This window comes from Streptomyces huiliensis (assembly GCF_020037025.1).
GTDB classification, from domain to species: domain Bacteria; phylum Actinomycetota; class Actinomycetes; order Streptomycetales; family Streptomycetaceae; genus Streptomyces; species Streptomyces huiliensis.
Genome location: NZ_JAIQLH010000041.1, coordinates 1 through 56022, shown reverse-complemented (window position 1 = coordinate 56022; position 56022 = coordinate 1). Strand labels below are relative to the sequence as shown.

The following is a 56022-nucleotide window of genomic DNA, read 5'->3' as shown; positions in this document are numbered from 1 at the left end:
CCGCGCAGCCGCCGGGTGGCTATGAACCCGCTGGAGCCGGCGGCCGGTTCGAGCCGGTCGCACACCTCGGCGAGCCGGTCCAGGCCCTCCTCCGTCAGGATGCGGAACGGCCCGACGAGCGCGGTGTCGTCCACCGTGCCGCCGTGCCGGGCGAGTTCGCGGCTCGCGTAGCCGAACTCCTGGAGCGCGACCCGTGGTCCGTCGGCGTCCGGGACGACGAAGTCGCCGCGCCAGCGCGGCTCCCCGGGCCTCCCCGGCGGCCGGCGCGGCCGGCGGGCGCGGACCGCGTGGAAGAACTGGTCGACCCCCGTCGCCGTACGGGGAAGGTTGAGGACGCCGTCCTCGCCGCGCCGTGTCCTGACCATCGCCACGAGTCATCCCTCCTGACGGACAGCGCTCCGGCGCGTCACCGGCCCGCCGTCCGGAACGCGCGCTCCGGCAGGCCGGGCGCCGGCCGCGGCCAGTATCCACCGGCCGAGGGCCCGCCGGGCAAGGACGCGATCCCGCCACCTCCGCCCGGTGTCAGCCCACCGCCCCCGCCACCTGCCCGGCGACCCACCGGGCCTGCCGGGTCACCGTCCGCAGGTGGTTGGCGAACGGGATGCGGACGTGGGTGCCGGTGCCGGCCACCCAGACGCGCTCGGGCGGCGCACCCGGGGCCCGGCGCACCCGCAGGTCCGCCTCCAGTCGGTCGACGGCCTGGTCGCCGGGGGCGAGCAGGGCGCCGGGGGCGAGCAGCAGCTCCGTACCGTCCGCCCGCCACGTCAGGTCCGGCGGGTGGAAGCCGGTCGCGTTGACGACGTGGTCGTAGGTCTCGGGCGGCGAGCCGGGCGGCCCGGACACCCGCCACACTCCGTCGGAGAAGCCGACGGACTCCGGGTACGCGGGGGCCACCCGCAGCGCACCCGACGCGCAATGCGCCAGCAGGCGGCGGGCGTTGACCACCGTGAGCGCGGTCAGATAGCGGCCGACGAACCAGTCGAAGCGCCGCATCAGGGCCCGGGTGCGGTCGGCCGGCAGGCCGTCGGCGAAGGCGGTCAGCGCCTCGATCACGGCCACCGCCACCCCGGGCCACAGACACATCCCGGCCTCGGCCAGGGCCGTCTCCTCCGCCAGCCGCCGGACGGGATCGGCGGCCCGGGAGCCCTGTGCGCGCAGCGGACGGTCGCCGAGCAGCCGGACGGCCTCCACCGCGCAGCGCGTCAACCGCCCTTCCAGTAGCGGGTCCTCGGGGTCCAGCCTGGCCATGCGCTCCAGCGGCGGGAAATCCCGCGGCGGCGCGTGCAGCGAGAGCCGTACCGCGGGCAGGGAGCCGGACGGCGAGGCCAGCGTGGTGCGGTGGCCGTCCCGGCACAGCAGCAGGGCGGCGTCCACGGCGGACTGCCGCGAACCGAGCACGAGGACGCGCCGCGGCCCGGTGCCGAGCGCGGCGCGGAGCCTGGCGGACGGGTAGGGGCTGTCCAGATAGCGGGGGTGGCCGGTGAACGCGGCGAACCCCCGCGGTACGCGCGGCCGGTGCACCCCGGTGGCCAGGACGACGTCGTCCGCCGCGAGCTCCGTACCGTCGTCCAGCCGTAACCGCGCCGGCCCGCCCGGCAGGTGTACGGACCGCACGGTGGACGCGATATGACGTACCGTCACTCCTGCCCGCTCGGCCGTGTCCCGGGCACGCTCCCAGCGGTCCGCGCAGTAGGCGGCCATGGCGGCGCGGGGCACACACGTGTCGGGGGCGCCCGTCCAGCCGCGGGCGCGCAGGTGGTCGACGAAGTCGTCCGGCCGGTCCGGCAGCAGCGAGTTGACGTTCGCGGCGCTGTTGCACATCAGCAGGGGATCGTCGTCGCCGAAGGCCAGCCCCCAGCCGGGCGGCGAGGGGTCCACCACCAGCACCGACCGGATGGGCCGGCCGCCCCCGCCGCCGCGCGCCACGGCCGCCGCCAGGTGCGCGAAGACGCTCGTCCCGGCGGCCCCGGCCCCCACGATGGCCACGGTCCGGCCGTCGCCGCCGCCGTCACCGCCGACGTCGTCCCGTCGCGTCACGCCCGCACCCGCCTTCCCGTACCCCGGCCTTCCCCGGAATCCGACCCTCCCCTGATTACGCCCAGAGCATGCGGGGGTTCCGCCGGAGAGACACCAGGGGCAGGGTCACGCTCATGAGACTGCTGATACTCGGAGGAACGGAATTCGTCGGCCGCGCCCTGACGGACGAGGCCCTGGCCCGCGGCTGGGAGGTGACGGTCTTCCACCGGGGCCGCCACCCGGCACCGCCCGGCGTGACGGTGCTGCGCGGCGACCGCACGGCCGAGGGAGGACTGGCCGCGCTGGCCCACGGCACCTGGGACCTGGTCGCCGACACCTGGTCGGGCGCCCCCTCGGCGGTCCGCGACACCGCCCGGCTGCTGGCGCGCCGGGCCGCGGGCTACGCCTACGTCTCCAGCCGCTCCGTCCACCGGCACCCCTGCCCGGCGGGGCTCGCGGAGGAGGGCCCGCTGGTCGACGGCTCACCGGACGCCGCGGACGTCCCCTATCCCGAGGCCAAGCGCGGCGGGGAACTGGCGGCGTGCGAAGCCTTCGGCGACCGGGCGCTGCTGGCCCGGGCCGGCCTGGTCCTCGGGCCGGGGGAGAACATCGGCCGGCTGCCCTGGTGGCTGCTGCGCGTCGCGCGCGGCGGCCGGGTCCTGGCCCCGGGCCCTTCCGCGTCGCCGATCCAGTACATCGACGCCCGTGACCTGGCCGCCTGGACCCTGGACGCCGCCGCCCGCGGCCTCGGCGGCCCCTACAACCTCGTCAGCCCACCCGGCCACACCACCATGGGCGAACTCCTGGAGACCTGCGTCCGCGTCACCGGCTCCGACGCCCGGCTGTGCTGGACGGACCCCGAACCGATCCTCGCGGCCGGCGTCGCCCCCTGGACCGACCTGCCCATCTGGCTGCCGCCGGGCGAGGACCACACCACGATCTTCGGGGCCGGCGTCGGCAAGGCCCTGGCCACCGGCCTGCGCTGCCGGCCCGTCGCGGAGACGGTCGCCGACACCTGGACCTGGCTGGAGTCCCTCGGCGGGAAGCCGCCGCTGCGCCCGGACCGCACGCCGGTCGGCCTGGACCCGGAGACGGAGGCGAAGCTGCTGGAGAACTGAGCCCGCGCTCACCCGTCGACGCTCATCCGCCGACCCGCTATGCTCGGATCCGAGTAATTGGATCCGAGCACGGTCGTGTCCCGAGAAGCGGAGTGAGATGCCCGTCAAACGTCCCGCCAACCCGCTGGCCCTCGCCGTCCTGGGCCTCCTGCTGGAACAGCCGCTGCACCCGCACGCGATGGCCGCCGTCCTGCGCGAACGGCAGCTGGACCTGACCTTCAAGCTCACCACCGGATCGCTCTACGACACCGTCCGGGCCCTGGCCCGCGACGGCTGGATCGAAGAGGCCGGCACGGAGCGGGCGGGCGGGCGCCCCGCGCGGACCGTCTACCGGCACACCCCGGAAGGGCGCGGCCACTTCACCGCCTGGCTCGACGAGCTGATCCGCGAACCCACCCGGGAATTCCCGAAGTTCCTGTCCGCCCTCAGCTACCTCGGGGCCCTGGGACCGGCGCGCGCCGCGGCGGCGCTGCGCGAGCGGGCGGCGGCCCTGGAGGCCCGGGCGGCGGCCGACGAGCGGGCCTACCAGGCGGCGCGGGACGAACACCGGGTCCCCCGGCTGTTCGTCATCGAGGCCGAGTACGCCCGCGCCATGGCCGAGGCGGAGCTGCGATGGGTGCGGCACACCGCCGAGGAGATCGAGCGCGGCGCGCTGTCCTGGCCGGGGGAGGAGAACGGCGAGGGGGACAACGAGGGGGAGGCGCCCGGTGCCTGACGCGACGACGGCCGACGCCCACACCGACGTCCTGGTGGCCGGCGCCGGCCCCGCCGGGCTCATGCTGGCCTGCGAACTGGCCCTGGCCGGTGTGTCCACCACGGTCCTCGAACGGAACCCGTCCCCGCCCGGCTTCTGCCGCGGCTTCAACCTCAACGCCCGCAGCCTCGACCTGCTGGACCTGCGCGGCCTCGCGGACCGCTTCCTCGTCGAGGGCCCGACCCTGCCGGCCACGGCCTTCGTCGGCACGGCCGCCCTCGACCTGGCCGCCATGCGCCGCACCCGCCACCCGTACGTCCTGGGCATCGCCCAGACCCGCGTCGAGGAACTGCTGACCGAACGGGCCCGGGAGTTGGGCGTACGCATGCTCCGCGGCCACCGGCTCACCGGCTTCCGCGAGGACGACGAGGGGATCACCGCCGACGTCCGGGCGCCCGACGGGCCCCTCCGGCTGCGCTGCCGGTGGCTCGCCGGCTGCGACGGCGGGCGCAGCACGGTCCGGAAGCGGGCCGGTATCGCCTTCCCCGGCACACCGGCCCGCCGCTTCACCCTGCTCGGTGACGTCGTCCTGGCCGACCCGGCGGCCCTGCCCTTCGGCCCGACGGCCGGACCCGACGGCGGGTCGGTGTTCGTCATCCCGCGCCCCGGCTACGTCCGCCTCGTCACGGCCGAGCCGGACCCGCCGGAGGACCGCGACGCACCGGTGACGCCCGCCCGCTTTCAGAAGGTGCTGGACCGGGCGCTGGGCCGGCGCGTCGAGATCGCCGGGTTCCGGTGGCTGACCCGGTTCGGCGACGCCGCCCGGCTGGCCGAACGCCTGCGCGCGGGACGGGTGTTGCTCGCCGGTGACGCCGCCCACGTCCACCCGCCGGCCGGGGCGGTCGGCGTCAACGCGGCCATCGACGACGCGATGAACCTTGGCTGGAAGCTCGCCCTCGTGGCCCGCGGCCGGGCTCCCGAACGCCTGCTGGAGAGCTACCACACCGAACGCCACGCGGCCGGCGCCCGGCTGCTGCGCGACACGCGCGCCCAGGCGCTGCTCGCCGCCGAGGGCGAGCGGCTCGCGCCGCTCCGCGACCTGCTCGGCGAACTGGCCACGGCGGCGGACACCGCCGGCCCGCTCGCCGAGACCGTCACGGGGGTCAACACCCGCTATCCGGCCCACGATCCGCACGGCCACCCGTGGGAAGGCCGGATGGTTCCCGCCGGCCTGCCCGTCACGGCCCGGAACGGCGGGGGAGTGCTGCTGCTGGACGACGCCACGGCACCGGCCGCCGTCCGTGAGGCCGCCGCGCCCTGGGCCGACCGGGTCACGGTCACCGCCGTCCGTCCCGGCGCGCTGCCGGACACCTCCGCGGTCCTGGTCCGCCCGGACGGCCACGTCGGATGGGTGGCCCCGCCGGGCACGGCCGGGGGCGCGGCCCGGTCCGCGCTGGAACGCTGGTTCGGCCCGCCGGCGGAGCCCGGCCACCACGACGTCGCGGACTGAACCCGCCCTGCGGCCGGGCCGGTTCGCGCTCGGTCACCGTGTCGGCCGTTCCCCCGCAAGGGGGACGGCCGCATTGGGCCGGCCGGGTGCGGGGCAGAGAGAAGAGGCGACGGCGGCGCCTGCCGCCGCGTCGAACCCCTCGGCGGAGGCAGGGAATTGAAGACGTACCGGTGGTTCACGGCGGTGGCTCCGCTCATGGCACTCGTCTGCGCCGCGGCGCCGGCACCGGCTGCCGTGCAGAGCCGGACGACCCTCACGAACCAGGACAACGGACGGCCCGTCACCGTCCACAAGGGAGACGAGATCTCCGTCCGGCTCACCGCGAAGCGCACCGCACAGGAGCAGTGGGCGTGGAGCGCGCCCACCGCCGCCGACACCACCGTGATCGGACGGACGTCCGCCCGGACGGCACCTAACGGTGACGCCGCCGCGGTCTTCCACGCCGAGGCCGACGGAACGACCGCGCTCACTGCCCAGGCGAGGTGCACGCCCCGCGTGAAGGGCCACCTCTGCCCGCACACGGTGACCTCGTGGCGGGTCACTGTCCAGGTGCGGTAGCAGGGCCGGGCCGGGCGGTCAGCCGCCCTGGCCCGCGCTCCCGATCGGGCCCACCTTCACCGCCGAGCCGCCGCCCTCCGTGACGGGCAGCGTGCCGCCGCCCGGCCAGCGGAGGGTCACCGTGTGCGTCTCGCCGGGCGGGGTCACCAGCAGGCCGGTGACGCGGACGCCGGAGCCGCCCGACTTGTTGACCGGGTAGGAGATGCCGAAGGCCACCGTCTGCCCGTTCTTGAGGACGACCCGCGGGGCCTGCTCGCCCGTCCGCTTGGCGGACAGCGACCCGGCGGTGGTCTTCAGGTCGACGCCCGCGTACCCGGTGACGGTGCAGTCGTGGCCGCCGCGGTTCTTGAACTCCACGGCGACGGTGCCGTCGGGGTCACCGTCGATGGTGTGGTCCTGCGCCGTGATCGTCAGGTCGGCGGTACGGCACTTGGCGGTCTTGCCGTTGTCGTGGGAGCCGGCCCCGGCGGCCGTGCCCTGCTCGCCGGATCCCTTCCCGGCGGAGCCCTTGCCACTGCCCTGGCCGGAACCGCCCTGCTCCGAACCGCCCGAGCCCGAACCACCGCCCGACGAAGACGCGGAGGACGCGGAAGACGCGGAGGAAGCGGACGACGGGGCGGCCTGCCCCTTGTCGTCATCGTCGTTCTGACAGGCCGTGAGCGAGAGCCCCGCGGCGACGGCCAGGGCGGCGAAGGTGAGCTTGCGAACGCGCATCGTTCATTCCTCGATATCGGTCGGGGGTGCGGGTCGCTCGGGACACATCGGTACGAGCGGGCGCTTTCGACCAACAGGATGCGATCGGCCCGGCGAACCGTTCCGCCCCACCAATCCCTGGTACATGCCTGTTACATGAACGCTTCGGCGTGCACCCCCGCGGCGCTACTCACCCTCCGTCAGCCGCTCCAGCAGCCCGATCGCCTCCGTCACGACCGCCCGTTCCCGCTCGTCGAAGCGCTCCGCCAGGGCCTGCGCGATCCAGCCCTCGCGCACCCCGCGCGCCTCCCGGAGCCGCCGCAGCCCTTCCGGGGCGAGGGAGATGAGCACCTGGCGCCGGTCGCTGGGGTGCGGCGACCGCTCGATCAAGCCCGCCTCCTCCAGGCCGGCCAGCGTCGTGCCCATGGACTGCGGCCGGACGTGCTCGGCGCGCGCCAGCTCCACCGTGGTGGCCGGGCCGTGGCGGTCCAGCCGGCTGAGGACGGCGGACTGGGAGAGGGTCAGGTCCGTACGGTCCCCCGCCGCGCGCAGCCGGCGGGCCAGCCGCCCGGTGAGGACGCGGATCCGGGACGCCGTCTCGTGCAGCTCGGTGAGCTCGGGGGCGGCGGCCGGGGCGGGGGACTGCTGCTCATGGGCCATCACCGGGCCAGCGTACCCGCCGCGTCCGGCCGGGTCGGCCGGGCCCGCGCCGGTCAGCGGCCCGCCCGGCGCAGGGCCCGGTCGAGCAGCGTGGCCGGCAGCAGCAGCGCCGCGAGGACGGTGAGGACGACGGCCGCCGTGTGCAGGCCGCCGGTCGTCGCGCGGTCGCCGTAGACCAGGCCGATCACGCTGGTGGACGCGACCGCGCCGACGTACTGGGCGGTGCGGAACAGCCCGGCGGCGGTGCCCGTCGCCCCGGCCGGCGCCTGCGCGTACAGCGCCGCCTGGTTCCCCGCCGCGTTCAGCCCGTTGGGCAGCCCGAACACGACGCCGACCAGCACGAGCAGGGCCGTCGGCGTCCCGGGGCCGACGAACAGCAGCGCCGCCGAGGCCGCCACCATCGCCGCGGTGCCGAGGAGCAGCGGCCCCCGGACGGTCGCGCGGCGCGCGGCCGTCCACGAGCACAGCGCCGCCACCGCGCACATCGGCAGCATGATCACCCCGGTGACGGCGGCGGAGAACCCCCGCGCCTCCTCCAGCCACTGCGTGTAGCCGTACAGCACGCAGTAGACGACCAGGAACGACGCGCCGTAGCGGACGTAGGTGCGCACCAGCGGCCGGTTCGCCGCCAGCATGCGCAGGTTCAGGAACGGGTGCCGGGCCGCCCTGAGTTCCCAGGCCGCCAGCGCGCCGGCGGCGACGGCGCCGACGGCGAGCAGCGGCCAGTCGGGCCGGGCGAGGTCGGTGAGGAAGAACATCAGGGGCAGCAGGGTGCCGGCGAACAGCAGGACGCCCGCCGGGTCGAGCTCCGACCACAGGCCGCGGGCGCCCCCCTCGCGCGCCCGCGGCTCGTCGCCCGGCAGCCAGGCCAGGGCGAGGACCAGACCGGCCAGCGCGAGCGGGATGTTCACGGCGAAGACCGCCCGCCAGCCGGCCAGCCCGGTGAGCAGTCCGCCGAGGGCCGGGCCGAGTGCCGCGCTGGCGAGGGCGGCGACGGTCAGCGCGCCGAGGGCACGGGCGGGCGCCCCGCCGGGTGCCCGCGCCGACCGTGTGCGGATCATGGCCATGGCTGCCGGGTAGGCCGCCGACGTGCCCACGCCCGTCAGGACGCGGACGGCGACCAACTGGCCCAGCGAACCGGCCACCAGGCCGGCCGCCCCCGACAGTCCGACGAGGACCAGCCCCGCCGTGTAGACCCGGCGCGCCCCGAGGTGGTCGGCCACCCGGCCCATGACCGGCTGGGCTACCGCGCTGGCCAGATACAACCCCGCGACCAGCCACACCGTGGCGGACGGACCCGCGCCGAAGCTCCGGCCGATGGGGACGAGCGCGGTGGAGATCATGGTGGAGTTGACCGGGTTGAGCATCGAGCCGACCGCGACCGCGGCCACGAACCGGCCGCCGATGCCCGGGGGCGCGGCCTCCCCGCCGTCGGTCCGTTCCCGCTCCGGTGACCGCACCGGTATCCGCATGGCGAACCCTCCCTTGGTCGTGGCGTGCGGCAGCGCGCGCCCACAAGAAAGGAAGGTTAACTGTCATTCAGGAAAACTGGCAAGGCAACCTGTGTTTTCGCTTCCGTTCGGCGCTACTCCCGGCGGACCGCCAACAGCGCCGCGTCGTCCGCCAGTTCCCCGCCCGCGTACGCCAGCAGATCCGCCACCAGCCGGTCCGCCACCGTCCCCGGCGCCCCCTCGGGCAGCGCGGCCAGCCGGCGCTCCAGCGGATAGAACCGGCCCGCCGCGTCCCGTGCCTCCGTCACGCCGTCCGTGTACAGCAGGAGCAGGTCGCCCCGGCGCAGGGTGAAGGCCGCCGACCGGTACGAGCCCTCCGCCAGCTCGCGCAGGGCCAGCGGCGGATCCGACTCCGCGTCCTCCGCGTCCTCCGTGTCCTCGGCGCCCACTGGGCTCACCCGCCCGTCCCGGCGGACCAGCGGCGGGAGATGGCCGCAGTTCACCAGCTCCACCGTCTCCCCCTCCCCGGCGCGCGGAACGGTCAGCAGCGCGGCCGTCACGAACTCCTCGCCCACCCCGCGCCGCCGCACCGCCGCGTCCAGCCGCCGGGCGACCGCGCCGAGTTCCGCCTCCACCTGCGCGGCCTCCCGGAACGTCCCCAGCACGTCCGCCGCCGTCTCGACCGCGCCCAGCCCCTTGCCCCGGACGTCCCCGATCAGCAGCCGCACCCCGAACGGCGTCGTCAGCACCTCGTACAGATCACCGCCCACCTGCGCGTCCGCCGCCGCGGCCAGGTAGCGCACCGCGACCCGCAGCCCGTCCACCCGCTCCGGCACCGGCCGCAGCAGCGCCTGCTGCGCCGCCGAGGCGACCGAGCGCGAACGCAGCAACTCCCGCTCGCGCGTGGCCACCAGCACGACGTTCGCCGTGCTGATACAGGTGAGGGCGAGCACCGTGAACGCCGCCGTCACATGCAGCGCGACCGGCACCTCCGGGTCCGCGAGCGTCAGCGGGGCCACCAGGAGCAGCGCCACCACGCCGGTCAGCAGCGGGACCCGGGCGCGCCGCGTCCCGATGCTCGCCAGCACCGGAGCCGTGCCCAGCACGGGCGAGAACGTCAGCCGGGGATCCGACGCGAGGTCGACCCCCACCGCCGTGGCCAGCAGCACATACGCGGCGACGACGAGCAGACGCGCCGGGCGCGGAAGGGCCGGGACCGGGCAGGGCCCGGCGGGGCCGGGGGCTCGCTTCATGGCTGTCTCCACCCTAGGGGGCGAGGGTGTGCGTGCAACCTGGGGGCGTTGGAGGGGGTCCCTGTCCCTCCCCCCAGCGCGCCCGCGGCGCGCGTCCTCAAGCGCCGGACGGGCTGGAATCAGCCTGTCCGGCGCTTGAGGACAACCGCGCGGAGCGCGGTTTCAGGGGGTCTCGGGGGCTTGCCCCCAGGAATCGGCGAATCCCGGATCTCTCTACGGGGACTCCAAAGGTAGGGCCTGGTCAGAGCATGCGAAAGCCCCGCCCGGCATGATGTCCGAACGGGGCCGTTCGATGGCTGATCAGTGGCAGAACGACGACTCAACCGCCTTGACGATCTTGTCGGCCTGGTCGTCCGTGAGCGTCGGCTCGGAGCCGCCTTCATAGCGCTTGCGTGCGTTCCCGCGGACGGTCGCCGGATCCTTCGCTTGCGTGATGTCGAGACACACGTCCCGCGCCCTGCTTACGGCCCGCTCCTCTTTCACGACGAGCCCCGGATGAACTTCTCGGAGCGCTGCGACGAGCCGTGCCGTCTGCTGCGCGTCGGGTCTCGGTATGCCGCTCGTCGTCTTGGGTGCGGTGGTGTGCTCGTCGCCGGCGGGGGCGGTGGGGGCCGATGCGGACGTCTTCGGCGTGGCCTCGGCGTCGGCTTTGTCGTTGTCCTGGAATAGAGAGAGGACACCGCCGAACCCGATCACTGCTGCCCCTACGCCCAGCCACATCTTTGCCTTTTGCTGCATCGGTCCTCCCCTGGTCGGCCCCCGTGGATCACCGCTTGCCTATCACGTGGCCTATGCACGCGTCCGGTGATCGGCGGAAGTGGCAGCGAGGTAGCCGGCGAGCCACCATCCCGCGGCGTCAAGGTCCGGCACGGGGGCGGAGACGGTTGCCGCGCGGAGGCACGGTCCGGGGCCGACCACCCATCCCTCTCCGGCGGGCGCTTCCTCTACCCACCCGTGCGCAGGGCCGGTAGGCGCCTCTGTGAGGGGCCGGAGGCGTCCGGAGTCGAGTAGGGGCCCGTCGTCCCACTCGATGGTGTAGGGGCCCGCTGTTGTGGTCCTGGTCGTCATGTGGGGCATGACAGCAGAAGCCCCGCCCGGTGGTGTGCCGGACGGGGCAGGGTCGCTCTTTTAGGTGGGTCTAGTCAGTGTTCGTCGGCGCGGGCGCCATCCCCGGCCACCACAGTGGGTTCTCCGGAGCCTCGTTGCTGCCGGGGCAGCGCTCGTACGAGCCGGTGAACTCCCGGAATCCGGTGAGGCTGTTCCGTGCCCACACTTCGCGCTTGTGGTTCCTGAGTCGGCGGTCCGACATCCTGATCAGGACGCCTTCCCCGCAGGTCTGGCACGTGTCGCGTCCGGCGTAGTAGGGGCCGCGCGGACCGGAGCGCGTCATCGCGTGTTTCCCTTCTTGGGCGCCGTCCCGCTTCCGGGGCAGAGTTCGAGCGCGCGGACGCGAAGCAGCCCCGTGCGGACCCACACGATGCGACGGTGGGCGGCAAGGGATCCGTCCGGCCGGACGTCCCACTCATCTGCGCACACGGTGCACACGCCCGTGCTGCTGGTCTCCGGGCGGTTGTCCATGGCCGGGTGCTGCCTCACCGGGATGTCGTCCTCGGCGAACGTGTGGGCGGGGGCGTCGGTCACGCAGAGGGCGCAGACGTGGCGCCAGTTGCCGGGGCCGGACGGTCGTACCTCCGTGTACGTGCTGACGACGGGGGCGGGGGTGGACCGTCGGCACTCGGAGCATGCGACGGCGGGGCGGACGGCGGGAGCGTCCACGGGGATGCGGTCGGCGAGGCTCACGCGTCCACCTCCGGCCCCATGCCGGGGTACCACTCGGGGTTCACGGGGATGCTGTTGCTGCCGAGGCACTTTGTCCCCAGCGGCGCGAGGCGGGCCCGGTGCCGACGGATGAGGCGGTCGGTCTTTCGGATGTACTCGTGCCGCTCGCAGTGCGGGCAGGTGGCGCGTCCGGCGTACCGGCGGTGCGTGGGCGCCTTCTTGGCCACGCACTCGGCGCACGTGTAGAGCGTGTAGCCGCTGTTGCTAGCGGTTTCCCAGTGCTCCACCGTCATGGGGTTCGTCGTCTCGTTGCCGCATCGGTGGCAGGGCACGGGTTCGGTGACGCTCACGCGCTCACCCCCATGCGGCGGGCGCGCTCGAACGGGTTGTCGGGATAGGCGTACGGGTAGTCAATGCCCAGTTCCGCGAACGCCACCGCGTAACGGCGTTCCCGCTGTGCGACGGTCAGTCCCTGCACGTCCTCGGCGTGGAAGATGGCGCGGACGTCTGCGCTCGACGGGCCACTCCACCCTTTCCGCCAGACCGACAGGGGGCGGGGGGCGCTCGTCTCGGCGACGGGCGTCTCGGGGGTGGTCGTCGTCCTGGTCGTCGTGGTGGTGCGGTGCGTGCCGTGTGCGGGCAGCAGCAGGCGGAGCACCCACAAGAGGGCGCGAGCGATAGGGTCACGCATAGGTCGTTCAGCTCCCCTAGGTAGCTGTTCGGCTTAGCCCCGGCGGACCGGTCCTACGCGGTCTTCCGGGGCGCTTTCGTTTCGACGGTAAGAGACTGGTCTACCCTCGTCTACCTAAGTAGGTAGACGTTGGCTCAGTTACGCCGACATGGCTGGTTGTCTACGCTTCGAGATATGGCTGCACCTGAGATCGATCACGAATCCCCGACGCCGGTCTACCGGCAAATTGCCGCGTTGATCGTCGCGGACATCCAGCGTGGCGCCCTGCCCGTGAACAGGCGGATTCCGTCGGAGGCGTCGATGGTGCAGCGCTTCGGCGTGGCGAGGGAAACCGTGCGGAACGCGGTGAAGTACCTCCGCGACGAGGGATACGTCTTTACCGTCCCTCAGCGCGGTACCTACGTCGCCGACCGGGGCGCGTCCGCCGGCGGGGGCAACGCCCGGGGTTAGGATCGTGTCGGCTCCGGTCTGTGGGTCCGGCGACGCGGAGCAGGCTTCCGCAGGTCGGTCCCTATGGCTACAGGCCGGAGCCGATAGAACGAACCCCACCCGCCCTGAGACGGACGGGGTTGACCTTGACGACGATCATCCGTCTCCGGATGTGGCGCGCAACTCCGCAAGGCGCCGCTGATACAGCGGACCCCCGGCGTACGCCGCGTGCGCGGGGGCCGGAGCCGCAGACTCGATCACATGCTGTGCTGCCGCCTTGACCGCCGCTCCCCACGCCAGAACGTGTTGGTGAGCACTGCGCCCGCATTCCTGCGGTTCACCGGGCAAGCACAGCGGCAGCGCAGGACCGATCTTGTTTGCCGCGTGCCGCAGGTAGCGGGCAACGTCCGCCCACTCTTCGTCGGTCCGGTGTGCCGGCGCCGTGTGCTGATTCCCGATCCACGCCCCGAAGTCGTCGCCATGGTCCACGGTGGTTCTCCTCACTTGTGACCTACGTGGGGGCGCCGATCGTAGCGGCGGGCGGTGCGGATTCCGCTTCCTTCGGGTCGCATGACCCTACGGAGGGAACGCAGGGTCCGCAGGGTCCGCAGCTCGGGAGGAACTGCGGGGGCGAACAGGCTTCGGCGGGTTTCAAGCCGTGCGCCGAGGCAATTTCCGCCCGCGCGTCCACCATGCGCCGGCTATGCCAGACCTCGGCGAGGGGGGTGTCACGTACGTTGCCGAGGGTGATGAAGCGGCCGAGCACGCACGGCCAGACGCCACCGTCGGGACCAATGGCCACCTGTCCGAGGGCGCAGTGCCCGCAGAGGTCGTTGACGGTCGGCGTGGCTCCCTGACTGGCCCTTCCGAACGCCCGTGTTCGGTCCCCGCCGACCTGTCCGACTCCAATGGCCTGAAGGTCAGTCACCGCCTGGTTGACGCGCTGCGCCGTACGGACCGCGACGACGCCCCCGCGGATCGGGATACCGAGTTCCACGGCTTTCGCGATGTTCGCTCGCGTTTTTCGGTGCGACCCGCGCAGGTTGGTCACCGCGTCGTGTTCCTCCGCGTTGTCGGAGTAGTACGACGTAGCGAGTTTGACCCCGCGCGCCTTGAACGTCTCCCACAGGCCATCACGGATCACGGTCATGTTCGAGAAGATCTCGATGCCGAGACGGCGGGTGGACGCGTGCGTGATGAGGTCGGACAGGTGCGGGTACAGGGTCGGCTCCCCGCCGATGAACTGAACGTCGCGCCCACCCATGTCGGCGAACTGGTCGATGGCGCGTTTCCAGTCCGGCACGGTCATGGTGCCGTGCGTCCCCGTGGGGCCCGAATCGGCGTAGCAGTGGTCACAGGTCTCGTTACAGCGTCCCGTGACTTCCAGCCACACGAACCGAAGGCTCCCCGGGTTTGTACACGTGCGTAATGTGGTGGTGCCCATGGTGATCCTCCCTTGAGTCTGGGGATCTTGGGTGTTCGAGCCGGCGGGGAAGTAGCCGCTTCCCCGCCGGTACAGCGACGCGCTATGGCGTCAGGCCACGAGCAAGACGGCGCCGACCAGATCAACGGTGGCGTCGGCCTGGTCGGTGTCGGTCTCCGTGCCGGTCTCCGGCGCCTCGGTGTCGCTGCCGGTCTCCTCCCTCTCGGGGTCGGTCTCCGGGGGTTCGATCGAGGGCATGCGGTCCTCTTCTCTCTTCTCTGGGGCACTCCGCTCGGATCGGCGGAGTGCAGGGGACCCGTCCGGCCGGACCGTCCTCACCATGGGGTCGGCCGGACGGGCGTGGTGCCCCGTCTGCCTCGCCGGATTTCGTCGCCGTGGGGAACGGTCGCGGTTCGTCGGCGGGGCAGACGGGAGTCTGGGAGGGACGCTCACACGTCCCAGGTGGCTCCGTGCATCTCGTTCAGGTGCTGGGCCAGGAGCAAGCGAGCACCAGCGACCACGTCCGGCTCGTCCATCACCTCAGCGAGGCGGACGAGGGAGCGGTGCGCCGCGCACCTCCGGCACCCGGGAACGGGCTCCGGCATGGGGGCGGACGGCTCCACCGGCGTCCAGGGCGGGATGTGCAGCGCGGGCCCGCCGACCGTCGCCGGGGACTCGTCGGGGGGCCGCGGGGGTGCGGGGGTCACGGGCCAGGGTCCGCCCGAGTGCGGCAAGAGGACGAACGGCTTCAACCGCCGTGTCTCATCGCTCACTTGGGGCCCCAATGCGCCGCGAAGTCGTGCAGTCCTCGGGCAGCCATGACCCGCTCGGCTCCGGCCCGGTCACCCGAGCGGATGGCGTCGGCGAACTGGTCACGGAGCCTCCGGCACTCCGGGCACCCGCGGCGCCTCCGGTCGTCCGCCGGCGCGCCGGTCCGCTGCTGCTTCAACGCGCGGTGCACCTCGTCCGGGAAGGCAAGACGCAACGCGTCCGGGTCGGCTTGCCACTGCAACGCGCCTCCTACCAACCGTAGTTGAAGCCCCGTCCCTTCATGGCCCGTCACCTCACCCACCCGTCGCCGGCTGGTGTCCCACACATGGGCACCCCGACGGTAGGTCTGTTGCATGTACGCAGGCATGCCCGCTGACTCCTTAGGGGTACGTCCGGATCACCGCATCTGTCCGCCGGGAGGGGGAGGGCGGCACCCAACGAGCGCCAGGGGTCCCGCCGTTGTCCCTCTCGGTGCGGCTACCTAAGGCTTGCGCACCTGCTTTTTAAGGTGCAAGGCATCTGCACCCTAAGGGTCCTTTGAAGAAAAACTGGCACATGCCAGTTCAGGTGACAGGGCTTGCGCTGGGGGGTACTGGCGGTGGAACACTCCCCGCAGGAGCGCGATCACAAGGCACAGGCGCGCGCTGACCAGACACAGAGACGCACCACGAGCCAACAGGGAGACGTTGGGGTGGCAGCACGTAGGGGACCGACCTTCCGTCGGAGAGAGCTGGGCAAGCAACTACGGGCACTGCGAGAGAAGGCCGGCATCACCAGCGGGGACGCCGCAGCCTCACTCGGCTTCTCCGAAACGAAGCTGTTGCGGGTGGAGACCGCGCACAACAGCCTGCCCCGGGTGGGGGACTTGGAGAGGCTTTTGGATCTGTACGGCGTCGAGGACCCCGACAGCCGCGACGCACTCCTCGTGCTTCACCGCGACTCGCTTAGCCGGGAGTGGTGGACGCCCTACAGAAACACCATGTGGAACGGGATGGCCACGTTCCTCGGGTTGGAGCGGGACGCGCGCATGCTTCGTTCCTGGCAGCCGGACGTGGTTCCCGGTTTGCTCCAGTGCGAGAGTTACGCGCGGGCTCTGTTCCTGTCCGAGAAAACGGTAGAAGAGACCACGACCCACTTCGTTGAGGACAACGTGCGGCTCCGGATGGAACGGAAGGGCATCATCACCCGTGCTGACAGCCCGGCGGAGTTGAACGTTGTCGTCAACGAGGCAGCGTTGCGCCAGTGGATCGGCGGCAGAGACGTGATGCTGGAGCAGTACGAGGAAATCGAACGCCTAGCCAGCCTAGACAACGTCACGATCCAGGTTCTCCCGATGGCCCTTGCCACCTACCGGACGTGTTTGAACTTCGTGGTGATGGACTTCGAAGAGGGGTTGGAACCCGTGGTGCAGACCGATCTGCAAGAGACGATCACGGTAACGGACAAGCCCCTCATGGTCTGGCGGTACGCGCGCCGATTTGATGCGCTGCGCAGTGGAGCCCTCGCGCCCTCCATGACCCCAGATTTCCTACACCGACTAGCACGAGAGATCGATGACCATTAACACTCACCTGTCGGCCTACGCCGAGAACACGCTCTGGTTCGCGTCCTCCTACAGCAACGGCGGCGGGAACTGTGTCGAATGGGCACCTGCGTTCGCAGCGTCCGGCACTATCCCGGTCCGGGACAGCAAGCGCCCCACGGGTCCCGTGCTGCACGTCTCTACCGGGGCGTTCGCCGGTCTAGTGACCGCCATCAAGCATGGGGGCTTTACTCCGTAACCGGTCACCCCCCTGAGACGACGAAAGCCCCGCCCGACCGTTCGTCACGGTAGGCGGGGCTGTTCTATGCCGTCAGGCAGCGAGGCGCACAGCATCCTCAGGGGTCACTCCGGCGGGCATGTGCACCCCCCACGCGCACGCGGTGAACGGCTCGTCGTCGCACGGGTACCACACGCCGCACGGGCGCCGGATCCACTCCGCGGACCCCATGAGCTGTCCGGTGGGCTGGTGGCGGGCCAGGATGCGGAAGCCGGTGTGCAGGGTCCACGTCCTGATCAATTGCGGAATCGTGGCGCTCTGGGCTTCCAGGATCACGCGCAGCTCGTCACAGCCGCGCACGATGTGGGTGCCGAGGACGGCCGGCATGCCGGGGCAGCGCCCCCAGAGTCCGCGCTGTCCGGTCGGCGTGGGCACTTCGACAGTCGTCTGTATCTGATACTCCGCAAAGTGAGTGACCATGCGCTGAGCGTAGAACTTGTGTTCGAAATGTGAAAGAGGTTTGTGGCTGGATTCTGCCCGTACATCTACGGGCGTCATGGTCTAGACAATGAGGCCCGGCAGGGCGCCCACCAGGGACGATGGTGATTCCCCGGGCGCCGCTATCAGAAACATCCGGCCCCTTGCTAGGGCACCCCTCAGCCATTCGAGTTGGACGCGAGTCCAGCGAATGCGCCGCAGTGATGAGCACGACCGGTCGTCAACTCAACGCATTACGACGGGAGTTGATCCTCCCCGCCTTCCGGGTCGTCCCGCGGACGTCTCCGAGGCGGGCGCCGGGCACCAGGGCGCCGACGGAGCCGGCGGGGCGGGTGACCGTGGCGACCGTCCGGCCATCGCGGTCCTGGACGTGGACGTCGACCAGGGCGCCGCGTCGGGTCACCGTGATCGTCCCGCCGTCGCGGGTGGGGATGGTCACCACTGCTGTGCACCCGCGAGGTAGAGGGTGCGGAAGCGGCTGAGCCCCTTCGTGCGTGCTTGCTGAACCTGCACGACCGTCAGGCCCAAGTGCGCCGCAAGCGCTTCGTCGTCCTCCCCGGGCCGGTAGCAGGGGACCGGCGGGATACCGAAACTGGCCTTCACGACGTAGCGCTGCCGCTCGCTCAGCAGCCGCAACGTGCTGTGCACCTGTTCCCGGATCACGCGCCGACGGTGCGACTCGACGTCCCGCGGCTCTACCAGGTCCTCCGGCAACCCGAGGGCGCTCCGCAGGTCGCTTCCGAGGGTGAGCGCGTTCCCCTCGTCGTCGTGCCCGATGACAGCGTCCAGCCACGCGGGACCCTGCCAAGAAATGCGTGCCGCGTACGCCTGCTCGGTGCTCATGCGCCGGTCGCCCATTTCCTCGCTCGCGGCAAGCTTTTCAGCTTTCAGCGGGTCTCCGCCGGCGCGGGAGAGCGCGTTTTCGAAATCCTTCGCTGCTCTCTCCGAGACCCCCGCACGAAATTCGGCACGCCGGAGGTCGGACATTGCTCGGTGCAGCGCCGTGTCTATGTATGAGAAAAATGCCTCGGGGGCGTCGTCGTGGCACCGCTTGAGCGACTCCCATACGACCACGCGGCCGGTCTGGACGAGATCGTCAACCAGAGCGCGATTGGTGCCGCCTTCGCATGCGGCGTACTGGTGTGCTTTTCGGGTGACGTAGCGGCCGGTTTCTTGAATGACTGCCGTGAGGCCGGACAAGTCGTTGGCTTTAGCGGCGGCAATTTGTGTGCGGGTGAGGCGGGCCATTTCATCACTCCTTGCGGCAGGGCTCTTACTCCAGTACAGGGACCAGTGAATTCCTGGATTCCCGAGAGCGGCGCCGTAGGAATGCCCGCCCTCGGGTGCAGGAGCGGGAGCCTTGTGTTTCCCGTTCGCTGCATGCCGAGGACGGTAGGGCTAGAACCGCCGGGTGATGTGTGCGGTTTACATAGCTATAGGTGTATAGGTCATCCTGTGGGCCCCAAAGAGGATGCTGGGTCGTGATCGGATGCCCACCGATATCCCGGAATGTTGCCTTCCATGCGGTATTTGTCCGTGCGCAACTGATGCGATCGCAACCGCTTCGTGATCACGCATTGGGAACCACTGGGCGACTAGTAGTCCGCGCCGTAGAGACTGCCCCAGGATCGTCCGCCTACCTCAGCCTCGGCGACGATCGGGACGCCGTAGAGAGGGAAGGTCATGCACCGCTCGAATTCGTGGGCAATCTCGCGCGCCTCTCGGGCCGGCGCAGACGCCAGGATTTCGTCATGGATCGGCAGGCGCATGTACGGGAGAAGCCCCGAAGAGTCCATTTCAATCATCGCTTGCCCGAGGACATCCCGAGCCACGCTTTGGCATGCATAATTGGTCACTGCGTAAGTTCGGTCACGATCCAGCGGGAGCTGTCGGCCCGTTGCAGAAACGAACGTCATCCCGTTCTGAAAAGCCTGTCGCTGCCAGCGAGCAGCCGCACGCTTGATCTCCGGAAAAACTCGGTCGTACGCGGCAACCGCGTGTGCGATTTCTGCCTCACTCGCGCCCGTCTGCCGTGCGAGCGTGCGCACTCCACCGCCGTAGACCTTCCCGAATCCGGCGCCCTTGAACACCTTCCGGTCGCGCTTCGTTGCGCGGTCCCCCTTGATTAGACGGGCGGTGTACATGTGAATGTCGAAGTTCTCGCCCCCGCTAAGGAACCCCTCTTTCATCCTCCGCACATCAGCAAGAGCAGCAAGCACCCGCATTTCAATCGCCTGAAAATCCGTGGAGATCATCACGTGTCCCTCTTCGGCGAGGATCGCGCGCCGGATCACGTGGTCTGATGACGGGAGCTGGTGAAGCCCGTCTGTGACGGACATGCGACCTGTCCGTGCGGCGAGAGGTGAGATCGTGGGGTGGATACGCCCGGCCGGCGAGAGGTTCGACAGGAACCCTTGGGCGTAGGTAGTGCCCCACTTCGCGGCGCGCTTCGCCCTAAGTACCGCGTCCGCTAGAGGGTTTGGCGTTCTCGCTCCGATTCTCTGCCAGTCTCGATCCAAGTCGGCGAGCGGCAACAAAACCGCTTTGTCGGTCTTCAGCGCTCCTGCGGCGGTGCGCTCTGTCAGCGTCTCGCCCATGCCGACGAGTGCCGCCGCGACCTGTTCGCCGCTCCCGATTTTCGTCACCCCGTACCGCGCAGCAACGGCGCCGTACTGCTCGGCTTCCTCGGCGAGCCTGCGGGCAAGCGGCCCCGCATACTCCTGGTCGACGAGCAGTCCGGTGCGCTGCATGACGGCGCAGATGCGCGCTATCTCGTGCTCGTACGGCACCAGGGCGTCACGGACGCCGAGACGGTGCATCTCGACGCGGAGGACCGGGGCGAGACGAGCCGTCAGGATGACGTCGAGACCGGCGTAGAGAAGGTAGGTCGGATGGGTCGCTGGAATGCGTGCCCACCCGGCGTCTTTCGTGACTCCGAGACTTCGGAAAACGGTGTGCAGACCGGCCTGAGTATCCGGTGCGGACGCGTCGACCCACCGTGCGGAAAGGGGCTTGAGTGCCGTTCCTGCCCCGCCCTCTGAGGGTTGCCGCGGGTCTATAAGCGCAGCGAGGATGCGGGTATCCGTCGTGCGTGGGACGAGCGATTCGAGCGGCACGACTCCGCACCGGTCAAGGACAAGCCAGTCATACGCTGCATTGTGAATCAGCACGCTCCGGCAGCGCTGTAGAGCGTCCCGAGCGCACTCGGCGAAATCACCGCCCCGCTCGTACAGGATCACCCACGCATCGTGTGCGTCGCCGAATTGCACCGTGCGGAGTCGGAATTCCGGCCCGTAGATATCGAGCCCGGTCGTCTCGGTGTCCACAGCAATCGGCCCGCGTGCATCGGCCTGCCGCAGCCATTCGCGGAAAGCGTCGAGATCGTCAGCCGTCTCGGGCACGTGCACGGTGATGGTGTCGCCGGCTATCGTGTGTCTGAATTCCTGCATGCCTCCCCCTAAACGAAAAGGCGGGCCGTCCGCCGTGGTGGTGGACGACCCGCATGGGTGTTTCGCTCTAGCTCCCGAATATCCCGGGCCCCGCCGAGTCGGATTCACCCTCGGCGAGCCTCAAGCCGACGAGCGCAATCCCGCGCCGAGTCGTCTTCCGCACGGCTCCGCGTTCCTCCATCGCGTCGTAGAAAGCGCGCCGAGTCCATCGCTCGCGGGTGGGCAGGTTTTCCGCCTCGCACCACTCTAGGTAGCTGTTAAAAGCGTCGTTGCCGTTCATCACTGAGGTCTCGTCGGCACGCTCCAGAACACCCGGAAGAAAGCCGGCGAGCGGATCGCTCGTCTCTCGGTATTCTCGGCTTGCTCCGGTGATCAGGGGCGGATCCTGTAGGCCCCGGGCGTGCCACTCGACGGCTCCGCGGACGGCCCACGCGGCGATTCCCTCGGCCTCAGCGCGTAGCGTCTGGTCTAGGTCGGGATCCCGCTCGTGCGGGGCGAAATAGCGGGTGAAGGGCAAGAGCTTGACGCGGCGCCAAAGCCCCTCATCCTGCGAGCGGAATTTCGGTCTGTGGTTGGTCGCCAGCAGCAGGAGGAAACTGGGCTTAAATTCGAAAAACTCTTGCCTCAGAAACCTTGCGGTGATGACGTCCTTACCCGTCACCTGCTTGAGTACGGACTCCGCCATCGGCTTGCCGGCTTCACCCTCGGATGCCATCACCAGGCGGGCGCCGCGGAGCGAAGCGAGGTCATTCGGAATGCCCCCGCTTTTACGTTCCTCGAAAGTAGCGAAAGGTGTGATCGTCGCGATGGCACGAAACACCGTCGTTAGCGTGTCGACGAAAACGCTTTTACCGTTTGCCCCCTTCCCCCAGAGCACTGAAAATGCCTGTTCGCTGGTGTGCCCCGTAACTCCGTACCCGACGAGCCGCTGCACGTACGGGGGCACCTCAGGCATGTCCGGGAAAATCTCGTCCAGAAAAGAAGTCCAGCGCGGGCATTGCGTTTCCGGTCGATAGTCGATGTCGAGCCGGTAGGTCAGTAGGTCGGCCTGGTCGTGCGGACGGAGGTGACCTGTTCTCAGGTTCACCGTGCCGTTCCTAAAATTCAGCAGGTCGGGGCGAGAATCAAAATCAGATGCTCGGATGCTTACATTCGGCACCGACTTTAGCTCAGTCATCAGAGCATCAATGCGGCTGGTCATCGTGAAACCCCGCGCGGCTTGCGTCTGTCCGGCGAGAACAAGCGCCGCTCCCATGCGGTGAATTTCCTGCCTCACGCGCATGTCGGACCGAACCCACACCGACCCATCCCACGTGTAGAAACCGAGACCCGTGGCGTAGCGAATTCGGCCCCCGCACCAAGCCGTCAGAGCGTGGGCGTTCATCGCGTCGGACTCCCCAAGTTGTCCGACCAGCTTGGACAAGATGTCGGCCGCTTCGGCACCCTGGTCCCGCGTGACCGTCTCCGCGCCGGTCCGGACGGCGAGTTCGGCGTCGCGTGCGGCGTCGGCCCCGTCCGTCCCCGTCTGGATCGGGCGGGCGGCTTTCACCGCGCGGTGAAGCGCGGGGGCAAAGTCTGCGGGGGTCGACTCGCGCCAGTCAGTCAAGTCACCTGTTGACACGGGGAGTTCGAGCCGATGAGCTGTGATGCCGTGCTCCGCGAGACCGGCAGCGAGACGAGCCGTGAAGCCGTCGCCGGCCGGGTCCGCGTCGCCGACGATCACGACGTGCCGCCCACGCAGACCCTCCGCCAGTTCGGCGACGAGCCCCGGTGTGCCTGCGAGCGAGGCGCCTCGGACGAACACGACGTCGTACCCACACGCCACGCCGGTCAGTCCGTCGCTCGGGCCCTCCGTGATCAGGACCGTGCCGTATCCGCCCGCCCCACGGAGAACCCCGTACGTCGCCCAACGCCCCCCAGCCGGGTTGGCGAGGGAGACCCACCGCGCGGGGCACTGCCCGGAGAGGTCCCGCCCCTGTAGTCCTCGGGCGACTCCGTCCCACCCGACGAGCGGCACGGTGAGCCGCGTGTGCGCGCGGTACAGGCGGGAGAGGTAGGGGAAGCCGTCGCCCTGGTGCCCGTCGTCCACGCCGACCCGGAGGTCAGCGGCGGTCGCGAGATCCAGCCCGAACCGGTCGGACAGATACCGTCGCGCGGCGTCCGCCTGGTCGTCGCCGTAGTCGCCGAGGGCGAGGCTCGTCCTATCTATGTAGGCAGCGAGCGCCGCGACCGGTCCGGTACCCACCAGCTCGGGGCGCCCCGCGGGGACGATCGGCCCCGGCCCCTCGACGTCGAACAGGTCAGACCAGCGGAGCCCCGCCGCACGGATCACGTCCTCGGTGGCGCAGCCGGCGCGGCAGGTGAGCCGCACTTTGTGGTCGTCGCCCCGCCAGATACGGAGGGACGGCCGTCCGTCGTCGTGCGCGGGGCACCGGGCAATGAGTCCGCCGTCCGCCTGGTCCTCGATGTCCCCGAAGCGCGCAAGCAGATCAGCGAACAGCATGACGACTCACCCCCATGCCCGTGGTGCTCCGGTAGTCGGCAAGCACGGCCGCGAAAGCGCCGAGCGTCGTCGTGAAGTACCAGCGGCCCGAGTCGAGACCGCGCACGGTCGGCGCCCACGCGTACAGCCCGAGAGCGTCATCCGCCGTCATCCCGAGGCCATGCCGCACATGTGTCCACGTGCGCACCGAGACGTGCACCCGCCCGGAAGCGGCTCCGCGCCCGCGCGTCTTGTGGACGACGGCGCCGAAGGGGTAGTTCGCGTGCGCCGCTTCGCGCTCCGCTTGCCGCAGCCACGTCGGGACGGCCGGAGCCTTGACGTCTTTGCACTCCAGGACGAACGGCGGGGCGTGCACGTCCCCGATATCTCTCGCGCCTTCCTGTGCCGCCCGACGGACCGTCATTCCGTCGAAAGGGTCCAGCGGCCGACCGTCGTCGCTGACAAGCCCGAGCGACCTATTTAGGTAGTCGCGCACCGCCGATTCCCACGCTGTCCCCTTGGCCTTGTTCGGGTTAGCCACGGTCCCACCACCAGCGGAGCACAGCGATAGCAACCGTGAGCAGAACGAGCAGCATGCAGAATGCCGCCCCGATGACGAGCGCCGCACTCACTCGGCATCACCTCGCCGAATCAGAGCCCCCTGTCCCATCGCGTGTGCGGCAGCGAGGATGTACCGCATCGCGTCCGGTCGGCGCTCCCATCCCGGTCGGAGCCACAGCACGTCACCGCGTCCCATGGCGCGCACATCTCCGAGTGCCGGAGCAGAGTCCGCACTGATCACTCTTTCCAATTTTCCCCCTCAAACAAGAAAACCGGAGGGGCCCGCAGTGGGCGCCCTCCGGTCAATGTCCTGACGCTCTATCCGTGCCGCTCGCCCGTCACGTCCGGGATGACGAGACGGACGTGCTCACTGCTAATCCACTCCTTACGGAGCGACCGGCGCTTAGCGAATCCCGATTCGATACCGGTCGGGCGGACGCGAAGCATCCCCCTAAGACGGCCGTCGACGAGCCGCGTGGTTACCTTGTCTACGATCGCGTCGGCCATCCGGACCCGATTCCCCTGCCTCGCGGCATAGGCAATCAGGTCTCCGCGATAAAGTTCCTCCCCGCCGTAGTCGGTGACCACCCCTCGTTTTCCCATGGGCTTACCCCTCTTCTTTGTAGTTCATCAAGTGCAGATATGCGGTGAATGCCTGCTGCGAGACGACCCCGTTCCCAGCGGCCTTGAGTTGCCTTGCGCGATTCAGGCCCGGGATATGCGTGATCCAGCCCCGCGGCAAACCCATCAGCCATTCAGCGAAGACGGACGCAAGCCGTCGCCCACCGCGCGGACCGAATTCCACGGGAATCGGCGCCGGGGTACCCATGAGGGTTTCCCAGCGTCGTACGGCGGGCGCGTACTCCGCCCACCAGTCCGGAGGAGAGTGGAAAACACCGGGCGGGGTTTCTTCGGCCTCGTCCGGGTCTACCGGAAGGAGAAAACTTACTTCGTCGTCCAGATTCGGGCCGTGTCCGCCGGCGCGGCGCTTGTCGGGATGCTGCGGCGCGCCGTTAGAACCCAAATTCGCGGTCGGGGTTTTGAACAGTTTCCCGGCCCGTTCTTTCGAGAAGAGCCGCGCCACAACCGTAACCAGATCATCACCGCCCGCGCCGGTACGGTCGGCCTTCGCGAAGTCGGGACCGCGCTTCGCGTCAGAAGCAGTTGGGGTTGGTAGAAGTGACACCACGCTGGAAACAGGTACCTCTACGGAAGGTGGCGCAAGTTTATCCTGCTCGGACATTACTCCGCCGCTGACAACCCCATGTCTCGGCCAAGTAGACTTGTATTCCCTCACCCTGTCATCGTCGTGATCGGGGTGCCGAATCCACACCCGCGAAGACCTGTCGAAAATTGCCTTGGTTTCACCCACTTGATTCCGGGGAATTCATTGCCCCTTCCATGAGATGAGCGTATGCAGCGTGCGCCTGTTGGCTTACCACTCCGTTTCCCAGAACTTCCAGCCGGCGTGATCGACTCAGTCCGTTCACGCCGGTCACCCATCGATCCGGGAGCCCCATGAGCCATTCGACAAAGGAGGCGTTGAGTCGGAGCGCTCCCCGGTCGGTAGGGGCCACGGGCGGGGGCGACGGCCGGCGTGTTATGCGCTCCCATCGTCGGATGGCAGGAAGGTAGTCGCCCCACCAGCCATCCGGCGAGAACAGCGACCGGTGTACTCGCGTTGGAAGGTTGTCGGCCGATGCCTTCCGGGTGAGTGGCTGCACGCCTTTCCACATACTTGCAGTAGGCGTAGGCAACAGGTGAATGACGGCCCCCGGCAACGCGTAGTCGCCTTTAGTTCCCCGCTGGTTTGGTGACCCCTTCGGACCGTCGGACCTTTTGGGGGTCGGGAAGAGCAGGTTTTCCGATTCCGAACCATCGATCCCTGTGATGGGCGGCTCCCACTGCGGAAGCTCGAAGGCAGCACCAGCGCAGGTCATACCCGATCTGGGCCAAATCCGCTGCGACGACGTCCAAGCCCCGCGAACGGATCGCGGCGACATTTTCCAGGAACACAAGACGGGGTCGAAGAATGCGAACGGCTTCGGCGACGCTCTTCCAGATACCCGACCGTTCGCCATGAATCCCCGCTCGTCGTCCTGCGTTGCTGATGTCCTGACACGGGAAACCGGAAGTAACTATGTCCACCGTTCCCGCGATGGTGGACCAATCGAATTTGGTAATGTCACCCAGGTTCAACGCTTTCGGATACCGGCGCGCGAGGATCAGCGACGCATACGGATCGATCTCCGCCACGTAGCGGACCCTTTCGCCGGTCAGGGCCTCAACGGCCCGCCCGATGCCGCCGTAGCCGGCGCAGAGTTCCAGTATCGGTATGGGTATTGCTCCTTTCCGCGGGAGGGGCCCCGGGGCGTTCCCGGAGCCCTCTGTCTAGAATGCGGGCGGCTCCGCTACGGCGTCATTCCACGGCTTGAGGACACGAATTACCGGCTTGGTGTAGGACACGTCACGTCCGCGCTTCGTGGTGTACTCGACCAGTTCGAGGGCGAGTTCGCACAGCGCCTCCCCGCCCTGCCGATCAAGCGCGTTCTCTACGTCGTGCAGAACCTCCGTGAGTTTCCATGAGCCAGTCTGAAAGCGGAACATCCCAAGGTCGTAGTCATCGGCGAGACGGAAGGTGACAGAAATCGACGGGGACGGCCCCCGCTTGCTCTTTGCCGCAGCCTTCCGATCCTCCAACAGGGCCGGGCACCCGCACGCCTTACCCCGGTCCTCGTCCGGCGACAGGAATTCAACACCGTCGCAGTGATGAATTAGGCTGCTGCCGTTCCACAGCTTCATGTCGGACGAAATCGCGGCGGCCCCCGACAACACAACCTTCATCTTCTTCGTGGTCGTCAGGATTTCGATGTAGTTCTCCGACGTCGAGTCGGTCTCGACCGGTGTCCCGCCCATGAGCTGAGCGATAGCCGCGGCAACGTCCGGATCTCCGGTCGTGACGCGCCACTCAGAAAGAGCGACCGGAATACCGTTCTCCGCCTTACCGCCGTGAAAACGGCCCACGGTGTCGTCAGAGAACGTTGTCCGCGGCATTGCAGCCGGGTCGGTCTCGAAAATTCGAAGTGACACAAAACCCCCTGGTTTTGGGCATGAAAAAAGGGTAGGTCCGGGATTGGACCCACCCTGGTCTGCGGCGTTACTCAGGCTGCGCGGCGCTGCGTCCCCGTTATCAGTCGGCGCACGCTCTCAGCAATCGGCCGACCGAAAACAGTCTTGCTGATCTCGCGGTCCCACTGGAAAACGTGGCGCAAGGTGAGAAACACGTTGAAGATTTCCTCATCGACGCGCACGGGCTTGAAAACCCACCCCTCCGGGGTGATGTGCAAAACCGCCGCACCGTCGATTTCCGGCATCAGTTCCGAAACACCCTCAGGTGAAATCACGCGGTCCGCGTGCGCGTACGCCGCAAGCTGTAGGGCGACATCCGGGTAAGCAGACTTCGAAGTTTTCCAGTCCACCAGCAGTGTGCGCCACTCGCCATGCTCGTGGTCGGGACGGCCGTCCTCTCCAAGACGCACACGGACGATCGCGTCAAAACTCCCCGCGTACCCGTGCTCGTCCGACCATGCGACATCTTCCGCGCGCACCAGTTCGGGCCGGACGGCGGTAAGGAACTCGGCGAAGCCGAGTCGGTACGGCTCCAAGTCGGGGTGGACACGCGGGATTTCCTCAAGGCGGATCATGCGCTCGAAAAGATCATGCGCGTCGGAGCCGACGCGGGCCCGCAGCTTGGTGTACCGAGTGTGAGAGTTCCGCAGGTAGTCGATCGCGCCGGCGGGATCCCGCGCAGCGATCGACTTGACCGCGTCGAGATTTTCGACGGCCGTCTCCGCGGTCATCCGAGCAGCCCAAAAAGTCAAATAAGGCTTGGGCAGCATACTTACGATGCTGGTGACACCAGGCACCTTTTCCGCGGTCTCCGGCGAAACGTAGAAACGGGCGCCGCCCCTCTTGATCGTCCGAACGGGTCCGGGCATAAGTCCCCCTAGTTTGTTGGTCGTTGGGAGGGCGGCAGGAGATAAGGAAGTTGGTCCCTCTTCTGCCACCCTCACCACCCGCTGATTAGCGCGGTACGACGAGCCCGTCGGCCTGGTCGTACAGGTCCGCGAGCGTGCCCGCGTTGGTGATCGTCACGTCCGCCGGATAGCCGCTCAGAGCCGTCTCAGAGACGTGCGTCCGCTCCGCCGCTCCGCCGGCTCCGGCACCACCAGGGCGCACGACGCGGACGAGCAAGAAGCCGCGGCGCCGCAGTGCCTCAGCCTCGTTGAGGTGCCGGACGTCCGTGACGACAACAGGGAGGTCCCAGCGGTCCGCCACGCGCACCTTGTCCAGCACTAGGCGGAGCCAGGAAGCCTGATCCAGTCCGCGCACTGCTTCGCCGAGACGTTGTAGTGTCCGCCGTACCTCGGGCTGCTGCTTCGCTTCCTCCCATCCGTGCCGACGGATCGCGTCGGACAGCCTGATGGGCAGTGCGCCGAGGGGAGTCGGCTCCGCGCCGATCACCGGGTCCACAGCCAGCGCCATGGACCGAAGCGGATCCGCGAACGCCGCGCGGACGAAACCGTGCCGTAGGACGAGCCGTGCGCCGATGGTGTCCTTACCGGCCCGTGCCTGCCCCATGAGGGCGATGTGCCGGTAGGTCGCTGTCACTCGCCCACCTCAAACGGGCTGTCCGTCACGCCCTGGTCGTCGATGCCGGCCGCGCGGGTCTTCCCGTCCTCGGTACGCTGCACGGTCTCGCCCACACCGAGGACGGCAGCAGCCACCGCGAGGATCAGCGCGTCCGGGAGATCAGGCACGTAGTGGACAACCAGTGCGACGGTCGCGACGAGCACCGCGTATATACGAGCCGGATGGGTGCGCAGGAAGGTGATCATCACTGGTCCGCCTTCCAGTACACGCCGCGGACCCGTGCCGCAGTGATCGCAGCAGGACGGGAGTCGCCGTTCGGGACGCTTCCGTACGTCACCTCGAAGCGCGCGGTCTCGCCGTCGCTGATGGAGCCCTGGTGCGTGAAGTCCACGAACGACGAACCCGTGGTCATCAGCCTCTCCACGATCGGGCCGTCCCAGCGGGACCCGTCCTTCCGCTGGTGGTACCACCTGCCCTGGACCGTTGCGCCGGCCGGGGCGTACAGCGTCAGGTAGACCGTCGCGTTGTAGGCGCTCGCGTTCTTCACCAGGTCCACGCCCTTCACGTCCACGGTCACCCACTGGTCGCGCGGGAGCTGGTGCTCCGTCCCGTTGTACTCGCCGATGCTGATGGGCATGTCGTCGTCCTCCGTTGTGTTCGAGCCGGGAATCTCCCCCAGCAGCGCGGTAAGGCTGTCCGGGCCCGGGATGCCGTCCGCGTCGGCACCGCGGTAACCCAAACTCCGCTGAAATGCGGCGTAACTGGCGGTGTCGGCATCCGACCAGTCCGGCCCGGGTCCCTCGGTGTAGTGCGAGCCGAACCCACGGGCGACCAGGGCGCGACCGACACGGGTCACGTGGTCACCGTGGGCGCCGTAACCGTAGGAAAGTCCGCCGATGGTGACCCGCGAACGCGACGGGCCGGAGCCGGCATAGGCGGGGCGACCGAAACCGAGGACGTACGCGCGCGACCGGGTGCGCCGATAGCACCCGTCGCCGTTCCCCTGGCTGCCGCTGCTGCCCGAGGACGTGTTTCCCTCGATCGTTTCTATGTCGTCGCCCGGGTCGCTGTCCCCGACGACAAGACCCACGTGGTCGGCGAGCGGGCCCCCGTCCCAGGAATAGAAGACGACGTCTCCGCGGCGTGCGGGGGCGTTCTTACCGATCCACTGTCCGCGGGCGCGGAACCAATTCACGTGCTCCGGGCAGTAGGCGAACTTGCCGACTACATCCGCGTTCCCACTGTCCGCCGCCCACTTGCTCACGGCCATGTCGCACCAGGGCTCGTTGGGCATTCCGTACCATCGGCCGTGCTTTGTGTCGTTCCCGGGCCCCTCCTTGTAGCCAACGTCCGCCTCGGCGGCGGCAATCATCGCGTCTACGGTCCCCACTCGTCCCCCTCTTTTGGGCATGCGAAAGCCCCGCCGGACGATCCCGCACGGGGCTGCTTCGGTCTCTGCTCTTATGCCTTGCCGGTGCTCTGCACGACTGCCACGACGGCGCCAACTACGGCTGTCAGGAGGGATATCGGCAGCGCGTACCGCCACCGCTCCAGGGAACGGATACGGTCCTCATGGTCGGCCAGTTCGCCGCGTACCGCATCACTTTCCTGGCCCATGGTCCGCATCTCCGTGCGGAGGGCAACGACTTCGTCATAGATCTCCCGCGCGCCGATGCGGACGCCAAGAGGCTCGTGATCCTCGTCTCCCATTTCCACCTCCTCACAGATTCTTGGTGGTCGGTTCGATGGGCGGATCGGGGGTAAGCCCTGCATCCGCCGGCCGTCCGTTGACGGTCGTCCCGCGGAGCGTGAGCGTCTGTTTCACGGCACCCCCACCGTCCGCCGACGTTTTGATGCCGATCACCCACGCAAGCGTGTCGAGAGCGGCCCCCGTCGCATCCTGGATCCGAACGACGTCCCCTAGCTCAATCCGCGGGTCCGCGAGGATTTCGATATCGGACAGCAGGGGTACGGGCCATGCGCCGGCCGAGCGAATCGCGCTGGCAAGGGTCGCGGCACTCGCATCGTCCTGAATCCAGCCTCGCGGGTCGTGGACGAAATCTTGAACGCCGTAGGCGCGTTGGCTTTCGTCGTCCTCGTCCGTGGTTTCGATGTCGGACGGCGAGACGGCAGAGTCAATGTGCGGAGTGCTGAATTCGATGGTTGCGTCTCCTGTTTTAGGGGGCCACAGCCATACCGTCTTGTCGCTGACGTTATCCATTCGTACGTAGATCTTCCCGCCGACGCGTGTTGCACTCACCTCCATGGCACCGAATACCGGATTTCCGTCCTGCGTGACGAAACGAATAGTATTCGCCGTTACTGTGCCAGCCGTGACGGGTGGCACTATGTCCAGATCGTCACCACCAATCGGCCAGACAATGCGCAAGCCTGGCTCCCCGGGGGCGAATCTGTATGTATTGATGACGCGGAGGCTGTCATTTTTTGACTTGACTCCTTGCCAGCTCTGCCATTTGACGCCGATGCGATTACGGCATGCGTCTATTTCCTCAGTGGCCGTGACAGAGGCGATATCTCGGCGGGAAGTGAGGGTGAGGTCCGGGGCGTCCGGTGTCGTCTGCCATCTCCCCGGACCGCGCCATCGAAAGATTCCCGCACTGTCGAATTCACACGTCGAGAGAGTGGCTCTCGCTATTTCCGTGATGGCGTCCCACGCACTGCCTGATACCGCAGGGATCATCCGAAGAGGGGCCGTCGGAGCGTCCAGCGTCGCGCCTTTCCGCCACTTCCCTTGCTGCATGCGGTCCTCGTCTGTGGGCGGTTTTTCCCGCAGTCTCGACAGTTGCACTGCCTCTGCTCGAATGGCTCCGAGGCGCACAGTCAGATCACCCAGGCAGCCAGGAGGCAGGGTGATGCCGGGCAGGTCACCTTCTGTGATTGCCCATTGCTTATATTTTGACAGGACATGGCCAGAGACCGTCACAACCCCTGATGCGGACACCGCCACCCAAAATCCGAGATGCCACCGTCCGGCGTAGCCTGCAATATCGGGGATAGTCGTCACGAGCGGCGAAGTCTCGACAGGCGGATTGACCTGCCGAATCGAATATGTGATCGATCCGGTATGGAAGTCCAACCCGATGGTGACGGAATGCACCTTCCCGCCCGCCGAGACCCAAGAAAGGGTGAATGAAAAAGTCCCGTCCTCGGCGGGGTTGAAATCCGTATTATCCACCCATGCTTCGACCCACAGCCCGCCATTAGTGCGGGTAACCGTACGCTTCTCGGGCGAATATTTCGCCCACGTGGTGCCATCCGACGCACCCGTGACGGCGCATTCCCACGGCGCATCACGCCGTGCCCAGTGCGACCAATCCCCGCCGAGGCCCAGCAGATACCCGATATCGGCAGCGGCGCCACCGTGCATGGAAGCATAAAGAATGCACCCGTCTCGCGGAGGCGGACAGGTGTGAATCCCAGCGTTACGCAAAAGGTGGTCCACGCACCATTCGGAGCTTGCCACCCAATTCGTATCGGGACCATAGGGGGTGCTGGGGTCGATACCTCCGCTCGGCCGAGGGAGTCGCGCCGGTCCGCGCAACCTCTCCGCGCCGTCCAGCGCGGTGACCCGCACCGTGTCCGTGCCGGATGCTGCCGACCGGGAGCGCACCGACCCGCGGAACGCCGGCAGGACGGACGAGCCGACTCCCCACCCGTGCGTGACCGACTGCCCTGGTCGTACGACGTCTCCCGTCACCCTCGGCGCCCACGGGCCGTAGAGCGCCGGAGCCGACGCGCCACCGGTGCCGACGAGCGTCAGATCGAGCTGCGCCGAGGACGAGCCGGAGAAAGCCCTCATGGCGTCCGGGAGGTCGGTCCCGTATGACCGATCCAGCGTCCACGACTCGACCTGTCCGGCCATCTCCCGCCCGCCGAGACGCGTCGAATGTGTGCCCGTGCGGGCGCCCTCGGACAGCGCGTCCGTCAGCGACTTATCACCCGGCCGCACTGGTCACCTCCACCAGGTCTAGGGAGACGTCCCGGTATCGGCCGTCGCCGGCCGTCGCGGCGTGCGAGTAGCCAGTGACGCTGTAAGGCGGTGTCCCCTCTCCGTAGGGTCGGTCTCCGGCGAGTAGGGCCGCCGACGTATCGCCGACCGTGAGCGCCGAGAATCCCATTTCCCACACGCCCGTCTTGTTGAAACGGACGGCAGGGCGGACGAATGCTCCACGCGTCGGCACGGCGCCCACCAACGGCCTTTCAGGGGGCCCGACTTGACCACTCACGTACCCGGTCGCGCGGTCGTGCCAGAAAAGGCACAGACGCGCGATCCCGGCCCCCGCGGCAATAAGACCGGGTACCCACCAGGTGACCGTCATCCCCGGTGTCACGGGAACGTACGGCCACCCGGAGCCGATCCAGTTCAGGTCTGACAGGCCATTTGACGGCAGCGTGTCCACGGACACCGTGACCGGGTCGGAGGGCGCTGCCCCGCCGTACAGGGTCATCTCTTTGGCGTTGCCCGACCACGCCGACAGAGACCCGGTCCCCGCGCTCTGCGCCCCGCCGAGCAGATTCCGTGTCAGCGGGTCGATTACCGCGACCGGCCCGGGGCCGTCGAGACGGCGCACCAGGCGGTCAAGGACTTCGTAGTCCGGCCGCTCCAGTGCTTCCCACTGGATCTTGAGCCGGCGGGGCAGCACGGGGGCCGTCCACGTCGTCACCGCGCCGGACAGCGCCCGGAACTCCGTTGTGCTGATCTCCGGCGACCGGTCGTAGCTCGTCGCCCCGTCCGTGATTTCCCGCATGGCCCCGGGACGGCCGATCCACATGCCCACCTTCCGTTCACCTCCTGGCAAGTTGGCGTTGCCCCGCCTCGACGGCGCGAGCGATTTCCTGTTCGCCGACGCGGACGACGATTTCCCGTCCCCGGTCGGCGTCCAGGGCGCGCAGCAGCTCGGCGAGCCCCGGCACCTGAACGGCACCCGCGCGGGGCAGGGGGACGGCTCCGGCCGGCGCGGGAGTCCCGATGTCCGGCACGGTCACCATGGCGCGAAGTCGGGCATCAAGCGTGGACTGTTCGGCATCGATACCGGCGACGACACCCGCGGGAATCCAACGCCCGACCCGATCGGCGAGAACACGTGAGGGAGACCGGATCCCGAGGGCTTTCGCGATGGGGCCCGGAATAACGCTGGTCGCCCAGTTGATTAGCGTGTTCTTGAGCCAGTTCCCCATGCTTTTGACGCCGTTCCAGATGCCGCGCACGAGGTCCTGCCCTTTGCCGACGAGCAGCCACCCGAAATCGCCAAGACCGTCACGGATCCGGCCGGGAAGACCACGCATCCAACCGAGGAATTCACCCATTTTCTCAACAGCCCTACGACTGAACTCGACCACCCATTTGATGGCTCCGATGAACGCGGACCCCAGGGACCCAAGAAATCCAATCACGTTGCCTATCCACCCGATGACAGTGCCGATCGCGGAGATAAGGAACGAGAAAATCGGACCGGCGAGCTGTATCACGATCGGGATCACAAATCCGAGGATCTTCGCGGCGAACTGTCCGAGCCATGACGCCACGGTCGCGATCACGTCGATAAGGGGTCGGCACTTGTCGACCAGAGCGCGGAGTTTATCGCCGATCATCTGCACTGCGGGGGCAACCCGATCCGATATGAAGGTAGACAGCGAGGCGAATACGGGTTGCAAGTTGGTGAGGATCGCGGACCATATTCGCATCACTGCCGGCCAAACCACCTCAAGCATGATTCGGCCTAGCGACGAGAGAACAGGAACTACGGCGCTGTAGACGGCGGAGTACAGCGTCATGAAAGCCGGGACGAGCTGAGTCACGAAAACTTGCCCTAGCCCCTGTAGAGCGGGCCAAAGCGTATCCCGAGCCAAAGTGACGAGCCCCTGAAGGCCCGGCAGCAGAGCGTCCCGCAGGGTCCCGCCGAGGGTGCGCAGCGTCTCCCCGAAGATGGCGACAGAGGCGCCGCCACCCCCGGAAGAGAAAGACGACAGGAATCCGCCCACGAGATCCTTGGCCGTGCTGAAGACGGGCCCGAATGTATCGGCCATGAAGCGCCCGAAACTCATCAGCGCAGGAATCACCGTACCGCCGAAGAAATTCGTCAGACCGACTTCCACGGTGCGCTTGAGCTGCTGAATCCTTGCCATCGGCCCAGAATGCAGCGCTTCGCCCATCCGGTCGGCCGCTCCGGCGGTATCTCCGAGTGCCTGCACAGCCGTTTTCGGATCCATGGCGAGCAGGGCTTTTCCGAGGTCTTCAGCTTTAGTACCGAAAAGACCCACGGCGACTTTGGATTGCTCCGCCGGGTCTTTTATTCCCTTGATGCCATCAAGAACCTGTTGCAGTCCCTCGCGGGCACCCTTCCCGCCGCCTGCGACTTTCCTTGTCATTTCCTCGGCGTTGAACCCGAGGGCCTGGTACGCTTCAATGCTGGATTTATTGCCGTCCGTCGCCCGGATTTGAAATTCCTTGAGCGCGTCGGCCATGGTGTCGGTGTCACGGGCGCCCGCTTTCATGCCCTGTGCCATAAGTCCGAAAGCTTCGGCGCCCGACAGTCCGAGGTCACGGAATTTGGTGCTGTATTCGTTGACCGTGTCCGCCATGTCATCGGCCCGCGGACCCATTTTTTGCATAGCGGCTGTCAGCAGATCAAGGGACTCCGTGCCGTCTTTGGCAAGCCCAGTTTTGATCATCTGCCCGACTGCGTTACTGGTCTGGCCGATGTCCAGCTCGAACGTTTTTCCAAGGTCCGTGACCTTGGAAGTGATCGATTCAATCTGCGCATTCGTTGCATCAGGCGGGAGAATTCCAGCGCGCATCACGCCGGATATGCTCTGCGCTGCTTCCTCAACAGAATCGGTAACGCCCCGGGCGTACACCTGGCCCGCGACTTTGCCATACCGGGACGCTTCGGCCGGAGTGGCACCGAGTTGAGCCTGTAGCTTTCCGTTGATGGCGCCCTGGTCAAGAGCGCCCAGGAACCCCTTTGTGAGCAAACCGGCAGCAGCAAGACCGATACCGGCAAGCCCGCCCTTGAGGATTCCTCCCATTTTGCTGGTGAATCCTTCGCCTGCTTGCTGTCCGCCTTGCTGCCCCGCTGTCTGCGACGGTCCGGTGACGTGCTGCCGGAGTTGTGCCGCGAAACCTTGGACTTCCGGAACGATCGATACATAGGCAACACCGACTTCAACCGCCATCGCGGTTCACCCCCTCGGCCGGCTGAAAGCGGGACAGATACTCAGCCACTTCCCGCGGGTTCCGCGCTGTCCCTCCGACGCGCCCCTGCCGTACGCCCGGCCGCGGAATCGGCGACGGTCGGCGAGAAGGTGTTTTCGATCCTGCGTTGCCCCGCTGCCAATTCGCCTCAGCCAACCGGTCATGCACCGCCGCGAGTAGGTGGGTCTCCAGCGTCCATCCGGCATCCGCGCCCGCCATCGTCCGGGCAAGCGCGGAGTCTGACGGCAAGTTCACGACCAGGGCGCGGAGCCGACGAGCCGTCAATCCCGACTCCGGCCGGAACAAGTCCCGGATATCCAGCCCGTAGTACCGCTGTAGGTCCGCCTCAATCGCCTCCCCGTGCTCCTCTAGGAGTCGGTAGAGGCTCGCGCTTCCCCCGGCGTAATGCCCTCATGGCGCTGCCACTGACGGAAGAGTTCGCCGAGTGCGGCGAGCGGCGCCGGCGTCTTGTCGAAGACGGCCCACTGGTCGCCGAGACCGGCGCGGAGCAGGCGTTCGATGTCCAGCGGCGAAGGGTCCGCGACGTTGACTGTAGAGAGAATCGACTTGTCCAGCTCGCCGGCCGGAGGCATGGTGAAAATCTGGCCTGCAAGGGTGAATCGAAAAGGCTCCTTGCGGGTTTCCTTCACCCAGACGTCGAGATCAAACGGAGTGCTCATCTGCCCTCAATTCCACGAAGTTGAAAAAACGTTTCTCTTACGGAGTCTTGGGCGGCTCAGCGGCCCACGCCGGATCATCGCTGTACTTGTAGGCAACGGTGCCGTCAGCGCCCGGGTAGCCGGTCACAGTGATCTCGTAAGAGACGGCTTCGTCGGCCTTATAGGTGACGTCCCCGGTTTCGGTAACCTCACCGTCCGGGATCACGATGCGGACGTGACTGGAGCCGTCGATGACGTCGAAGCCGAAAAGACGGCGGTCGGTTGTCGGAGCCTTGATGGCAAGCACACTCTTGCCGTTGGTCGTCGTCATCTTGGCGCCCTTGTGGTACAGCTCCAGGACGGCCCGGCTCGTCTCAATCGCTGTGAACTTGAACGTCATCTCGGACGAGCTGATCACCTTGCGGACGGTCTGTCCGCCTTGCCACCCCTTGATCTCTGAAGTGTCCGTGGAATTCGACTCCGTAATGCCGTCCTCGGATATCCAGCCGATATCCGTAGCAGCAGCCGGCCATGTGCTCGTTGCGTCGGTCGGTGCAGTAGTTCCCTTCGGTGCGACGTACGCGGCGCCGGTTATGCCGACGCGCACAGCGCTAGCGTTCAGAGGCATAGGTGTCCCCCTGTTGTGATGCTGATGGTGGTGTGCGCGGGGCCGCTACAGGGGCCGCCCGCGCATATGAATCTCAACCGCGAAGCTGAATCGGGGAGTTGACGAAGCGGCGTCCGGTAGCCACTGCGGTCCCGCCACCTCCGTCACCCGGTAGACGGTCACGCCACCGCGAACCCCGGGCATGACGGCGACCAGGGCGCGGGAGAGCGCGCACAGCTCGTGCGCGTCGTACTCGGTAGGCGCCCAGCATTCGATGTCGAGCCGAGGCCGGTCCGACACCGGGGTTTGTCGGAGTCCGCCGAGGCGTTCCACCCGGACGAAAGACGCGGGGCGCGGAGAAGGGACCCGGGAGACGACCGGGGCCGGCCTCCCCGCGTCGGCGAGAGCCTGCCGGAGATACCGAACGGCAACGGCTACGGCGTCCGGCATGACGACGATCGGGCGGCTCATTCCCCGCCCCCGTCCAGGGCGGACAGCAGGGCACGGCGAGAACCGCGGAGCCCCCCGGACTTCGGCCAGTTGTAGTTGCCGATCACAGCGGCCCGCCATCGCATCGCACCGAGAGCAGCGTCCGTACGGAAATCGCCATCGGCCCCCGCCGCCGCGACGGAGATTCGGCGCGCGATCCGGCGCACCTCGGCGCCCGTCTCAGGCGTCTTCATGAGGGAGTTGATCCCGGGCCGGTTCGGTACGAACCGCGCGCTCACCCGCGCACCTCCTTGAGACGCGCTTCGGCATGGTGTAGCCGGCCGCCGAGGACGGGACGCGCGACATCCCCGTCCACCTCCAGGACGCGCCCGCCGTACTCCACCCGATCCGCCGACGTCAGGTCGATGTCGGCTCCGCGGCGGGTGATGAGCCGGAGCCCCGTCGTGACGACGTGACGGTCCCCGGTCGCCTCGGTGCTCACGTCCGGCTGTACGGACACCCGGCGGACGGTCGCCCTGGTCGCTGCGCTCCAGTCCCGCACGGCGTTCCCGTAGGGGTCGGTCACTAAGGGGGCGCGGACGACGACGACCGTCTGTGCGTAGTGGATCATTTGAGCCTCACCACCGCCGCCACCCGCCGGTACCGCGCGAGAAGATCCCGGTCCGCGGGGGCGAGGGACGCGCCGATCGTCTCGGACGCGTAGGTGACCGACACCCCGCCCACGGTCTCCTGTCGGAGGTCCGCAGGGTTGTTCAGCACCCGGCCGGCGAGCGTGAGCACGACCGCGCGCACATCCGGCGGCACGGTCGCGTACCCGTGCGTGTAGGTGACGACGACCGGCCCGCCGACCGACCGGGGCAGACGGATCCGGTCCCGGACCAGCGTCCAGCCGGACACCGGATCCAGCACCGATCCGGCGCGCACCGCGTCCACGGTGATCACGGGTCGCTGCGGCAGCGTCGCCCACCCGGCCCGCGGGTACAGGGCCACGGTCGTATGCCGACGCGTGAAGCTCTGCCTTGCCTCGGCGCGGACGATCGCGCTCGCGGTGTCCAGCGCCATCGGGGCAGACGATGGAAGCTCGGCGGGGTCACGCTGCATCCACGCCGCAAGTTCATCGACCGTCGCCAACGGGGGAAGAACCATTCGACACCCCCTCTACTTCACTGTTTGAGCGCCGCATTCTTGGCACCGCGACAGGACGCGCACGTCACCCGCAGAGTCGACAACCCGAAAGGTCTCAACCCGAGAGCGGGTGACGCACGCGTCTGTGTGCGGAAGCCGAGGAACGGGCGCCCTCTTACGGGGCGGCATTCCGCTTCTACTTCGCGAGAACGCCGGTCAGGCGCGCAGCAGCCCTACCGCCGAAAACCGCGAGACCGCAATAGAATTCGATCCGGGTCCGATAAGCCGGCTTGGACTCAAGCTGTCCGAGGTCATCGACCATGATGCCGCCGTTGGTAAGGCCGGTAACCGCCTGGTCGCCCTCATCGGAACCGAAGCGCACAGCGTAGATGGACGACGCATCGGAAGCGGTTCCCTGCGTCTCCGTCTGCGGCAGGATGTCCGCACCGGCAGCGTTCTGCCCAGGGTCCAGGATCGGAATCCCGTTGTAGGTCGCCACCGTCTTCTGAGTCAGAGATTCCTTGACCATCTCGTACCCGCCGATCCGGCGTCCGGCGGACTTAATCCGGGCGATCACAGCGCGGTTCGCGTACAGAGCGCCGTTGGACGCGTTCAGGCCCCTGACCTGCCCGATCAGTGCGTCCAGAAGGTCAAAAAAGGCGTGCGGGTCCTTGACTCCGTCGCCGACGATGGGAGTGCCATTGGTGCCCGCCGACATCACCTGGGCACCCGTCAGGCGCTTGCGCAGACCGTCAAACGACTTGGGGTTCGTCGCGATGTCACCGTTAAAGAAGGTGTCCTGGAACTTGTACGCGGCAGCCTTGACCTTCATGCGCGTCTGAATAGCGCGCTGGTCGTTCAGATTTCCGCGGGTCTTGACGATAAACCGGTCAACGTCCGCGTCACCACCCAGAATTACCAGGTTCTCTGTCTTCTGATTCACGGTGCCGGTGGACTCGGCGTAAGACTCGTTTACCGCCCGGAACTCAACACCCGGGAGCGTCGCCTCTTCGTTGTAGCCGTACGCGTTCCCCTCGACCTGCATGAGCGGAAGCCGGTCAAGAATCGGAGACTCTTGAATGAACGTCTCGACTACGCCGCGCTGAAGATCAGTCGTGCTCAGCTTTGCAGCCTCGGGCAGAGTAAGCGCCATGAAAACTCCCTGATTTTTGGCATGAAAAAAGGGGCCACCGAAAAAGTGAACCCCTGCCTACGGATCGGATCGTTTGTGCTAGCTGTTGTATGCGCGCCGCAGCCTGTCCAGCGGCGTACCCGGCTCAGGTTCCGCCGACGAGCCCCGCGGGCCCGCCCCGACGTCACCCCAACCCGCCGGCTGCGCGGGCGCTCCGTCGGCAGCAAGGTACGGCTTGTCCTTGACGAGCTGGGCCACGGCATCGGCCACGGCGTCCGCCTTGACGGTCCCGTCTTCGGCGACGAGCCCCGCGGTGTCGACAAGGGCCAGAGCATCCGCCGGATCGCGGAGCCGACCAGCGGCAGCCGCGCGCACCTCGGCGCGAACGAGCTGCTGCGTGAACTCCGCGCGCACTTCGTCCCGCAGCGCATCCACGTCCACGCCCTTCACCGCAGCGTTCGCGCGCCGGAGCCGCGATACCTCCGCCTCAAGCTCGACGACCCGCGACTCAGCAGCCTCCCGCGCCGCGCGCTCCGTCTCCGCGTCGGCCTGGTCGTCGTCCTGGTGCCCGTCGGTCTCGCCGGCCGGGGCCTGCTCGCCCTCGGGCGCCGTGCGTTCGCCCTGGTTCTCCGTGCCGGGCACCTCCTGGTCATCGCCCGTCGGCTCGTCCGCCGAAACGGTGCTCGTCGTGTCGTCCATCCGTTCCTCCTAGGTGATGTATCCGTGCTTCCGCAGTAGCGCTATCTGCCGTTCCCGGTCGTCGCCAGCGAGCCTCAGCACTGCCTCGGGCATCAGGCGCGCCTCACGGGCCCGCTCGTACCGCCCGCCGCCCTCCGCCTTGCCGAAACCGGCGTCCAGGGCCCGCCCGCCGATGCCGCGCCGCGTCGTCCCCTCCGTCGTGACCTGTACCGGCCCGCGACCGGTCGTTGCCGTCGAGAGGCCACGGCGAGCGTTCACGATCTGCCCGAGGTCCGCCCCCCGCTCCAGAGCCTCAACCCCTGCCGCGCCGAGGGCCCGCCGCTGCTGCTCCGGCGTCATCTCCCGCAGCATGTCCTCAGGCGTCCGGGTCGCCTTCCAGTCCCTATCTGCCATCGGCCGCATGCCGCAATCGCACCGCGGGTGCCGCTGGAAGCCCGTGCTGTGGCTGTACTGCCGACCCGAGAGGATCAGACAGCGCGCACACGCCGGAAGGTGCACGACGCGCACGTACGCCACGCATGATCGCTCCGCCGTCATGGCCACCTGAGTGGCAGCACGAGCCGTGTCCGTGATCTGTGTCGCCACCATCATGGACATCTGCGCCACCCCCCCGCGCTGCCGCTACCTCGGCCGTCTCCCCGACCGCGAGACTCTGCGCCGTCGTAATCGCCGGGTTGAACAGCAACGACGCAAGCGGACGCCCATCCGACGCGACACCGACCAGGGCGCGCGCATCCACCGCGCCGGCCGGAGCCGCCGCCGCACCCTGCGCCAGCACGGCGCCCGTCACGAACTGCTGCGCCCCTTGCGCCGCGGAGAGCTGTCCGGCGACGACCGCGCGGAGGATCTGCTGTCCGACGTCCCCTTGCATCGCGGAGAGGATCCGGTCCGGCGGGACGTCCCGCCAGAGGCCCTGTACCGCTTCAACGACGCTCCGAGCCGTCGCCTGCACCTGCCGATACCGCGCGTCGGCAAGCGCTTCGGCACCCGCCACTACGCGGCGCCCGGCATCTCGTCGGTCGTCGCGTCGTCGCCCTGGTCGCTCGGCATCGGTTTCGGCCCGAACAGGTCCGCGACGGTCCCGCCGAGGATCGCGCCCGCGGCGTCGGTGCGCATCGTCTTCCACCGCTCGATTTCATCCGGGGTAACGCCCGGAATGCGCTCCCACAGCGCTTCATCAGGAACCCCGATCGCCTTCAACTTCACTAGCGCGTCGCTGTATTGGGAATCGCTGCGGAACTGGGGATCCCTCCACACCACCGACCCGAGCGACAGCGCTTCCGCCCGGCCGGTCTCGCCGGCTGCAAGCGCTTCCAGCCGCATAACCTCCCGGAGTGCCGCACCGAAGTGCCGTTGCCGCTCCGTCACTTTGGCGACTAGACCGGCCTCGGATGCGGCAAGCGCATCCGCGCTCACGTTTACCATCTGTCCCACCAGATAATGAGGTGGGGTGCGCGTCTGCGCCGCGATGTGGTCGACCGCCGTAGCGATCACCTTCATGTAGTTTTCGAGATTCGCGGCCGAGAACTCCGCTATGCGCGCGCCCTCTTTCTCAAGCCACAGCAGACGGTCCGACCGGAACTTATCCAGCGGCAAATCTTCTTCGCCGACCACTTCCCCGGTCTCCGGATCCACGATCTCACGGACGGGACGATCCATTCCGGTGATGACACGCGCAGGAAGCGCCATACTGTCGCTTGCCGTCAACAGATGCGCCCACAGAGTATTCACCGCGTCCTGTAGCGGGACGACGGACGCAATTTCAGACCTCGGCGGGCCGTGAAGCTTGGAGCGGTTGGGGAGTTCGACCAGCGGAACAGACCCGATCGGATTCGGAATGTGCGCGGACTCCGAGGGGCGGAGACCGGTCACACGCTCCGACCACTGCCCACCCTCACGGGACCGACGTTCCCACCGGTAGACCGTGTTCGGCGTGAACAGTGTCGCGAACTCCCGATGCGCGTACCGGTCGGCCCACACTTTGAGTCCCGCCGCGCGCACTCGGCGACGGCCCGGCACGTACTCCACAACGGCGCTGGACGCGTGCTCAAAGGTGATCTCGGTGCCGCTCCCACCGGGATTCCACACAAGCGCGTACGCCCGCCCGGTAATCAGCGCGTCCAACAGCGCGAGACCGATTTCCACATCGCACTCTGACCGTCGCCACGCCCGGCCGGCCGCCTGGTCCAGCGTGCCGTCCTCAAGACGGAAACCAAGCGGCATCAGCCTCTCTACCGTCGCGTCCGGAACCGTGGCGCACCAGTTGTCGGAAAACTCTTCGAACAACCCGCCGGTCTGCGCCGTAAATTCAGGCGACGCGAACAACAGGGGCCGCTTCCCCTCGTACGCATCCGCCCACTTCTTAGCCGCGTGCTTCCGGCGCATCAGCTTGCCGTACAGCCGTGCCGTCATCTCTATCGGCGATTCCATTAGACTCCCTCCTACGCACTCGCTGCCCGAGGGCGCCTAATCGGCCGACGGACGTACCCGTCAAGGGCCATCACCGCAGCGGCAATTCCGTCGATACGCGCCGACGCCTTGTCTCTGTCGGGCTTCACCGGGCGAAGGTTGTCGTTTCCGTCTCGGTACACCTCAACAACTGAGGCGTTCCAGCGCAGGAGTGGGTTCCCGCCGTGTCGAATCCGCCCCTCCCGCAAGAGTCGCTCCAATTCCTTGCAGCCCGGAGACATCCCGAGATAGGTCTGTGCGACCGGCACAACGTCCACGCCGCGGGTTTTCGCTTCGACCCGTTGGACAAGCTGTCCGGCAAACATGCGGTCGTAGCTGACCCGTTGCACGTCCAGCCGGCGACAGTCCGCGATCACCTGCCGTTCTATCGCCCCGTAGTCGATCGCGTCGCCTTCCGTCAGGGTCAGCAACCCGTCCCGCGCCCACTGCCGAAGCGGCACCATGAGTTGCTGCTCTAGTTCGTCCGCCCGTTCCTCGGGAAGCCAAAACCGGCTGATCAACTCAAGTTCCACGCCCGGTTGTCGCGATTCAACAGCAAGCACCCATGCTGACAAGTCCGAAACCGCGGAGAGGTCGACACCACCCCACGCGCGCCGACGCCGGAACCTCTCCTCATCCACCCGGCCGGCGTTCGCGTCCCACACGTCCAGAGGAAGCCAGCGAGACGACGACCGCATGCGCCGGTTGAGCGACAGACGGCAAAACGTCGGGAAGTAACTCGGTGTGCTTCTGGCCTTGTTCGCCTCTCGACGCATGTACGCCAACGAAGGGGAGGTGCCAAGACCCGGATTCGCCTTCCGCCAAGTCGCCTCAGAAAAAGGGTCGTCGCCTTCCTCGGCCGCCCAGATCACGCCGTAGTGCGCGGGATCCTGGACGACGCCATCAGCAATCCGGCGAGTGTAAGTGTGCTTCTCGTCGTAGATGCTGCCCTCGGTGCCCTCATCGGCCGTCGTGATGAAGAGCACCAGCGGTTGATCTCGGGCACCCGTGCCGGTCTCGATCGCGTCAATTAGGTCACGCCGCTTGTGCACGTGCACCTCATCAACGATCGCACCGCTTACGTTCAGTCCGTGGGCCGTCTCAGCGATTTTCGACAGGGCACGGAAAACTCCGCCGGTCCGGGGGACACGGATCACGCCCCGCAGCACCTCTACACGCCCGCGTACGGCCCGGCTCGTGAGCGCCATGCGCTTAGCGTCATCAAAGACGCGCTCGGCCTGCGGAAGCGATCCTGCGGCCGCGTAAACCTCGGCACCAATCTCCCGGTCGGCGAGCAGCAGAACCAGGCCGACACCGGAACTCAACGTGCTTTTGCCGTTCTTCCGCGGTACCTCAATCCACGCTGACCGGATCACGCGGACCGGCCGGCCTAGTTCGTCGTCGTGATACAGCCACCCGAAAATTGGCGCAACGACCCAGACGACTTGCCACGGGGCGAGCTTCAACGGCGTCGAGCCCCAACGGCCCTTAGTGTGTTTGAACGTCTGAATCGCCGAGACAGCGCGACGAGCCGCCGCGGTATCGAAGAACGCGCCCGGAGCCGCCGCAGCCTGGCACGCGACGACGAGCGGACGCGACGCTAGCGCGTCGGATATCTCCGCATCGGACAAGCCGAGGTCGCGCAACGCGTCCGGAGGAACGGGGAGATCGTCAGTCGAACACTCCGTCGTCATCGTCGCCCCCGTCCTCCGGCGGAGTGACTCGCGTTGCCGATGCGGGGCTCAACCCCAGTTCCCCTGTTAGCGCCCGAAAATGGCTCCGGTACTGGTGCGCGATCGTCACCCACGGACTCTTCACGTTCCCGCGCTCCGTCTCGACTACCAGGCCGGTCCGGCTCAACTCCCGCTCCGCCTGCCAAAGACGCGCAACCGTTACGCAATACTCGATCGCGGTTTCCCGCTGTGCGTCCGTCAGACCAGCGGACATGACCAGGGCGGGAATCGTCCGCGCCCAGACATCCGCAGCCTTCCCGCGAACGTCCTCGGCTGCCTCGCCCGGCAGCAGCTCCGACCAGTCCGGTTCTACCGGATCCGTCGGGGCGAAGCGCGCACCCTCGGAATTCCGGTCGGGCCGAAAGGTCCCCTCCCGGACCGCCTGAATATGAGGCTTGGGTTTCGCCCCCCGAATTCCCATAAGTGATCACCTTTCCGGAATTTCAAGATCCACAAGAATGGCCTAATTCGCCACGAGAGTTTTTTCCCTCCCTGCCGATCAGCGTCGGGAGAGGCAGGGGGTCACCCCCTGGTCAATTCGGACATTCACGACCGTCGAGGCTTGATCCTTTCGGCCGCCCAACCACCCGGTTGAAGCCGCGCCGTCTCACGGTTGTGGCACGACGAGCACAGCGGACGCAGACGCGACCACGCGTCCGGATCCGGCACGCCACGAGCCACCAGGGACCGGCGGGACTCCGGGAAGTGATCGGCGACCGTCGCCGTGCGCGAGCAGATCACGCACCACGGATGCGCGTACAGGTAGCGGCGCCTGATGCGCTGCCAACGCGAGTCATAGCCACCACGAACCGTGGAACCACGCTGCCGCTCAGCCTCACGAGCATGCCGCTCGCACCGTCCGCCGGCGCGCGTCAGATCGGGGCACCCCGGGATGCTGCACGGGGGGCGGGGACGTCTCGGCACGGGGGCACCTCCGAGGCAGGGGGGCACGTGAAAGCCCCGGCCGGTAGCAGCCGGGGCATGGGGGCGCGTTAGCTACGCCGTTGGAAGACAGCGCGCAGAGTTACAAGAGCGCGTCGCCGAACCTCCGGATCGGGATGTGCGACAGCAGTAATGATCACAGCGGTAAGCGCAGCGCTGAGGCCGTAGCCCGAAGCTGCCCACGGGGTGATGTCCATGGGCAGGCACGCTAGAACCTCGGTCGTCATCGGACCATCGTGAAAATCGGGGCATGCAGAGGTTTTCACGCAAGCCGAGGTCAGCATGCGGCAGTTTTCACGCAAGCCGAGGTCAGCGTGCGGGAGTTTTCCCGCAGCGCCCGAACTCCGTCGCAGTCTTGAGCTGGTGGCACTCTCGGCACAACACGTGCACGTTCCCGTCCGTGTCGTCCCCGCCGAGAGCGAGCGGACGCACGTGATCCACCTCAAGGCCCGACGCCATGTACACCCCGAGACACCAAGCACACCAACCGGAACCGCGCTCGTCCAGCACTCGCCGGAGCCGCGCGGCTCCGTCGTGACGAGCCGCACGACGACGGCCACGAGACCGACGCGCCCGCACCGCGGGACGATCCTCGTGCGCCTGGTGGTGAGCCTCGCAGCGTCCGCGGGCGGTTGCCGGCTCCGTGCAGTCGATACAGCGCATGATGCCTCCTCGCAGCGCCGCAGGAACGACGCGCAACGAAACGAAGATGCGCAGCTTCATGAAGCTCGGCATCTTCGACCTTTTTCAGGGCCCGCACCGGCGAACGGGTCGGACATCGAGGGGACCGCATCCGTCCACGCCCCCGTAGCGCCCCGGAAGGCGGGTTACACGTCGGCGGTGCGGTCCCCGCGCGCTCCCGGACTTCGGCAGACCACCCCGGTAACCAGCGGGGCGCGTGATGCGCGGGAACGCTTGGTAGGAGTCGGGCACTCAGACCGCCGGAGCGCTCAGTGAGGGGTGCGCGGTAACCCGCTCCTACTACATAAGAGGGACCAGCGAATTCCCGCGCCATCAGCAGGGGCGGCGGGTGTCGGTGCCTCTACTACATAAGAGGGACCAAGGAATTCCCGCTCCCCAGCGCCCTAGCCCGCTGCCGCCGGATCCGTCTGCAAGGGGTGCCCTCGGTGGTCCGGGTGGTGATGTGGTGAAGTGAGGCCCAAGTCTGTTTTCTCTTAGGTTTTTTATGTGATTCAAAAAACTACTAGTAAACCACCACTTCACCACCCTCTCCGCTGTCCGGCCCGCCGACCCCGGCCCCGAGGCGCGAGACGGCCGCGTGCGGGCCCCGGAGCGCCCCGGACGGGCAAGGGGCGTCCGAGGGCTCACACGCCCCTGACGGCCCGTCAGGCTGCCGTGGCGAGACGTGCGCGGGCACCCGGGACGGGAGCGTGCTCCCGCTGGTGCTCCCGCTGGACGGTTTCCGCGACGGCAACCGCTTCTTCCACGACGGGCGCCAGTTCCCCGGTGATCGTGAAGTCCACGCGCTTCACGTCCACGGTGCGCCATCCGCCGCGTCGTCCCCGCCGGACATCGAGTCGGACGCCTGCCTCTATGAGCATGGCTCGTCGTCCTGCGGTGTCGGCCTGGTGCCAGTCGTCGGCGTAGGTGCGGCCGGTCGGGATGCGCTCCGTGCGGGGCTCCACCTTCTCTCGGGACTCCAGTTCGGCGAGACGGGTGTCCAGGCCGTCATAGTGGCGCTGCCATGCTGCCTGCGCTGCCTTCGACTTCTGCCGTCCCTGCTGCTTCTGGTGCTCCTCCAACTCCCGCGTGGTGGCGTCTATCTCGGGCTGAGGGTCGTACCCGGGGACGGTGATGGTGCGGGTGTACTGCACGGGTCCGACGAGCCGCAGGAACGCGTCGGTGACGTGCTCGTCCACGAATCCGGCGCCCACGGTCGTCGGGGCGGGGCAGCGCTCACCCGACTTGAAGCTTGCGCACTCGTAGGTGTGCTTGCCCTTCTTGTAGTACATCCGTCGTCCGCATCCGGCGCAGTGGATGACGCGGAGCAGCAGGGCGGACGAATCCTTGCGGACCGGGGCGGTGGGCTTGTCCTCGGGCTTGTCCGCGGCAGGCTTGGTGAGGAGTGCGCCGACCTCGTCAAATTGCTTGCGAGTGAGGATCGGGCTTTCCGTGATCATGATCGGATTGCCCTTGTCGTCACGAACGGGCTTGTTGTCGTGCATCTTCCATCCGAGCAAGGTTTCCCGGCGGAGGAGTTTCGCGATGCTGCGTGCCTGCCACTGCGCGAACTTCGGGTGCTTCCCCCGACGTGCGGGCATCGGCACCTCGTCGGCCTGGTCGCCGTGCTTGAGCTTGTGCTTGAGGCGTGCCCAGTGCTCCGCCGGCGCGGGGACACCTTCCTCGTTCAGGGTGAGCGCGATCGTGTGCAGCGCCAGACCCTTCTTGAGCATGCGGATAATGCGCTTGATGACCTTCACGGCCTCGGGATCCTGTGCGAGCGTCCAGCCCGATCCGCCGTGTTCCTTCGGCATGGGGATGGGCATGTAGCCGTACGGGGCAGCACCGCCGCCGCGCCAGCGGAGCGCCATGGTGCGCATGGCGGCTTGGGCGCCGGTCACTCGCTCTTTGATCGATTGCGTCTCGACTTCGGCCGCGAACGCAAACAGCGTCATCATGAGGCGGCTCATGAGGTCCATGGGGTTGCTGAAGTCGAAGATCAGTCGGCCTCCGCCGACCCCTTCCGCGAACACCAAGACTTTCTGGTGCTTCTGTGCCCATTCGGCCAGTTTGGCCATGTGTCCCATGCTTCGGATGGCCCGGTCGAAGCGCCAGAACACCAAGGCGTCGAAGTCGTCCGGTCGGGCGAGCCACGCGCCTAGCTGCGGACGATCGAACGGGGACGTCGTGCTAGCGGAGACATCAAGGTCAACGGCCTCGCGGAGGGTGGCGCCGGTGCCGAAGTCGATGTTCAAGGCGGCGGCGGCCTGGTCGTCTGCTTCGCGCTGCCGTTCCGGGGACGTCGTCTCGTCGGTCCATACGGAGAGCCTGATGCAGCGAACCCCCCGCAAGGTCGTCTCGAAGACGGTGCCTGTCAGGGGGTTAGCCGCTATGGCAGGGGTGGTGCTGGTGAGAGGCGTCATACTCTCTGTAGGGACCAGCGAATTCCTGTCAGTGCCCTTGACCTGCGCCTTTGCCACCACGGGTGATCATCTCCAGACGTACCACTCTGGAGATCCGGGAAAGGGGCGGGACCGGGGCACCCCAAAGCACGGGCCGCACCAGGCGGGTCTCACCGCACCGGCGCCCCCGCCAACCCGGCGGACACCGCCCGCGCAGCATCCCGCAGCGCCTCCTCGTACCGCCCGGACGTCCCGCTCGCGGGCGAGAGCAGTCGCCGCGGACCGACCAAGCACAGCGCCGCCACATGCCCCACCCCATCCGGACAGGGAACGCACGCGGCCAGCCGAGCCTCATCCGGGCCGGCCCCCGGCTCATGCACACACCGCGGGCAGTGGCCACGCCGGCTGTCGCACGGCCCGGCCAGCACCCGCGCCGGGGCGCTCCCGCGCGGGAGGACCTCCCCGGTCACCAGCCGCTGCGGCGTATCGTCCGGCCGGAAGACGTGGTGCACGACCTGCGCGCCCTCAGGATGCGCCACGGCGAGCAGGACGCTCATACCGGTGCGCGAGGCGAGGCCGTCGGCCCAGGTCAGAGCGGCGGCGCGGACGTCGTTGGGGTCCCGCGGCGCTCCGTGCGCCGGGGCGGCGGGCGAGCGGAAGGGCTCCCCGGGGCGGCAGGTGCCGGACCCGGCGTCGTACTCGACCAGCCCCTCCGCGCGCAGTCCGCTGATCAGATCGCCGAGGGTGCGGTCCGGCAGGTCCAGGGAGGCGGCCAGCCGGCGGAAGGTCACACCGCGTTCCGGCTCGCGGGCCAGGAGCTTCAGCACGGCGCCGGTGGTGCCGGCGGGGGCTCGGTACAGGGGCATCGGAATTCTCCGTTCCGTGCGAGGTTCGCGGGATCGGCTCCGGCGGGACGGCCCGGGCCCTCCGGCCGCCGCCGTGGACCCGGCCGTCGTGCCACCGGGACCGTCCACGCTAGGCGGGGACCGCCCGCGGCCCGATCCGCCGATCGGGGGACCGGCCGGGGGAACCCGCCGTCCCCCGGCCGGTGGACCGTGCCGGGCCCGGCACGCGCCCGACGCCCCTGCCCCGCCGCCCCGTCCGGACGGCCGCGCGGCGTGACGTCAGCGCTCGGCGGACCGGCGCCGTCCGTCACCGCGGCCCGGGGCACGCGCCGTACGGCTGCGCGGCGGCGGCCCGACCGCGGCAGAACGGCCCCCGGAGCCCTGCCGGAACCGCCGGGCCGGCCCAGGCGCGGGGCCCCTTCCCTTTGGTCCCTCTGGTCCCTCTGACCAGCCCAGCCGGACGAGGCGTTCCGACCCCGGCGGGCGGCTCTGCCGAGGCCCGGTCGGCGGGGAAGGCGGGTCCGCGAGGCGCGAACGCCGCGTCACCCGAGCCCGCCACCGGCGCTCCGCCCGGCCGTGACCCCGCCCCGGAAGGCAAGCGCGACCAGCAGTGCGACGGCGACCAGGAGCCCGCTCGCCCACAGCGGCCCGCGGTTCCCGAGTGGGGTGCCGAGCGCGGCCGCGGCGACGAGCGGGCCGACGGCGGCGCCGACGTTGAGCGCGGCGGTCGCGTAGGAGCCGGCCATGGTGGGGGCGCCCGCCGCCGCGTAGAGGACCCGCGCGATCAGGGTGCTGCCCAGCGCGAACGACAGCGCTCCCTGGACGAACACGAGGGCGAGCAGCGCGGCCGGCCGGTCGGCCAGCAGGGCCAGGGCGGGCCAGCCGGCGAGCAGCGGCGGGCCGCAGACCGCGACGACCAGGCCCGGCCGCCCGTCGGAGCACCGTCCGGCGGCGGTGACGCCGACGAGGGAACCGGAGCCGAAGAGCATCAGGGCGGCGGAGACCCACAGCTCGCCCAGCCCGGCGGTGTCGGTCACGACGGGGGCGAGGAAGGTGAGGCCGGCGAAGGTCGCCGCGTTGACCAGCGCGCCGAGCAGCATCACCAGGAGCAGCCGCGGACTTCCCAGCCGCGCGAGTTCCGCCCGCAGGTTCGGCCCGCCGGTTCCGGCCGTCCGCTCCGGGCGGGCCGGGAGCCCCCGGAGGATGCCGGCGGCCGCGGGCAGGCAGAGTGCGGCGACGGTCCAGAACACGGCCCGCCAGCCGAGCAGCGCGCCGAGCGCCGCGCCGCCGGGGACCCCGGCGATCGTGGCCACCGTGGTGCCCGACAGCAGCACGGCCAGCGCGCGGCCCTTCCGGTCGGGCGGGACCAGCGCGGCGGCGGTCGTCAGCGCCAGGGCGAGGAATCCGGCGTTCGCCAGCGCGGCGGCGACCCGGGTGGCGAACAGGACCGGGAAGCCCGGCGCCGCTGCGCCCGCGACGTGGGCGGCCAGGAAGAGGAGGACGAAGCCGAGCAGGCCGGCCCGGGCGGGCAGCCGACGGGCGAGCGCCGCCGTCAGCGGGGCGCCGACGGCCATGCCGGCCGCGTACGCCGGGGTGAGCGTGCCCGCCGTCCCGACGGTGACGCCGAGGTCCGCGGCGAGGTCCGGCAGGAGTCCGGCGAGCATGAACTCCGAGGTGCCCATGGCGAAGACGGCCACGGCGAGGAGGTAGAGGGCAAGAGGCATCGAGTGGCTCCGGGGCGAGGAGAGGCGTGAGGTACGGGCTTCTCGTCACCGCGGCCGGCCCCGAAGGCGCACTCGTCCGGCCGCGGAACGCGGCCGACGACAGACCGTGCTCGACGGCAGGGCTGTGGGATCAGTGGCGCAGGGGGCTGACGGCGTGACCGAAAGCCCCCACCTCGTCCGACTCGGGACTCGACATGGCCCGCACGCTACCCGGCCGGCGCCCGCGGACGCACCCGGGTTTTCCGGTCCTGGCGATCCTGGCGGTCTGACGGTCCTGACGGTCCTGACGGTCCTGACGGTCCTGACGGTCCTGGCGGTGCGGGGGGTGCCGGCGGTGCCGCTGTGCCCCTGACATACCCGTGTGGTCGCCTGACGCGCCCGTCCGGTCCGGCCGTTCGTCCGGGGAGGCCCCTGGCATAGAGTCGGGGCATGGTTGCAGGAGACGAGGGGCCCGTACGCGTCGACAGCTGGATCTGGTCGGTACGGCTCACGAAGACCCGCTCGCTGGCCGCCACGGCCTGCCGCGCGGGACACGTCAAGGTCAACGGGGAGCGAGCCAAGCCCGCACAGCCGCTCAAGACCGGTGACGAGGTGCGGCTCTTCCACGCCGGACGGGAGCGGATCGTCGTCGTCTCCCGGCTGGTGCGCAAGCGGGTGGGCGCCCCGGTGGCCGTCGAGTGCTACGTCGACAACAGCCCGCCGGCGCCGCCGCGCGAGGTGGTCGCCGCGCTCGGGGTACGCGACCGCGGCACGGGACGGCCGACCAAGCGCGACCGCCGCGAGATGGAGCAGCTCCGCGGCGGCCGCCACTAGGACCGGGGGCGAGCCGGGGGCGGGTCACCGGCCGCTGACCGCCCCCGCCTCAGCGGCTGCGTCGTCGTCACGCCGTCCGCCGACTGCCCGGCCCACGCGGGGACTTGCGGCAGTGCGACGACGGACGCCGCCGCTACGGACGCGCACGGGCGCGCGCGGACGCCTGCCGGCGCGACCCGACCGGACGCACCGGTAATCGCGCACCAAAAAGGGCGCAGGGAATAACGGCATTACGGGAATTCTCGGAGCCGGCCGCCGAGGCGACTTTACGTGCCGCGAAATCAGGCCCGCAACCGATTGTTTTGAGCCCCAAGTGGCCCACCCCGTCGAGCATTTCGGCATATCGGACGGCAGGGCGGGCGGAACCGTGGGTTCAGTCGTCGGTGACATGAAAAGGGGTGGCGGGAATTCCCCGTCGTTTGTTCCGTTTCGGCGCCTGACGGATGGGGCTGGTGTGACTGAGAGATGCTCTTGTGGCGATGGCCGGGGGCTCTCTACGCTCGACCGCGTTCCACTCCACGGCCGTGGATCGGCAGTTCGCGAGCTCGTTCCTTTCGGGACATCCGTTGTTTTCCCGCGGTAGGACGGCTCTGCCCCGTTTGTCTCACGGAATTACGCAAGGAGTTATTGTGGCCCGGTTCAACAGCAAGCTGATCGGTACCGTTCTCACCAGCGCCGCCCTGGTCGTCGGCCTCGCCGGCTCCGCCTCCGCGGACAGCACCGACGTCGAGAACTACTACGGCGTCGCGGAGATCCACGGCAGCAACGGCAGACTCGGCTGCTACGACAAGCGGGCCGAGGGCTGGGGCTTCAACGCCGAGATCGAGGTCTGGCACGAGGGTACGCGCGGCTGGATGACGTCCGGCGTGAAGTGTTACGACGACACCAGCCGCTCCACCGACGACTCGGGCTGGACCTGGGTCGGCGGCGACTTCCGCAAGGGCACCAACGCCCGGATCCACGTCTGGGGTTCGCGCGGCAGCAGCACGGAAGGCCACGCGTACAGCCGCACCGTCACCATGGGCTGACGCGCGTCGGCGGGCCCCCGGGGCCTGGGCGGGGGCCGCTCCTCCCGCCCGTGATCCCGGAACCGTGATGCCCTCGGCTCCGGCCGGTCGCGCACCCGTTCCGGCGGACGGATGCGCGACCGGCCGGCCGTGCGCGCCCGGGGCTCCGACGGCCGTTCTGAACCCGGACCTTCCCCGCCCTCATCCCCGCCCGCGTCGTGAACAGGCTTTCGCCGGACGCCCGTCGGGCACCCGCCCCGCACGCACACCGCTCCCGGCGCGGCCGTCACCGGACCCCCGCCTGGCTCGTTGAGCGGTCGGGCGGGTACGGGTCGCCGATGACCGCCCGCCGGCTAAGGCACGGCAGGAAGGGCGGGCGATGCGCGACCCCCGCGGCAACCGCGAACCCCGCGGGGGCAGGAACGGGCACCGGGGAACCGAAAGCCGGGCGAGACCCGCCCGCAGTCCGGGCCACGCCGCCCGGATCGGCGTCTGCCTGGCCTCGGCCGCCGTCCTGGTGGTCGCCGGCACCGGCTGGCTCGCCGGCCACTGGATCGGCGACGGCCTCACCACCTCCCGGGCGCTCGACGCCCTGCGCGAGAAGGCGCCGCGCAAGGAGGACGACTCCGTCAACATCCTGCTGATCGGCCTGGACAGCCGAAAGGACATGAACGGCCGCGATCTGCCCCGGCAGTTCGTGCAGGAGGAACTGCACGCCGGCTCCAGCGCCATCGGCGGCTACAACACCAACACCCTGATCCTCGTGCACATCCCGGCCGGCGGTGGCCGGGTCACCGCGTTCTCCATCCCGCGCGACGACTACGTCACGGTCCCCGGCGGACGCGGCGAGCACAAGATCAAGGAGGCGTACGGGCTCGCCAAGGCCGAGGCCGAGGACCGGCTGGCCGCCGAGGGCGTCCGGGGCGCCGAGCTGGAGCACCGCAGCCGCGAGGCGGGCCGCGAGACCACGCTCGCGACGGTCCAGGAGTTCCTCGGGGTCCCCATCGACCACTTCGCCGAGGTCAACCTGCTCGGCTTCTACGACATCGCCAAGGTCCTGCAGCCCATCCCGGTGTGCCTGCGGCACGCCGTCCACGACCACTACTCCGGCGCCGACTTCCCGGCCGGGCGCCAGGAGCTCGACGCCCGCCGGTCGCTCGCCTTCGTCCGGCAGCGGCACGGCCTGGTCAACGGCGACCTCGACCGCACCCACCGGCAGCAGGCGTTCCTCTCCTCCGTCCTGCACAAGCTCACCTCCCAGGGCGCCTGGGGGGACCTGGACAAGCTCGAAGGGCTGCTCGACGTCGTCAAGAAGGACGTGGTCCTCGACGACCAGTGGGACCTGCTCGACTTCGCCCGGCAGGTTCCCAACCTCACCGGCGGCAACGCCGAGTTCCACACGCTGCCCATCGCCGGGTTCGCCAGCCGCAAGGGCGAGGCCGTCAACCTCGTCGACCCCGAGCGCATCCGGAGCATCGTCCGGGCCCTGACCGACCACCGGCGGCCCCCCGACCCCGAGCCCTCCGCCGCCCCCGCCCCGCCCCTCCCGGCCGACGCGTCCTCGACGACCGTCGAGGTGCGCAACGCCTCCGGGGTGTCGGGTGCCGCGGCGGCCGAGTCCCGGGCCCTGTCCGCCCTCGGCTACACCCCGGGCGGGATCGCCAACGCCCCCGCCGCCACCGCCACGACCGTCACGCACGGCGACGGCGCGGACGCCGCCGCCCGGCACATCGCCGCCCGGCTCGGCGCGGACCCGGTCCGGGACTCCGCCGTGCCCGCCCGGCACGTCGTCGTCACCCTCGGCACCGCCCCGCGCACCCCGCGGCCGGCGGGCGACACCTCCGCCCGGCCGGTCGTCCCCGACGGCAGCGGCCGGCTGCCGGACGACGCCTTCCACGGGCAGGCGGTCCGGATGGGCGGGGTGACCTGCGTCGACTGAGCGTTAGGAGCCGAACGCGGACGACCGCGGGGCCGCCCTCGCGGGCCCCGCGGTCGTCAGGGGTGCCGGTGTCCGGTGCGGCACTCAGCGGTGACGCGGCGGCGAGTGCATCATGCAGTCGCGCACCATGTCCAGGTGCCTGGCGACGACGGGCCGCGCCATCTTGGCCGCGTCCCGGACCGTCGCGTCCTTGCCGTGCGCCGCCTCGTTCTCCAGCAGGTCCAGCGCCCGGACGTGCGCGGTGTCCTGGGCCCGCAGCCAGAGGTTGTCGTAGGCGCGGGTCCGCGCCTTCTTGTGGATGTCCTTCAGCTCCTGCTCCTGCTTCGGGGTGACCGAGCGCGGCAGGGTCACCTTCAGCTTGCGGGCGAGCTCCTGGACCCCCTTGTCCAGCATCGAGTGGTCACGGACCAGCACCTTCGCGGTCTCCCGCACGCACGTCGACACGGCGCCCTTCTGGGCGTCGGTGCCCGCGGCGATCTCGGCCAGGTTGGCCTGGTGCACCGCGCCGAGGAAGGCGTCGTCGAGGGCGTCCGTGGCGAGGGCCGTACCGGCCGGCCCCATGGCGAGGGTGAGGACCGCCAGCGCCGTCGTGGCCCGGTGTCGCATACGCATCGTTAGCTGCTCCGTTCGTCGTCGGCCCGCGGCGCGCGGCGCGCACGGGTCCGTCCGGCCGAGGGGCGCCCGACGCGGCCCCTCACGGAGCTGAACAATGCACCCGGCGCAGGGCCGTTGACCTGCCGGACGCCGTCCGTCCCGCCATATGGCCGCGTTCTTTTCGGGCGATCGGGGGTACGGGGTCCGGCCCGGGCGGGGACCGGACCGGACCGCGCGGTCAGCCGAAGAGGCCGGTCACCAGGCCGGTCAGGGCGCCGATGAGGCCGGTGGCCAGGCCGGTGAGGGCGCTCAGCAGCTTGGTGACCAGGGACAGCAGACCGCCGCCCGCGTCGCTGCCGTCGGCGGCCCGCGGGGCGAGCTCGTCCCGCGCCCGCTGGGCGTCCGTCACGATCCGGGCGACGGCGGCCCGGTCCGGAGCGGCCGCCGCGGCCTGCTCCCGCAGCCCGGTGCGGGCCGCGACCAGCACGTCCAGCCGCTCCTTCACCGCGCCGCAGGTCTGGCGCTGCTCGGCCGACGGGCCGCGCACGGCGCCGCAC

At 69.0% G+C, this 56022-nt stretch carries 61 protein-coding genes (1 of these 61 only partly in view); 10 read left to right on the top strand and 51 right to left on the bottom strand.

The features are described 5' to 3' along the window. Window positions 1–371: the 5' portion of a hypothetical protein gene (locus tag JNW98_RS09470; RefSeq protein WP_223767676.1), read on the bottom strand. Its footprint begins 592 nt before the window's first position; the window shows 371 of its 963 coding nt (coding positions 1–371); it begins with the start codon at window positions 369–371; the stop codon falls past the left edge of the window. Window positions 372–522: 151 nt separating this feature from the next. Further along, the gene (locus tag JNW98_RS09465) at window positions 523–2037 is read right to left on the bottom strand and encodes an FAD/NAD(P)-binding protein (RefSeq protein ID WP_223767675.1); all 1515 of its coding nucleotides are present in this window, start codon (window positions 2035–2037) and stop codon (window positions 523–525) included. 113 nt (window positions 2038–2150) lie between these two features. Here JNW98_RS09465 and JNW98_RS09460 point away from each other — a divergent pair, with 113 nt between their 5' ends. The 4 genes from JNW98_RS09460 (at window position 2151) to JNW98_RS09445 (ending at window position 5896) form a co-directional block, all read left to right on the top strand. Continuing rightward, window positions 2151–3134, top strand: coding sequence for an NAD-dependent epimerase/dehydratase family protein (locus tag JNW98_RS09460; protein ID WP_223767674.1), 984 nt, complete (start codon window positions 2151–2153; stop codon window positions 3132–3134). Between the two features lie 97 nt (window positions 3135–3231). After that, window positions 3232–3849 (top strand): PadR family transcriptional regulator, encoded by a 618-nt coding sequence (locus JNW98_RS09455; protein WP_223767673.1) that lies wholly within the window; start codon window positions 3232–3234, stop codon window positions 3847–3849. Then, window positions 3842–5338: an FAD-dependent monooxygenase gene (locus JNW98_RS09450; protein WP_223767672.1), complete on the top strand. Its 1497-nt coding sequence runs from the start codon at window positions 3842–3844 to the stop codon at window positions 5336–5338. The genes JNW98_RS09455 and JNW98_RS09450 overlap by 8 nt, the downstream gene beginning before the upstream one ends. Before the next feature lie 156 nt (window positions 5339–5494). After that, window positions 5495–5896, top strand: a complete 402-nt coding sequence (locus JNW98_RS09445) for a hypothetical protein (protein ID WP_223767671.1) — start codon at window positions 5495–5497, stop codon at window positions 5894–5896. Window positions 5897–5914: 18 nt separating this feature from the next. On the opposite strand, the gene JNW98_RS09440 is transcribed toward JNW98_RS09445, so the two are convergent. The 9 genes from JNW98_RS09440 to JNW98_RS09400 all read right to left on the bottom strand — a co-directional run bounded on the left by JNW98_RS09440 (window position 5915) and on the right by JNW98_RS09400 (window position 12423). Further along, complete coding sequence (locus tag JNW98_RS09440; protein WP_223767670.1) at window positions 5915–6610, bottom strand: DUF4232 domain-containing protein; 696 nt, start codon at window positions 6608–6610, stop codon at window positions 5915–5917. 165 nt (window positions 6611–6775) lie between these two features. Continuing rightward, window positions 6776–7249: a MarR family winged helix-turn-helix transcriptional regulator gene (locus JNW98_RS09435; protein ID WP_223767706.1), complete on the bottom strand. Its 474-nt coding sequence runs from the start codon at window positions 7247–7249 to the stop codon at window positions 6776–6778. 53 nt (window positions 7250–7302) lie between these two features. After that, complete coding sequence (locus JNW98_RS09430; RefSeq protein ID WP_223767669.1) at window positions 7303–8721, bottom strand: MFS transporter; 1419 nt, start codon at window positions 8719–8721, stop codon at window positions 7303–7305. Between the two features lie 113 nt (window positions 8722–8834). Continuing rightward, the gene (locus JNW98_RS09425; RefSeq protein WP_223767668.1) at window positions 8835–9953 is read right to left on the bottom strand and encodes a PP2C family protein-serine/threonine phosphatase; all 1119 of its coding nucleotides are present in this window, start codon (window positions 9951–9953) and stop codon (window positions 8835–8837) included. A gap of 300 nt (window positions 9954–10253) precedes the next feature. Continuing rightward, a complete protein-coding gene (locus JNW98_RS09420) occupies window positions 10254–10691 on the bottom strand; it encodes a DUF732 domain-containing protein (RefSeq protein WP_223767667.1) in 438 nt (145 codons plus the stop codon). Between the two features lie 400 nt (window positions 10692–11091). Then, window positions 11092–11343, bottom strand: a complete 252-nt coding sequence (locus tag JNW98_RS09415) for a hypothetical protein (RefSeq protein WP_223767666.1) — start codon at window positions 11341–11343, stop codon at window positions 11092–11094. Beyond that, window positions 11340–11753 (bottom strand): hypothetical protein, encoded by a 414-nt coding sequence (locus tag JNW98_RS09410; RefSeq protein ID WP_223767665.1) that lies wholly within the window; start codon window positions 11751–11753, stop codon window positions 11340–11342. Before JNW98_RS09410 ends, JNW98_RS09415 begins: the two co-directional genes overlap by 4 nt. Continuing rightward, on the bottom strand, window positions 11750–12082 hold the full coding sequence (locus tag JNW98_RS09405) for a hypothetical protein (protein ID WP_223767664.1): 333 nt from the start codon (window positions 12080–12082) through the stop codon (window positions 11750–11752). Before JNW98_RS09405 ends, JNW98_RS09410 begins: the two co-directional genes overlap by 4 nt. Beyond that, window positions 12079–12423 carry a hypothetical protein gene (locus tag JNW98_RS09400; protein ID WP_223767663.1) on the bottom strand — a complete coding sequence of 115 codons (345 nt, stop codon included), beginning with the start codon at window positions 12421–12423 and terminating at the stop codon, window positions 12079–12081. The genes JNW98_RS09405 and JNW98_RS09400 overlap by 4 nt, the downstream gene beginning before the upstream one ends. A 174-nt stretch (window positions 12424–12597) precedes the next feature. On the opposite strand from JNW98_RS09400, the gene JNW98_RS09395 reads away from it, so the two are divergent. Beyond that, on the top strand, window positions 12598–12873 hold the full coding sequence (locus JNW98_RS09395; RefSeq protein ID WP_223767662.1) for a GntR family transcriptional regulator: 276 nt from the start codon (window positions 12598–12600) through the stop codon (window positions 12871–12873). 135 nt (window positions 12874–13008) lie between these two features. On the opposite strand, the gene JNW98_RS09390 is transcribed toward JNW98_RS09395, so the two are convergent. From JNW98_RS09390 to JNW98_RS09370, 5 genes are all read right to left on the bottom strand, one after another. Next, entirely contained in the window at window positions 13009–13341 is a 333-nt protein-coding gene (locus tag JNW98_RS09390; protein ID WP_223767661.1) for a hypothetical protein, read from the bottom strand. Window positions 13342–13363: 22 nt separating this feature from the next. Continuing rightward, complete coding sequence (locus JNW98_RS09385; RefSeq protein WP_223767660.1) at window positions 13364–14296, bottom strand: radical SAM/SPASM domain-containing protein; 933 nt, start codon at window positions 14294–14296, stop codon at window positions 13364–13366. 90 nt (window positions 14297–14386) lie between these two features. Continuing rightward, window positions 14387–14533, bottom strand: a complete 147-nt coding sequence (locus JNW98_RS09380) for a hypothetical protein (RefSeq protein WP_223767659.1) — start codon at window positions 14531–14533, stop codon at window positions 14387–14389. Window positions 14534–14724: 191 nt separating this feature from the next. Next, complete coding sequence (locus JNW98_RS09375) at window positions 14725–14982, bottom strand: hypothetical protein (protein WP_223767658.1); 258 nt, start codon at window positions 14980–14982, stop codon at window positions 14725–14727. A gap of 62 nt (window positions 14983–15044) precedes the next feature. Further along, the gene (locus JNW98_RS09370) at window positions 15045–15287 is read right to left on the bottom strand and encodes a hypothetical protein (RefSeq protein WP_223767657.1); all 243 of its coding nucleotides are present in this window, start codon (window positions 15285–15287) and stop codon (window positions 15045–15047) included. 450 nt (window positions 15288–15737) lie between these two features. Between JNW98_RS09370 and JNW98_RS09365 the strand changes: the two genes are divergently transcribed. Then, the gene (locus JNW98_RS09365) at window positions 15738–16610 is read left to right on the top strand and encodes a helix-turn-helix domain-containing protein (protein WP_223767656.1); all 873 of its coding nucleotides are present in this window, start codon (window positions 15738–15740) and stop codon (window positions 16608–16610) included. Continuing rightward, window positions 16600–16827, top strand: a complete 228-nt coding sequence (locus JNW98_RS09360; RefSeq protein ID WP_223767655.1) for a DUF397 domain-containing protein — start codon at window positions 16600–16602, stop codon at window positions 16825–16827. The genes JNW98_RS09365 and JNW98_RS09360 overlap by 11 nt, the downstream gene beginning before the upstream one ends. A 72-nt stretch (window positions 16828–16899) precedes the next feature. Here the strand turns inward: JNW98_RS09360 and JNW98_RS09355 are convergent, their stop codons facing one another. The 33 genes from JNW98_RS09355 to JNW98_RS09195 all read right to left on the bottom strand — a co-directional run bounded on the left by JNW98_RS09355 (window position 16900) and on the right by JNW98_RS09195 (window position 51112). Then, complete coding sequence (locus JNW98_RS09355) at window positions 16900–17286, bottom strand: hypothetical protein (RefSeq protein ID WP_223767654.1); 387 nt, start codon at window positions 17284–17286, stop codon at window positions 16900–16902. A 238-nt stretch (window positions 17287–17524) separates the two neighbouring features. Beyond that, window positions 17525–17743 carry a hypothetical protein gene (locus JNW98_RS09350; RefSeq protein WP_223767653.1) on the bottom strand — a complete coding sequence of 73 codons (219 nt, stop codon included), beginning with the start codon at window positions 17741–17743 and terminating at the stop codon, window positions 17525–17527. Further along, window positions 17740–18552: a sigma-70 family RNA polymerase sigma factor gene (locus tag JNW98_RS09345; protein ID WP_223767652.1), complete on the bottom strand. Its 813-nt coding sequence runs from the start codon at window positions 18550–18552 to the stop codon at window positions 17740–17742. Before JNW98_RS09345 ends, JNW98_RS09350 begins: the two co-directional genes overlap by 4 nt. Before the next feature lie 347 nt (window positions 18553–18899). Next, a complete protein-coding gene (locus tag JNW98_RS09340; RefSeq protein WP_223767651.1) occupies window positions 18900–20753 on the bottom strand; it encodes a DNA polymerase in 1854 nt (617 codons plus the stop codon). Between the two features lie 67 nt (window positions 20754–20820). Beyond that, entirely contained in the window at window positions 20821–23256 is a 2436-nt protein-coding gene (locus JNW98_RS09335) for a phage/plasmid primase, P4 family (RefSeq protein WP_223767650.1), read from the bottom strand. Beyond that, window positions 23243–23776, bottom strand: a complete 534-nt coding sequence (locus JNW98_RS09330) for a hypothetical protein (RefSeq protein WP_223767649.1) — start codon at window positions 23774–23776, stop codon at window positions 23243–23245. The genes JNW98_RS09335 and JNW98_RS09330 overlap by 14 nt, the downstream gene beginning before the upstream one ends. 338 nt (window positions 23777–24114) lie before the next feature. Then, window positions 24115–24384 (bottom strand): hypothetical protein, encoded by a 270-nt coding sequence (locus tag JNW98_RS09325; RefSeq protein ID WP_223767648.1) that lies wholly within the window; start codon window positions 24382–24384, stop codon window positions 24115–24117. Between the two features lie 19 nt (window positions 24385–24403). After that, window positions 24404–25039, bottom strand: a complete 636-nt coding sequence (locus JNW98_RS09320; RefSeq protein ID WP_223767647.1) for a DNA (cytosine-5-)-methyltransferase — start codon at window positions 25037–25039, stop codon at window positions 24404–24406. A gap of 551 nt (window positions 25040–25590) precedes the next feature. Continuing rightward, complete coding sequence (locus tag JNW98_RS09315) at window positions 25591–26076, bottom strand: DNA cytosine methyltransferase (RefSeq protein WP_263420580.1); 486 nt, start codon at window positions 26074–26076, stop codon at window positions 25591–25593. A 111-nt stretch (window positions 26077–26187) separates the two neighbouring features. Then, window positions 26188–26886 (bottom strand): recombination directionality factor, encoded by a 699-nt coding sequence (locus JNW98_RS09310; RefSeq protein WP_223767646.1) that lies wholly within the window; start codon window positions 26884–26886, stop codon window positions 26188–26190. Window positions 26887–26957: 71 nt separating this feature from the next. Then, entirely contained in the window at window positions 26958–27695 is a 738-nt protein-coding gene (locus tag JNW98_RS09305) for a hypothetical protein (protein ID WP_223767645.1), read from the bottom strand. A gap of 184 nt (window positions 27696–27879) precedes the next feature. Further along, complete coding sequence (locus JNW98_RS09300) at window positions 27880–28467, bottom strand: deoxynucleotide monophosphate kinase family protein (RefSeq protein WP_223767644.1); 588 nt, start codon at window positions 28465–28467, stop codon at window positions 27880–27882. After that, the gene (locus JNW98_RS09295; RefSeq protein WP_223767643.1) at window positions 28464–28694 is read right to left on the bottom strand and encodes a hypothetical protein; all 231 of its coding nucleotides are present in this window, start codon (window positions 28692–28694) and stop codon (window positions 28464–28466) included. Before JNW98_RS09295 ends, JNW98_RS09300 begins: the two co-directional genes overlap by 4 nt. Further along, on the bottom strand, window positions 28694–29743 hold the full coding sequence (locus tag JNW98_RS09290; RefSeq protein WP_223767642.1) for a peptidoglycan-binding protein: 1050 nt from the start codon (window positions 29741–29743) through the stop codon (window positions 28694–28696). The genes JNW98_RS09295 and JNW98_RS09290 overlap by 1 nt, the downstream gene beginning before the upstream one ends. Window positions 29744–29910: 167 nt before the next feature. Beyond that, window positions 29911–30159 carry a hypothetical protein gene (locus JNW98_RS09285; protein WP_223767641.1) on the bottom strand — a complete coding sequence of 83 codons (249 nt, stop codon included), beginning with the start codon at window positions 30157–30159 and terminating at the stop codon, window positions 29911–29913. A gap of 10 nt (window positions 30160–30169) precedes the next feature. Continuing rightward, window positions 30170–31837: a hypothetical protein gene (locus JNW98_RS09280; RefSeq protein WP_223767640.1), complete on the bottom strand. Its 1668-nt coding sequence runs from the start codon at window positions 31835–31837 to the stop codon at window positions 30170–30172. Window positions 31838–32405: 568 nt separating this feature from the next. Then, window positions 32406–33248, bottom strand: a complete 843-nt coding sequence (locus JNW98_RS09275; RefSeq protein WP_223767639.1) for a hypothetical protein — start codon at window positions 33246–33248, stop codon at window positions 32406–32408. A 7-nt stretch (window positions 33249–33255) separates the two neighbouring features. Beyond that, window positions 33256–35646: a phage tail tape measure protein gene (locus tag JNW98_RS09270; protein ID WP_223767638.1), complete on the bottom strand. Its 2391-nt coding sequence runs from the start codon at window positions 35644–35646 to the stop codon at window positions 33256–33258. Between the two features lie 387 nt (window positions 35647–36033). After that, a complete protein-coding gene (locus JNW98_RS09265; protein WP_223767637.1) occupies window positions 36034–36345 on the bottom strand; it encodes a hypothetical protein in 312 nt (103 codons plus the stop codon). A gap of 37 nt (window positions 36346–36382) precedes the next feature. Beyond that, window positions 36383–36952, bottom strand: a complete 570-nt coding sequence (locus JNW98_RS09260; RefSeq protein ID WP_443732494.1) for a phage tail tube protein — start codon at window positions 36950–36952, stop codon at window positions 36383–36385. 446 nt (window positions 36953–37398) lie between these two features. Continuing rightward, window positions 37399–37659, bottom strand: a complete 261-nt coding sequence (locus JNW98_RS09255; protein ID WP_223767635.1) for a hypothetical protein — start codon at window positions 37657–37659, stop codon at window positions 37399–37401. Next, window positions 37656–37991: a head-tail adaptor protein gene (locus JNW98_RS09250; protein WP_223767634.1), complete on the bottom strand. Its 336-nt coding sequence runs from the start codon at window positions 37989–37991 to the stop codon at window positions 37656–37658. The genes JNW98_RS09255 and JNW98_RS09250 overlap by 4 nt, the downstream gene beginning before the upstream one ends. Further along, a complete protein-coding gene (locus JNW98_RS09245) occupies window positions 37988–38443 on the bottom strand; it encodes a hypothetical protein (RefSeq protein ID WP_223767633.1) in 456 nt (151 codons plus the stop codon). The genes JNW98_RS09250 and JNW98_RS09245 overlap by 4 nt, the downstream gene beginning before the upstream one ends. Window positions 38444–38702: 259 nt before the next feature. After that, window positions 38703–39659 (bottom strand): major capsid protein, encoded by a 957-nt coding sequence (locus tag JNW98_RS09240; RefSeq protein WP_223767632.1) that lies wholly within the window; start codon window positions 39657–39659, stop codon window positions 38703–38705. A 78-nt stretch (window positions 39660–39737) separates the two neighbouring features. Further along, window positions 39738–40337, bottom strand: a complete 600-nt coding sequence (locus JNW98_RS09235) for a hypothetical protein (protein WP_223767631.1) — start codon at window positions 40335–40337, stop codon at window positions 39738–39740. A 9-nt stretch (window positions 40338–40346) separates the two neighbouring features. Continuing rightward, entirely contained in the window at window positions 40347–40934 is a 588-nt protein-coding gene (locus tag JNW98_RS09230) for a hypothetical protein (protein ID WP_223767630.1), read from the bottom strand. A gap of 396 nt (window positions 40935–41330) precedes the next feature. Then, the gene (locus JNW98_RS09225) at window positions 41331–42767 is read right to left on the bottom strand and encodes a phage portal protein (protein WP_223767629.1); all 1437 of its coding nucleotides are present in this window, start codon (window positions 42765–42767) and stop codon (window positions 41331–41333) included. 11 nt (window positions 42768–42778) lie between these two features. After that, window positions 42779–44479, bottom strand: coding sequence for a terminase large subunit (locus JNW98_RS09220; RefSeq protein WP_223767628.1), 1701 nt, complete (start codon window positions 44477–44479; stop codon window positions 42779–42781). After that, entirely contained in the window at window positions 44457–44939 is a 483-nt protein-coding gene (locus JNW98_RS36855) for a P27 family phage terminase small subunit (RefSeq protein ID WP_223767627.1), read from the bottom strand. Before JNW98_RS36855 ends, JNW98_RS09220 begins: the two co-directional genes overlap by 23 nt. 830 nt (window positions 44940–45769) lie before the next feature. Beyond that, window positions 45770–46123: an HNH endonuclease gene (locus JNW98_RS09210; protein ID WP_223767704.1), complete on the bottom strand. Its 354-nt coding sequence runs from the start codon at window positions 46121–46123 to the stop codon at window positions 45770–45772. Between the two features lie 683 nt (window positions 46124–46806). Then, window positions 46807–48621, bottom strand: a complete 1815-nt coding sequence (locus tag JNW98_RS09205) for a recombinase family protein (protein WP_308015535.1) — start codon at window positions 48619–48621, stop codon at window positions 46807–46809. 92 nt (window positions 48622–48713) lie between these two features. Continuing rightward, window positions 48714–49409 (bottom strand): IclR family transcriptional regulator, encoded by a 696-nt coding sequence (locus tag JNW98_RS09200; RefSeq protein ID WP_223767626.1) that lies wholly within the window; start codon window positions 49407–49409, stop codon window positions 48714–48716. A 521-nt stretch (window positions 49410–49930) separates the two neighbouring features. Next, a complete protein-coding gene (locus tag JNW98_RS09195) occupies window positions 49931–51112 on the bottom strand; it encodes a Cmx/CmrA family chloramphenicol efflux MFS transporter (protein WP_223767625.1) in 1182 nt (393 codons plus the stop codon). Between the two features lie 429 nt (window positions 51113–51541). Here JNW98_RS09195 and JNW98_RS09190 point away from each other — a divergent pair, with 429 nt between their 5' ends. From JNW98_RS09190 to JNW98_RS09180, 3 genes are all read left to right on the top strand, one after another. Further along, the gene (locus tag JNW98_RS09190; protein ID WP_223767624.1) at window positions 51542–51925 is read left to right on the top strand and encodes an RNA-binding S4 domain-containing protein; all 384 of its coding nucleotides are present in this window, start codon (window positions 51542–51544) and stop codon (window positions 51923–51925) included. A gap of 629 nt (window positions 51926–52554) precedes the next feature. After that, window positions 52555–52953, top strand: a complete 399-nt coding sequence (locus JNW98_RS09185) for a hypothetical protein (protein ID WP_223767623.1) — start codon at window positions 52555–52557, stop codon at window positions 52951–52953. 358 nt (window positions 52954–53311) lie between these two features. Further along, window positions 53312–54871, top strand: a complete 1560-nt coding sequence (locus JNW98_RS09180) for an LCP family protein (protein ID WP_223767622.1) — start codon at window positions 53312–53314, stop codon at window positions 54869–54871. 84 nt (window positions 54872–54955) lie between these two features. On the opposite strand, the gene JNW98_RS09175 is transcribed toward JNW98_RS09180, so the two are convergent. Both JNW98_RS09175 and JNW98_RS09170 read right to left on the bottom strand, forming a co-directional pair. Then, window positions 54956–55483, bottom strand: coding sequence for a DUF4142 domain-containing protein (locus JNW98_RS09175; protein WP_223767621.1), 528 nt, complete (start codon window positions 55481–55483; stop codon window positions 54956–54958). A 220-nt stretch (window positions 55484–55703) separates the two neighbouring features. Continuing rightward, the coding region (locus tag JNW98_RS09170) for a hypothetical protein (protein ID WP_223767620.1) at window positions 55704–56022 on the bottom strand (319 nt) is incomplete at its 5' end.

Coding starts and splice junctions, on each gene's coding strand:
- JNW98_RS09245 (WP_223767633.1), bottom strand. CDS start 38,443: ATGGCGCTGGACACCGCGAGCGCGATCGTCCGCGCCGAGGCAAGGCAG.
- JNW98_RS09190 (WP_223767624.1), top strand. CDS start 51,542: ATGGTTGCAGGAGACGAGGGGCCCGTACGCGTCGACAGCTGGATCTGG.
- JNW98_RS09460 (WP_223767674.1), top strand. CDS start 2,151: ATGAGACTGCTGATACTCGGAGGAACGGAATTCGTCGGCCGCGCCCTG.
- JNW98_RS09400 (WP_223767663.1), bottom strand. CDS start 12,423: ATGCGTGACCCTATCGCTCGCGCCCTCTTGTGGGTGCTCCGCCTGCTG.
- JNW98_RS09280 (WP_223767640.1), bottom strand. CDS start 31,837: ATGCACGGTGGCGCCGCTGCCGATATCGGGTATCTGCTGGGCCTCGGC.
- JNW98_RS09175 (WP_223767621.1), bottom strand. CDS start 55,483: ATGCGTATGCGACACCGGGCCACGACGGCGCTGGCGGTCCTCACCCTC.
- JNW98_RS09335 (WP_223767650.1), bottom strand. CDS start 23,256: ATGCTGTTCGCTGATCTGCTTGCGCGCTTCGGGGACATCGAGGACCAG.
- JNW98_RS09285 (WP_223767641.1), bottom strand. CDS start 30,159: ATGGGAGACGAGGATCACGAGCCTCTTGGCGTCCGCATCGGCGCGCGG.
- JNW98_RS09380 (WP_223767659.1), bottom strand. CDS start 14,533: ATGCCCTCGATCGAACCCCCGGAGACCGACCCCGAGAGGGAGGAGACC.
- JNW98_RS09430 (WP_223767669.1), bottom strand. CDS start 8,721: ATGCGGATACCGGTGCGGTCACCGGAGCGGGAACGGACCGACGGCGGG.
- JNW98_RS09345 (WP_223767652.1), bottom strand. CDS start 18,552: ATGGCCCGCCTCACCCGCACACAAATTGCCGCCGCTAAAGCCAACGAC.
- JNW98_RS09425 (WP_223767668.1), bottom strand. CDS start 9,953: ATGAAGCGAGCCCCCGGCCCCGCCGGGCCCTGCCCGGTCCCGGCCCTT.
- JNW98_RS09385 (WP_223767660.1), bottom strand. CDS start 14,296: ATGGGCACCACCACATTACGCACGTGTACAAACCCGGGGAGCCTTCGG.
- JNW98_RS09305 (WP_223767645.1), bottom strand. CDS start 27,695: ATGCTGCCCAAGCCTTATTTGACTTTTTGGGCTGCTCGGATGACCGCG.
- JNW98_RS09210 (WP_223767704.1), bottom strand. CDS start 46,123: ATGCGCTGTATCGACTGCACGGAGCCGGCAACCGCCCGCGGACGCTGC.
- JNW98_RS36855 (WP_223767627.1), bottom strand. CDS start 44,939: ATGGGAATTCGGGGGGCGAAACCCAAGCCTCATATTCAGGCGGTCCGG.
- JNW98_RS09395 (WP_223767662.1), top strand. CDS start 12,598: ATGGCTGCACCTGAGATCGATCACGAATCCCCGACGCCGGTCTACCGG.
- JNW98_RS09340 (WP_223767651.1), bottom strand. CDS start 20,753: ATGCAGGAATTCAGACACACGATAGCCGGCGACACCATCACCGTGCAC.
- JNW98_RS09195 (WP_223767625.1), bottom strand. CDS start 51,112: ATGCCTCTTGCCCTCTACCTCCTCGCCGTGGCCGTCTTCGCCATGGGC.
- JNW98_RS09250 (WP_223767634.1), bottom strand. CDS start 37,991: ATGATCCACTACGCACAGACGGTCGTCGTCGTCCGCGCCCCCTTAGTG.
- JNW98_RS09225 (WP_223767629.1), bottom strand. CDS start 42,767: ATGGAATCGCCGATAGAGATGACGGCACGGCTGTACGGCAAGCTGATG.
- JNW98_RS09200 (WP_223767626.1), bottom strand. CDS start 49,409: ATGCCCCTGTACCGAGCCCCCGCCGGCACCACCGGCGCCGTGCTGAAG.
- JNW98_RS09320 (WP_223767647.1), bottom strand. CDS start 25,039: ATGTCCGAGCAGGATAAACTTGCGCCACCTTCCGTAGAGGTACCTGTT.
- JNW98_RS09360 (WP_223767655.1), top strand. CDS start 16,600: ATGACCATTAACACTCACCTGTCGGCCTACGCCGAGAACACGCTCTGG.
- JNW98_RS09220 (WP_223767628.1), bottom strand. CDS start 44,479: ATGACGACGGAGTGTTCGACTGACGATCTCCCCGTTCCTCCGGACGCG.
- JNW98_RS09265 (WP_223767637.1), bottom strand. CDS start 36,345: ATGAGCACTCCGTTTGATCTCGACGTCTGGGTGAAGGAAACCCGCAAG.
- JNW98_RS09290 (WP_223767642.1), bottom strand. CDS start 29,743: ATGCCCAACGAGCCCTGGTGCGACATGGCCGTGAGCAAGTGGGCGGCG.
- JNW98_RS09420 (WP_223767667.1), bottom strand. CDS start 10,691: ATGCAGCAAAAGGCAAAGATGTGGCTGGGCGTAGGGGCAGCAGTGATC.
- JNW98_RS09270 (WP_223767638.1), bottom strand. CDS start 35,646: ATGGCGGTTGAAGTCGGTGTTGCCTATGTATCGATCGTTCCGGAAGTC.
- JNW98_RS09240 (WP_223767632.1), bottom strand. CDS start 39,659: ATGGCGCTTACTCTGCCCGAGGCTGCAAAGCTGAGCACGACTGATCTT.
- JNW98_RS09440 (WP_223767670.1), bottom strand. CDS start 6,610: ATGCGCGTTCGCAAGCTCACCTTCGCCGCCCTGGCCGTCGCCGCGGGG.
- JNW98_RS09260 (WP_443732494.1), bottom strand. CDS start 36,952: ATGCCTCTGAACGCTAGCGCTGTGCGCGTCGGCATAACCGGCGCCGCG.
- JNW98_RS09355 (WP_223767654.1), bottom strand. CDS start 17,286: ATGGTCACTCACTTTGCGGAGTATCAGATACAGACGACTGTCGAAGTG.
- JNW98_RS09415 (WP_223767666.1), bottom strand. CDS start 11,343: ATGACGCGCTCCGGTCCGCGCGGCCCCTACTACGCCGGACGCGACACG.
- JNW98_RS09455 (WP_223767673.1), top strand. CDS start 3,232: ATGCCCGTCAAACGTCCCGCCAACCCGCTGGCCCTCGCCGTCCTGGGC.
- JNW98_RS09435 (WP_223767706.1), bottom strand. CDS start 7,249: ATGGCCCATGAGCAGCAGTCCCCCGCCCCGGCCGCCGCCCCCGAGCTC.
- JNW98_RS09180 (WP_223767622.1), top strand. CDS start 53,312: ATGCGCGACCCCCGCGGCAACCGCGAACCCCGCGGGGGCAGGAACGGG.
- JNW98_RS09235 (WP_223767631.1), bottom strand. CDS start 40,337: ATGGACGACACGACGAGCACCGTTTCGGCGGACGAGCCGACGGGCGAT.
- JNW98_RS09295 (WP_223767643.1), bottom strand. CDS start 28,694: ATGATCACCTTCCTGCGCACCCATCCGGCTCGTATATACGCGGTGCTC.
- JNW98_RS09230 (WP_223767630.1), bottom strand. CDS start 40,934: ATGTCCATGATGGTGGCGACACAGATCACGGACACGGCTCGTGCTGCC.